Here is a 56,588-nt window from a genome sequence, read left to right as displayed (position 1 = left end):
CGAGGCAGGAATAATAGTCGATGCGCAGGAGGCGGCGGAAAACGCGGGCCTTGTCTATGTCAGTGATGACAGTCCGGGGATCAGCCGCCAAACTTATCGTGGCAAGTTTCGCTACCGCGATCCGCGCGGTAACGTCGTCAAGGACGATAAGACCCTGAAGCGCATTGCATCGCTGGTAATCCCCCCGGCCTATGCCGACGTCTGGATTTGCGCGAAACCGAACGGCCATATCCAGGCGACTGGCCGCGACGCCAAGGGCCGCAAACAGTATCGCTACCATGCCAAGTTTCGCGAGGTGCGCGACAGCACGAAGTACGAGCACATGCTCGATTTCGCCAAAGCCTTGCCAGCCGTGCGCGGGCGGATCGACGCCGATCTCCAGAAGCGCGGCCTACCACGCGAGAAGGTTCTGGCTGCGGTCGTCCATCTGCTCGAGACCACGATGATCCGCGTCGGCAACGCGGACTATGTCAAGCAGAACAGGAGCTACGGGCTTACGACGTTGCAGGACCGCCATGTCGCGATTGAAGGATCAGAGCTTCGCTTCAACTTCAAGGGCAAGAGCGGCAAGCAGTGGAAGCTCAGGCTCAGGGACCGGCGCATCGCGAAGATTGTGAAGGCGAGCCAAGATCTGCCGGGTCAGCATCTCTTCCAATATATCGGCGAGGACGGCGCGCAGTACGAAGTCACTTCGAACGACATCAACACCTACCTGAAAGAGATCTCGGGGGCGGACATCACCGCGAAGGATTTCCGTACCTGGAATGGTACGGTGCTCGCTGCGCTGGCACTTGCCGAATACGAAAAGGTGGATAACGAGGCCGCCGCCAAGCGAAACGTGCGCGCGGCTATCGAAGCGGTGGCCTCGCGCCTGGGCAACACGCCGACGGTCTGCCGAAAATGCTACATTCACCCTGAGGTGTTTGACAGCTACTTGAGCGACGAACTCGTGCTTGAGGCACGGGACGCGGTCGAAAAAGAGCTGCGGGACGAATTGTCTCGGCTTCGCCCCGAGGAGGCAGTGGTCCTCGCTTTTCTGCAACGTCGCCTGGCGGACAAGGCCAAGATCCCCGCACTTTGAAACGCGGCGGGGTCGTGGAACGCGCGCCTGCCTCGTCCGTTAATTGTTCGAACCCTCTATCACGGTGACGGCATGATTAATTCGCAGAACGCATTCTCTCAGCTCGTCCCATTCACATCTTTGGGCCCGAAATCGTTCTTGCCGAAACCCGACAACAGAAGCTTCAATGTTGCCGTGATTGGCACATACGCGCCGCGTAAATGCGGCATTGCGACATTTACCGAAGATCTCCAGACGAAGGTCGAGACTTTTTATCCTCGCACGAGTTTCGAGGTTTATGCACTCGACCTGCACGAGGCGGCGCCGCTCTACGGCGATCGCGTCAACATCATTAACGTTGACGAACCGGAGAGTTACCGGGAAGCGGCCCGGCAGATCAACCGTTCCGGCGTCGATGCTGTATGGCTTCAACACGAGTACGGCATCTTCGGCGGGCCCGATGGAACTCTCGTTACCGAACTGGTCGACAGGATCGAGGTACCTCTCATCGTCACCTTCCATACGATACTCTCACAGCCATCCGCTGGTCAGCGTGAAATCCTCGGACATATTCTGGCGCGTACTGATCAAGCCATGGTCATGTCAGAGCATGGCCGCGGCCTTCTCACTGAGCTGTATGGTTTTTCGCCGGATCGTATCACGGTGATTCCCCACGGAGCTCCCGACCGACCGTTCGGCCGCGAGGCGGGCTTCAAAGCGCGCCTCGGCATAGCGGGGCGCCCTGTTCTCATGACATTCGGCCTATTGGGGCCGGGCAAGGGCCTCGAGCAAGCGATCGAGGCGTTGCCCGCGATTACCGCCAAACATCCCGATGTGCTCTACCGGATTGTCGGTGCCACGCATCCCAATCTCGTCCGCGAGCAGGGCGAGGCATACCGAAAACTGCTCGAAACGAGGGTCTTGGCGCTCGGGGTCGAAGATAATGTGCAATGGGACAATCGCTTTGTCGGCACTGAGGAACTGCTCGATCAGATCGAGGCCTGCGACATTTATCTCACCCCTTATCCAAACCTCCAGCAGTCGACGTCCGGCACGCTGAGCTACGCTGTGGCTCTAGGCAAGGCTGTTGTTTCCACACCGTATATCCACGCCCGTGAGCTGCTCGCCGATGGTGTTGGCTGCCTCGTCCCGCCAGAAAAACCATCAGCTATCTCGGCGGCGGTCAACGACCTTCTCGATCGGCCAGATTTTCTGGCCGGCTTGAAGGGACGCGCCTATGCGCGCGGCCGGTCGACAATATGGTCGCGCTTCGCGCAGGCGAGTTCAGACCTTATCAGCAAGGCGGTTAAGGAACAGGCTTCCGGGTTCGGTGCCTGTGGCAGCCGGACGCCTAAGACAAAGGATTGCGCTAGTATCCGGCTCATAGGCTCCGCTGCGACCGCCCTGTCCAGTCCATGAAGGCAAAAACGCAGCATTCCGCAAGGTCGGGTTGAAGCGCAACAAGCGGGAGCGCATTGCAGCGCGTAGCGTTGCTAAAGGCTTTGCCTCGCACCGATGATGACAGGTTCCAATGATCTGCTTGCACGGTGAACGGGGACGATGGCCCTCGTTCGCGTCATTTCTGCGCGATCGAAACAATCATCGGTGCAGGCAGGGTGATCGAAGCCCGGCTGCCGATCCAGCTTGATGCTGCCCGGAAAGCTTTGTCGGCCGATTGAGGCTAGAAGAAGCGGAGTGATCGATGAGTAGGGCGTCGCTTTCAGCCTGTCCAAGCCGCGCGGTAGACGCCGCGATGCAAATTCGAGGATGCGGTGGCCGTGACGCGCGTGATCTCGGGCGCGGAAACCTGGCTCTTCGATTTGCTCGAACGTAAGACGAAGGACCCCGGTCTGCTGTGGCTAAGGCATGATCCCTGTCGGTTCGCTTCCGACGTAGCTGCCCGGTTAGCCGACTCCGAATAACCTGGCGGATTCGTTTAAATCTCAGATTAAGAGTGCTTCGTTGTTACCCAGTCAGCTGCCGGCGTAATTATGGAGAGAAGACTGTTTTCGGTATATGGGTGATGCGGCATGCGAGATCGGCTTCTCCAGAGGCGACGACGTAGTAGCTTCCAGCATCTACAATCCCGGTGGTGAAAACGACATCTCGCAAATACATTTGATGCTCTATCGGTTTGGTGAGTTCCGGACTAGGTTCTATGAGCGGTTCGTGGCTCGAACGAACAGTAATGCTGGGGTCGTCACTGGCCAGTATTGACCAATAGGTTCGATAAATTCCAACCAGTTCTTTCGGTTCGACGCCGTGCCAGAGAGACAACCATCCACCATTCTCGATGCCGTTTGTCAGCAGGGGAGGGCTTCCCCCGCCCATTCGCGCGGTGGCCAGGGTTGCGGCATGTGGCCGAATTCCAGGTTTAGGGAATGGCTTCCAAAACCGTCCGTCTGGCGAATGAGCGAGATTTATCGATGGTCCCGCGCGCCATTCGCTACCAGGCGGGTACGCAAAATACGCATCGCCAAGGGGGCGGGTCTGTGCCCAGTATTCATTATTGATCAGGCCCTCGAACAGCAGCATGTCCTTGTTCTGATGGTCCAGGAGGATGTCAGCGAATGTCCAATCCAACCCGTCGCTCGAGGTGTACAGCGTAGTGCACTGCCGCTCGGGACCGATCGAGCAGGTTGTCATGAGCCATTGACCTTCCACGTAACTGATGCGCGGATCTTCCACGCCGTAGCATTGCAAGCCGTTTATTGGCGCAATCGCCTTATCGTAGTGAAACGCTAAAGGCTTCAACCCGTCCGGGGTCAGTTCGACAGGCAGTAGCCATGAGAGCGAAGTCAGGACCATGATATTCCAGCCGCCTCCACGAAGTCGGACTGTGCGGGGATCCGATGTGTCGACAAGCTCCAATGGCCACGCGTCGGTGACAAAACGGCCCCCGCTCGCGGCCTCCCAGCGAATCGTGTGCAGGTGGCCGTCAGTTATCGGATTGCGCAGTGCCTCTGCAACGCGCACCATCAACAGCAAATTGCCATTGGGCAATCTGGTCAGCCCCGGATTGAAAGCACCCAGCACGAACGTTTCTGCTTCGATGTGGCTTGCGAGCGGTGAGCGAGCCAGATCGATGTCGTCCGGGAGAACCACCAAGGCGTCGACGTCATATTTCATTGCTTTTACCCCCGACAATTTGGCCGTGGCGTCGGTCTACGCCGCCGGCGGGACCGACCGCCGGGCATCTGTCATGATTTCGGAACCCGGGGCCAGTCCGCCGGTCGAACGACGCGGCGCACTGGGTCAGTGCGAGACGGCCGAGCCCGGTTGGAGGCGCGCACCGCGTAAGGTCGCTCCCCGATGTCCGCGAACTTAAACTGGAGAAATTCGCGGGATCATCAGTAGCTGCCTGGAGGATCACTGGCAGGAAAACTCCCGTCGATTTGTTCGTCCACGGCATCCCAATCGTCGTTGCGGATGCCCGATTGCTCCTCTGGTCCCGCATTGCGAACAATGCCCGACGAGCCCACGGGGCCGCGGTCATCGTCAACTAGCCGCTGCGATGCTGCGAACTTTGAGTAGAGGAAGTAACCAAGTCCGGCGAGGATTCCTAATCTCAGCAGTGCACGCATTGTTTTTCTCCACTTTGGAAGCAATTGGCGTGAGCTTGGTGCCTTTGCCAGCAACCGCGTTCCGCATAATGCAACCAACGAGATGAAATCTGGCCAAATCGAAAGGTGATTTGAGCTGGATACCTTGGATGAAGAAGCCGAAGTTGCCCGCTCTCGCTGTAGTGCTTTTTCTTTGGGAACGTCGCATCGGCTTCAGCCCGCTCCTCCGGTCGCTCCAGTGTTCTGGCCCGGGTTGAGCCGCTCATCCTCTTTGTCGGGATGAAGTTCGGCTTCGTTGACGCGGGCCGAGTGAGCTTGCGAAACGCCCTTGGATGGCTTGCCTTCGGTTTTTGTCCCACGCCCGTCGGGCGTGGATGCAATTCCGGTGACGTTTCGCGGATCCTCGGCGTCGTATTCGGCCATGGCATTTCTCCTCTCCTGTCATAAGGCCGGCACAGGCAAAGTCGTTCCCGGCGAACGGCGAAGGGAGTTGGTCATCCGGGTTGCTGCAGGGAGAACCGCGCAGGCTTTGCCGCCGCAGTCCGAAAAATCGTCATGATATACGTTAAGACGGAACCCCCGGCCCGGTTGGCGAATCGTGCCGCAGAACCCGAGATCCGACCGAGGGGATAAATGGCACCTGCGAAAGTCATTCCATCTCCCTGTAGAGTTCTGTCCATCGTTTTGGCCGGCGGCAAAGGAAGCCGTCTTCAAGATCTGACAAACGATGAAGCGAAACCCGCCATTCCGATCGGCCCGGATTTCCGGCTCATCGATTTCACTCTAGCAAACGTGGTCAATTCGGGTTTGCGCAAGGCAATGGTGCTGACGCAGCATGCGCCTGCGACACTGCACGAGCATCTCGAGCAGGCCTGGCATTTCGACCGTTCGCCTTGCGCGTTCAAGGTGCTTGACGGTGCCGACCATGGGCCCTTCGCCGGCATCGCCCAGGCCGTCGCCAGCGTGATGGAAGCGATCGATAGCTAAGCACCTGATCACGTCGTCGTGCTGGCAGGAGACCACCTCTATCAGATGGACTATCGTCCGCTGATCGCGCGTCACCGCGATCGGGCGGCCTCGGTCACGGTAGGCGTCGTTCATGTACCGGTCGCACAGGCCAGCGAATTCGGTATTTTGGCCGCCGATCCGGGCAATCCTAAAATGCAACTGTTTGCTCCGCGCTGAGTTCACGAGAGGGTAATGCAAAATGAGGATTGCAGAATGGCTGAACCCAACCACACGACCACCATTGTCGAAGGCCGCCGGAGCTCTGCCGCTGGATTAATAATTGCAGTGGCTATTTTGATAGCCGTGATTGCTGGCGTGTATTTCTTCAGCCAGACGACGACGAGCGAAGCCCGCAAGGACAACGCGGTCGAGAATGCCGCAAACAGCGTCAGCAACGCCGCTGAGAAGGCTGGCGACGCTGCTCAGGATGCGTCTAAGCATTAATCCAAGCGCGAGCTTGCGCCGGAGATCACAATGATGACCGATCTCACCTTCACATCCGCCGTTCGAAAATGGGTACCGGATCGCCACGCGGTGCAGTTGGATGGCCAATGGGAGGCGAAGCAATACAAATTCTATATCGCGGGCGAAGTGCTGGAGGACATAGCCAGACTCGGCCGCAGAGTGGACGCCGAAACCGCTATTGCGATCTTCGACGACAACTTGGGTATCCTGCTTTCGGCGGCTGACCGGATTTGGGCTAGCGGAGACAAGATGCAGGATACCTACCTGATCACGTCGGAATATCTGGAAGAACTTAAGATCTTCGACCCTCGGCTCTTCGATAATCGTTTTGACGGTTGAGGGTTGCGCTGGGCTTTCTCAAGCTCCGATCAGGGTGCCTTACATCGAGAAGTGGTCGTCCGAGGGCGGCTCCCGCACCGCGCGGTTGCCTTATGATAGCGGGCAGAAACTGGGCGACGAACGCGGACCACCGTCTCGCGATTCTTGGTTGCGACCGTCACATCTAGATTAGCGCCTCCATACCTCGATCGCCTCGTCGACTATCGCGCGGATTGCAAGCAGCGGATGGACCGCAGGCACACGAGTTTCGCAGTCCACGTAAGAAAACAGCCCCTTGGCTCGCCGATGCATGGACACGAATAAAATTGAGCCAGATCGGTCGGGTGTACCAGCTTCGTGACCACATCGTTAGTTCAGCAGATCGACTGCTTTTTATTTCGCCATCAAATCACAGCGCTGCCGACACCGCAGATCACGGGACATGAGGCTCGAAAACGAGCGCTTTAGGTGTGACCAATCGGTGACTGGCCATCTTGCATTGAGAAGGGCCGAGCTTGGAGAAATCTCGGTTGCAGAAAGCTAGGCGATGACCTCATTTGGTTTGCGCCTCTTTCCCATTTCCAAACTCCTTCATGGTCCCAAATAACAGAGATTTTGGACCACTCAGAAAGGGGTGTCAGGCGCCATGTAAAACTGGTCCCCCGTATTGCCTCACGACGCAATGTTACCAGTCAATATTATGACGTTTCCATCTCGGCCGCACCTTCGCTCCCCGTCGCGGCGGGGAGCGAAGGTGCGGCCGAGATTATCCATTCCCCTTCGAGGATAAGGCTCTTCGCCCGGATAATTCGCCAAGCCTTCACCGACCGCTGAACGGTCCGCAGATGTCTGGCGTTGAAGGTTAGGGGTGCAATTCGGATCAATCGCTCAAGAATCTCCACTGCCGGCAGAGTGGGAGCCGCCGCCAGCCATTCCCGAATTTTCTCGGCGTAGGGATCGAGCATGCTGGGCTTTGGGGTTCGAGCCTTTCGGCGGATGTAGGGTCGTCGATGCGTCGAGCGTTCCTCTCCAGACTTCCAAACGGTCTCCAAACTGCTTGCAAAGCAGGGCAGATCGATTGCTGTTGGCTTTATCGGTTCTCTGGGCAATCCTCGTTGATCAACTCGCCGACCAAGATCCGCTTGAGCCGCGCGCATCGCCGCCAGCAGTACGACTGGATCCGCTGTCATTCGCATTTTTTCGAGCGCGGCTCTCGATAAGCGTGGAAGCTCGGCTTGTTCAAGGACGCGGGACACGGGCGTCACCGGTGGGTGATAACGTTTGGTGACCTTAGCGCCGATACGCTTCTTCTCGAGAAGCTTGAAAGAGGGCTGGAATAGATTCACGTGCAACCGAGATGCTGCGTAAAGTCTGGTCAGAGCCATGACGGCATCTTGCCCTTCGAAGCGACCGTATCCAACCAACCGGCGCACGATCGCACCGTTCTTCTGCTCGACCCATGCCTGATCGTTCTTCTTGTATGCCCGGGAGCGCGTAACCTCGAGGCCTTGGGATCTGCACCAATCGACCACGAGCTCATTCATGAACACCGAGTCATTGTCAAAGTCGACCCCGCGCAAGCGAAATGGAAAGAGCTCTTGCGCCTTGTGAATGGCCTCGATCACCAAGCCGCTTTCTCTCATCAGGACCGGGATACATTCCGTCCAACCTGTGGCGATGTCGGTCAGAACAAGCGTCTGTACAAAGCCGCCACCGGCGCTCACCCCGGAGTGAGCTACGAAATCTGCTTCGACATATCCCGGTAAAGGGGCGTTCCAGTCGTTGAATGTACGAACAGGTACCGCTCGTCGGATCGCTGAGCTGGAGCCAGGCCGTCTGCGTCGCCGGCCTGCAGCCACAATCCTTAATTCTGACAACAGCCGATCTATCGTTGCGGCGCTAACGGTGAGTAACTGCGTCCGGGTCTGTTCATCGATCACCAGACTCCCGTGTCGCTCAAGGGACGGCAGCAAAAGAGGAATCATAACCTTCAGACGCTTTGAGCAAACGCGGTCCGAGGTCTCCCATAGGACTGCCAGCGCGTCGCGTATGAGTGGGCCATATATGGCTCGTGCAACCTTGGGCTTTGGTCGTCCCGCGGGCTCCCGGAGCAACCGGATCGCATGCTTCCGATGATACCCTGTCACCGCGACGAACTCATCGAGGACGCGGCTCTTCTCAGACCAGGAACAAGCCCCGTACCGCAGCCTAATCGATTCCAGCAATTCCTTGCGCGTTGCCATGCTGATCCGCCTCAACATCCCGGGCTCCCTGCCATGCTCGCTCCGGGTTGCACTTTTGCTGAGGCAACGGGCATGGCGGGTAACTATTCAGGTGAGGCAATGCGCAGTTCACCCGCGAGCGAACGGCAGCATTTCGCTATTTTAATCTGGAAGGTGCCGTTCCGGACACGCCGACAAACCAGACGTCCCCTCATTGCGACGAGGACGGCGGCATCGTGCTCTTGGACGAACGTGTAACTGTTCGATCCTCAAGGGGACAGTATGGACGAGGTCTTCTTGCCTTTAGGCGGAACAATTCACGATTATAGCGCCCTGCATAAGCAATTTTTTGCGTACCGCATTTGCTCAGAGGATAGTCACAATCCATGCAATTAAGGTGGTGAGTTTTATCGCGAATATCACTGAGATAAATCGAGTCCTGTTTAAAGTCTTCATCCGACCATGGCGCGCCAGGATTCCGAGTTGGAGAATGACCGGGCACTTCCAAACCGTGGCCACGACACTCTTCATACCCTGCTACGAGTTCTTGATAGGAATAACCGTTCTGGCCATACCGAAACAGGCGGGTATCTTCACGGCGGACGGCCGCCATCGCTGCTTGTTCGGGGTTTTCCTGCGGCAAGTCAGCCATGCAGCGCATGTCATCGGCCAATGATGCCGCTCTATGCTGAAGGTGGTGTTCAGTGGCCCTTTCATTCTGCTTTTCAGGGGATTGCCGACATCCCGCCGGTAACATAGCAACTTGCGCAACACATAGTAGGATAAAGCGCGGCCTTGATCCTGCCATCTAAATCTCCGTGCCCAATTGTCCGTCATCTTTGACGAGGAGGTTGCGTTTCACAATTGCCTTATAAGGTGGCCGGTCCGCTTCCCCAAACAAACCGGAATGGCAGAGTTGCAGTATTTTAATCCGAAACCTGCCTGACCGGGCACGCCAACGTTGCGGTCATTTAATCGTCCGGTTCGCCATAGATGTCGAGGTCCAAGGTAAGGCCCCGTGCACCTATGCGTAAAAGCGTTTCCGGCCGTAACGAAAGGCCCTCATTTCCACTCTCCAGAAATAGCCCGCAGAAAACGACAGCACGATAGCGGGTAGAAAACACGCTCCAAGCAGATACGTCTTCAGTGGCACGATCAAGAAGCTCGTTAATTTGCGCATCCAGATCGCCGGGTACGTAACTGTTGGCTTCTAAACGCCAAGACCCAGTATGTGCCTCCTTTTCCGTGCCGAGCGAAGTGCGCCAAGTGGCGCCCTTCTTGACACCGATAGTAGGTTCGCACTCCAACTGTTTTGTAATTTCATCGGGGTCAAGCTCGTCGCCATAGAACCCAACGGTCGCTTCGGTTTGGTGAATTTCGCCCATTCGAGTTTTGTAGCGTCAGGGCGTCTGAGAGCAACTGTGAAGCCTCGGCCTTTGTTGGTCGGCTTCCCCCGACGAAGCGGAATGACCGATTTTCAGGATTTTAATCTGATACCTGCCCTTCCGGAGACGCCGACAGAGCGGTCGTTCAGAAGCCAAAGCGGTCTCCTTAAAACGGGACCTTCGTTAACCAGCCGGCGTGCCTCCGGCAATCCCGACGCGGTTCACGAAACATTAGTGTGGATCTGTCGCACGTCGCATTTTGAGCAGTTATTAACCAATTTCACATACCCCGCCATAAAAGGAGGTGCCGATGGCGGTCGACACACTTAAATTGTTCTGGATCGGAATTTTGGCCACGCTATTCGGGGCATCAGCAGCTTTATGGTCCGTAAATATTCATGTTTTCCCCGGACCAAAAGGATTTTTCCTTTCTTGGGCTGCGGCGTTTTGCCTGGTCGTAAGTTTTAAATTCACTTCTCGTGAAGGATTTATCAAAAATATATCAAATTTGTTCAACGCCATATTGATAATGTCTGCATTAAGTATTTGCGGGGCTCTGCTCAGCTACTGGGCAATGCGGATTACTCCATTTCCTTATGCGGATCCGGTGTTGTACAAAGCCGATCGGTTGATGGGTTTTGACTGGCGCGAGGCTTACGATAGTTATCGTCGATTTCCCGCGATGAACAGATGTATGCAATCGCTGTATATGCGTATTTTTGAACTTCCTATCCTGGTGGCTGCAGTGCTCGCGATGACTGGACGAGAGGTTCAATTGCGACGTTTCATCACCGTGTTTGCCATGAGTTTGGGGGTTACCGTTTGCCTTTCCGTGGCCTTCCCAGCCGTAACGCCACTCCTCTACTTAGTGGGGCATTCCCCCCCGTACGTTCCAGCCTCCGGCACTGAGTATGCGACGGTGCTCGAGGCGCTGCGCTCGGGCGAACCTATGGACATCCGTCTTGATCGGCTATTCGGGATCCTGAGCTTTCCCAGCTTCCATGCAGCCAGCGCAGTGATTTTCGTTTGGGCAGTATGGCCTGCCGTTTGGCTTCGCTGGCCCATACTTGCTCTTTCGGCGGGCATGTTCGTTGCGACACCAATCGAGGGAGCCCACTACCTAATCGACGTTATTGCAGGCGTCTTGGTTGCTGGAGTCTCCGTCAGCACGATCATGGCACTGGAGAAGGCGCATGCTGCAAAGTGGCAATTTTCGAGCGGTGAGAGCGCGGAGACCGCGTAAGGAGCCGGCACCTTACCTCACGCGGGGAAGCGAGAAGCCGCAATATGCCTGAGGTCACTTGCAGACGAGAATTCGTCAGACAATAATCTGCCACCCTCCACGCTCAAGCGGTCACGGAAGCGTACGCCGGCCCGATCGAATGTCGGCTACCCCCAACATCCCGGTCACTCGAGAGGATGGCAGCGCTTCCGTGAGCGGAATGGCCGATTTTCAGAGTTTTAACCGGAAACTTGCCGTTCCGGACCCGCCGACATTGCCGTCGTTCATTCTTGAGCTTAGCCTTCTTCCATGCGCGGGTTAGCTGCTTTTCTGCCACTCATTCTGTTGCCGTCCATTGCAGCGGCGACCGACTGTCCACCTGTCTTGACCCCGACTGACGTCAAGTTGTTACGGCCAACCATGCCGGAACTGCCGGACCGAGACCGTGATCCTTTTCCCGACGCTGACGCACTGGTAACTTGCAAAATTGCAGTGGGCGGCCGTTTGGCCGGCTGCAAGTCAGACCTTGCCGACAAAAGGGGAGCTGCCCTCGTTGCTTACGTAACCCGCTGGAGAGTCGTCTCTTCTGTTAGCCGCGATTGCCCCCTTCGCGGCCGGCAGTTCACTGCAAAATTCGAGCTTCGGTACGGCGGCTAACCCTGACAAAGCGGAATGGCGGATTTTCAGAGTTTAAATCCGAAACCGGCCATTCCGGACACGCCAACAAAACCGACATTCGTTGTGGAATATCGGCAGTTTTGATACCGTATCTGAAGTATTTGAGGGGAAGCGGTTTATGGATTGGAATCCAGTCGTCTATGTCCTTGATGAACTAAGAGACGGGCCACGATCCCTGTTCGAAATTGACGCGACAATCTCGCGGTTTGAACGCGGCTCCTTTGTTCAGAGCTTGTTCTATCTGGCTGATCGGGAGCTTGTTGAATTATCAGCAGCTCGACATCCATTCGAACCCATTCCTAAAACAGAATGGCAAAGACGGTTGCGCGAAGCCTTGGAAGGCAGTCGGCCTGATCCTATCGCGATGACCGGAACATCTATCGATCTGAGTCAAAAGGGCATTCACGTCCTTCAACTACTCGGCATCGGCTACTCATAGCAAAGCAGATTGGCCGAAAACCCCAACAAGCCGGAATGGCAGAGTTGCAGGGTTTTAACCCGAAACCTGCCTGACCGGACACGCTAACAAAACATACGCGACCCCAAGATCAATTGGGTTCGGTCTTCTGAATTGAATACCCGGCGGCTTTGAGCGCAAAAAAGGCCGCAAGTGCCTGATAATGCGCTTCGTGTCCGGCTTCGAACAATTTACCGCGCTGGTCCCCCGCCTTTTGGATTGCGTCCCGAATCAAACGATAGACGTCATCGGGAATGCTGCCTTCCACCATCAGCTGATCAAGCGATTCAGTCATAGTACCTCCATCAACTATATGCGGCATTTAGGAACTGAGACTATTCGATCAAGGTGGCGTTCGCGGGCCTTGACGAAATCAGAACGACCGGATTTCACGATATTAACCTGAAACCCGCCTTTCCGGACACGCTAACGTAGCGGACATAGACAACTTGCGGCAAAGCGATCTATCGCATCTGTTGATGGCGAATGATTGTAAGGGGCACCGTCGATGCCATTTCAGCGAATATTACCCAGTTTATTCGGAATGCTTGCGATCAACGCGCTCGTATGGCTCATTTTTCGAACCTTCTTTCCCGAGTTTGCAACTTGGGAGCGATTGGTCGCCATAAGCGTCGGGGTGTTGATTGGTTTTCTGTTCTGGCCTTGGCGGACAAAATCAAAGAAGCGTTTCAAGGGCTAAATCCCTCGACAAAGCGGAATGGCAGATTTTCAGGTTTTTAATCTGATACCTGCCTTTCCGGACACGCCAACATGGCGGACATCGCTCTTACGAATGACCGTCCATGGGTCACTTCCGTGCCCAACGTTCCCTGACGTAAGATTCCACCCTTCGAACACATTTCATATAGATAAGGTAGTTAAGTCGCCCCAAAGCAAGGGCTAGGCCGATTCCGAAGATCAGGAAGAGGATAAGAAATACAAGGGATGTATTTCCCGCGTGATCTGAATTATGCGCAACGGTGATGCAGATCGCTGCACCAAGAAGACAAACCGCAGCATAGATGGAGACGATTTTCATAAGATTTTAACGCTTTCCACTGGCGTTAGCCATCAAGCCTACACTCAAAATTGTCAAGATCGCGTCTCCCTATGTCCGCTTCCCCCAACCTTCCAGTCATCCGCGATACCGCGCAGCGCTTCCGAAAGCGGAATGGCACATTTTCAGGATTTTAATCCGAAAGCCGCCTTTCCGGACACGCCAACCTTGCAGACGTCCGATGTTTACGCTGCTGCGAGACCATCCCCCCAGATTCCAACTGTTTCCGTAAACTCACCAGGATCGCAGGCTTCTATAGTCACTTTGGTCGGAACAAAGCTCTTCCCGGAATAGCTTGGAACGGCGTTGTATCGAGTGATTTTGCCCTGAAGCGCTAGCGGTTGGATGATGTTCACGTCAGCCATCTGCTTAAGGTCTGCGGCGAAACGTGGGACAAAGACAATATTTGCCGGATGGTCATCGCCTCCGAATATTTCGGGCAATAAGCGCATCGGAACCAGCTCACCTTTTTCGACAAGGACGTTCGCAAGTTCTCGCGACGTTACCGAAGAATAGTCAGGGCCTATGTTTTTGCTCTTCTTTCGGAACCAACCCACGACAATTCTCCATCAAGGATTGGTTTCCCTTACCACTCGCCTTTCATTTTACCACCCAACATTTGGCACCGTCATGTCCGCTCACCCTGACCTTCCAGTCATCCGCGATACCGCGCAGCGCTTCCGAAAGCGGAATGGCACATTTTCAGGATTTTAATCCGAAAGCCGCCTTTCCGGACACGCCAACATTGCCGTCGTTCATTCTTGAGCTTAGCCTTCTTCCATGCGCGGGTTGGCTGCTTTTCTGCCACTCATTCTGTTGCCGTCCATTGCAGCGGCGACCGACTGTCCACCTGTCTTGACCCCGACTGACGTCAAGTTGTTACGGCCAACCATGCCGGAACTGCCGGACCGAGACCGTGATCCTTTTCCCGACGCTGACGCACTGGTAACTTGCAAAATTGCAGTGGGCGGCCGTTTGGCCGGCTGCAAGTCAGACCTTGCCGACAAAAGGGGAGCTGCCCTCGTTGCTTACGTAACCCGCTGGAGAGTCGTCTCTTCTGTTAGCCGCGATTGCCCCCTTCGCGGCCGGCAGTTCACTGCAAAATTCGAGCTTCGGTACGGCGGCTAACCCTGACAAAGCGGAATGGCGGATTTTCAGAGTTTAAATCCGAAACCGGCCATTCCGGACACGCCGACATTGCGGACGTTGAGCTTTGCTGCTGTGATTATGAAATGAGCATATCAGCAGCCCATGCCGATGCCTTCGCTTCGGAAGCACTTGCAGCCCAATCCGTTTGGGCAATCCGTGATGCGACCGGTTTTCCAACATCCACAAATGCGTCAGGCGACACGGCAATGCCTTTTTGGTCTACGGAGAGTCGAGCAAGGCGCGTAATCGAAGGGGTGGAAGCCTACCGTGCGTTCGAGCCTGTCCGACTGGAGCTTGACGCTTTCGTGGGGCGTTGGCTGCCCGGCTTGGAACGCGACGGGCTGGTCATTGGCTTGAACTGGTCGGGTGAAAGAGCAACTGGTTATGACATGCAGCCGGCAGACGTAAGGGCACGGCTAGCGGCGCCGGTTTAATGTCCGCTGTCCCCGACGAAGCGGAATGACGGATTTTCAGAGTTTTAATCTGATACCTGCCGTTCCGGACACGCCGACAAAGAAGCCGCCGTTTTGTTCTGCGAAGTGCGGTCATTGCTGTGATACGTTGCGGGTATGAGCGCAAATCGGCTGCCCCTTAAGGCATTAGCTTTCGGACTGTTGGCATGCGGCACTATTGCGAGTGCTGGCCCTGGGGATGAATGTCTAAGTGGCTTTGGCGCTGCTTTGATGTCAGGTGGCTTTACCGGTTCGGTGGATTGCCGCCATGATCAACTCTCCATTGAGGAAGTCGGTAATGTGCCGACGCAACAGGGCACTTTCACCGTTTTATTCTACCGTTATAAGCTGGCGCCTGCTTGCGCGGATTGCGCGATCCACGGCGGCCAACGAATAATCATCATGGATGGTGGTCGATACGTCGGACAATACAAATCGGATTTCGTAACGCCTTCAATCAAACATGGTAACTTGGTGCTGAGAGCCGCCGGAGAAGAGCCTGTGACAGTCGCGTTTACGCGGAACGGCCCACCAGATGAACTTCAAGTTGATGGAGAAGTGCTTCGCATCTTCAAGTAGATGTCCGCTTCCCCCAACATTGCTGTCGTTTTGGGTGGATCATTCCTCGCCTCAAAGCCGTCATATTTTCAGGAAGGATGGAGGCGGACGGAATGGAGAAATTCGTCCGATGGGAATTCATCGAACGCTGGCACGTCGGGCGGAAGCACCAGCCAACGCTGTTTCCGCTTTGTAAATATATGGGCGGAGGGGATAATGGACTGGCTTTCGTCAAGCGTTCCAGCTCGTAAGAGGACGGCTTGAGGAACGTGGGGATGGAGGTTGAATATTTCGGTGTAGCATTTGGCGCAAAAGCTAGCGGTCACGGCCGCAGCGCTCGGCTCCAGTCTAGTGGCGACGACTAGCGAGCCGGTTACGACAATCTCGCTCGGTTCGACAAAGGCCGTTTGATCAAACGAAGCCCCGGAACGCGTCTGGCAGTCAAGGCAATGGCAACATAGTATTAGGGGGAAATCATCGCGAGACAGAAGGTAACGCACTGTTGAAGCGCCCCGCGAGCGTGGAGGAGCAGGCACATGCCGCACTTTTCCTGCTCGACAATGCTAACATGACCGGAAGCACCCTCTACTGCGACGGCGGATACAGCTTGCGCTGAATCGCCTTTGGAAAATCAGATCCAAAGCGACGGTGATGGAAGGAATATGCTTGATAGCGATGTGATCGGCGAAGTGTTGTATTCACAGCAAAATCGACACTCAGCCCGGATGATTGTGGCTGACAATCAGCAAACGCGCAGTCTTGAACGCAGAAAAACCCGAAAATTTGGGTTGGCACAGTTCTTGATAGAGGCCCCTCGACCAAACGTTCGGGGGTTCCATGACCAAGTTCTTGAATACCGCTGCCACCATCACGCTCTGTGGTTTCTCTATCGTCGGTTACGTGCCGCAGGCGATCGCTGCGGACAGTGCAGCCGAAGCTACTCCGGCGGAAAGCGCAGGCGTCTCAGGTAGTGAAATCGTAGTCACTGCGCTCAAGCGCGAGATCAAGTTGCAGGATGCGCCTGCCAGCATCACGGCGATTTCCGGAGACGCGTTGCGCATGGGGAGCATAGATTCCGCCAACGATCTTGCCCGCGCGGTTCCAAGTCTGACCATCACCGATGCCGGTCCGGGACAGCGCCGTATCACCTTGCGCGGTATCCGCAGTGCCGGCGACGCACAGGTCGGCATTTACTACGACGAGACGCCAGTCGCAGGCCCGCCAGGCACCACCAGCGACCCGGGCGGGAGCCAGTCCGATTTCAAGTTGTTTGATCTGGAACGCGTCGAAGTGCTTCGCGGGCCGCAAGGCACGCTGTACGGCGCGGGATCAGTAGGCGGCACGATCCGCCTTGTCACTCATAAGCCTGAATTCGAATACGGCGGTGTCGTCGATGTTTCGGGGACTGCGACTGAGGGGGGCGGTCTGGGATATCAGCTCAATGCCGCACTGAACGTTCCGATCGTGAAGGACGTGCTGGCCGTGCGCGGCGTTTACTTTCGGCGCTACAGCGATGGTTGGGTGGACAACCCCGGTCTTGGCCTTGAGGGGATCAATTCCGAGCATAGCGATGGAGGCCGCGTTCTTGTGCGCTTCGTCCCGGCATCCTGGCTGACAATCGACGGTGCCGCGCATTTCCTGTTTTCCGAGGGCGGAGCCAGTACCTGGTCGCCAAGCGCCGGGAAGTACAACGCCGTTAATGCTTCCCAAGTGCCCTATTCGGACAAGCAACGACTTTACAGTCTTTCGGCACGCGCGGAACTGGGTTTTGCCGATCTTGTCGCGACAACCAGCTATCAGGATCGCGATACACTCGTGACGCGCGATCCTACTCCGCTGTTTCGCAGCTTGAAAACCCGCGCGGCGTGCGCCACCCACTTCACTTCGGCGGTTTGCGCGACCAATACCGGTTTCGCGGCCTACAACGCCTATGTCGATGGATTGCTGCCGGTCATCTACTACCAGCCGCAGTCGGTTACCGACTGGACGAACGAACTACGCCTGCAATCCAATGGAAATTCCTGGTACCAGTGGACCCTCGGGGGCTTTTACGAGGATCGCGATTCCAAGGTTCTTTCCGAGGCGCGCCGCACGGACGCTTCCGACGGCTCGCAGGTTGCCGGGGCCGCGCCGCTATTGCAGCGGCATGTTGTTGATTATCTGAAGCAAAAGGCGGCTTTCGGCGAAGTGGCGGTCACACCGTTGCGGGGGGTCACTCTGACGGGCGGCCTGCGGTATTACAGTTATGACAAGACCGTGGGCGGGGACACCACAATCGGGCTGGATATCCTGCGCACGTCCGTCACGCCTTGGGCGCTGTACAAGACCAAGAACACCGGTTGGCTCTACAAGGGCAATGCAAGCTGGAAAGTGACCGACGACATTCTGGTCTACGGCCAGGTGGCAACCGGCTATCGGCCCGGCGGCGTCAATCAGGTACTTGGGCTTGCGCAGGCGCTGTCTTACAAGCCGGACAAGCTGACCACTTATGAAGGCGGCATCAAGACTTCGTTCGGCGGAGATGCCCTGATCCTGAATCTGGGCGCCTATCTGACCGACTGGTCGGATATGCAGGTAAGCATCAACAGCGGCAGTTTCCTTTATCTCGGCAACGCGGGCGCGGCGCGGATCAAGGGGATCGAAGCGGAAGCCACACTGAATCCGACGCGCGGGTTGACGTTTAACATCAACGCCGCGTTCACCGATGCGAAGCTGACGCAAGACCAGATTCCGGACGGCGTTACGCCGCTGGCGACCACGGCCCGAAAGGGTGACAAGATTCCGTTCATTGCTCCGCAGACCATCTACTTCGCGGGCCAGTACGAATGGGGGCTTGGCTCGGGTGGTTGGACCGCCCTGGTACGCGGTGACCTCAGCTATACCGGCGCTTCACGGGCCGACTTCCGCCCCACTTCGACCAGCTACCGCAAGGTGGGTGACTACACGCTGGCCAACGCGCGCATCGGCGTGCGCAACGATCGTTACGGCGTGTTCTTCTACGTCAATAATTTGACGAACACAGTGGCCCGTACTTCCGCCGGCAATACGCTGGGCGGCACGACGGAGATCGTCACTACCGTTCCGCCGCGCACTTACGGCATCAATCTCACTGGCACGTTCTGACGCAAGCGAAAGAGCAGATATCATGAAGCACTATTACCTTGTGCGCGCCGCTATCGGCGCGCTTGTCCTTGTGTCAGGACCGGCCGCCCATGCGGACAGCCTTTCCGAAAAGGACTCTGCCGCCATCATCGCGGGGATCGACGCCCGCAAGGCGCAGCTTGCCGCCAATGCCCGCAAGATCTGGGAATGGGGCGAAGTGGGCTTTCATGAAGAGCAGAGTTCCGCTCTGCTCCAGCAGCAGCTCAAGGCCGCCGGTTTCACGGTGACGGCAGGGACCGATGCAATCCCTACCGCGTTTACGGCCACTTATGGCAGCTCGGGCCCGGTCATCGCGCTGCTTGCGGAATATGACGCCTTGCCGGGCCTGTCGCAGACGGATCAGCCGGTGGAACAGTCGCGCGGCGGCGTGGCCGGCCATGCCTGCGGCCACAATCTGCTGGGAACCGCTTCGGTTGAGGCTGCCATCGCGCTGGCCCGCTGGCTGAAGGCGAGCGGCACCCCCGGCACCGTGCGCCTCTACGGTACGCCTGCGGAAGAGGGCGGTTTCGCCAAGGTCTATCTGGTGCGCGACGGCTTCTTCAAGGACGTGGACGCCGTGCTCAGCTGGCACCCCAGCAGCGCGAACGGGGCATCGCAGGGGCAACTGCTGTCGATGGTTACGGCCAAGTTCCGGTTCACCGGCGTCGCCTCCCACGCCGCGGTTGCGCCAGAGCGTGGGCGATCCGCGCTTGACGGTGTGGAGATCCAGAACGTGGCGGTGAACTACCTGCGCGAGCATGTGCCGTCGGACGCGCGTATCCATTACACGATCACCGACGGCGGCGACCAGCCCAACATCGTGCCGGCCCATGCGGAGAGCTTCTATTATGTCCGCCACTATGACCCGCAGGTGGTGCGCGACGTGTTCGACCGTGTGGTGAAGGCGGGCGAGGGCGCGGCGCTCGCCACCGGAACCAAGTTCGAATACGAGATCATCGGTGGCAGTTTCGGCACTTTGCCGAACGATACGTTGGGGCGCGTGGTCGATGCCAGCCTGCGCCAAGTGGGCGGCTATAGCTATACGCCCGATCAGCAGCGCTATGCCGATGCGATCGCCAAGACGCTGCCGAAGGGGGCGGCAAAGGATGGCCCCTCGGTGATCGGCGCCTACGATTTCGGGCGCAAGAGCCCGGCGTCGTCCGACGTGGGCGATATCAGCTGGGTGGTGCCGACGGCCAGCCTTGGCACGGCGACCTGGGTTTCCGGGACCGCGCCGCATAGTTGGCAGGCGGCTTCGGCCAGCGGCACATCCATCGGCGTGGAGGGCGCGGAAGTGGCGGCTAAGACGCTGGCAATTTCGGGCGCGCAGTTGTTCCTGAACCCCGAAACGCTGCGCGCGGCCAAGGCCGAGCTGCAGCGCAGCCAAGGCGCCGATTTCCACTATGCGCCGCTGCTGGGCGATCGCAAGCCGCCGCTGGACTATGCACGCGCCAGTCTGCCGGAGGGGCGATCCGGCAAGTAATCGCCCGGTCCGGTTGACGAAAAACCCGCCGTCGCAAGACGGCGGGTTTTCTGTTTCCAACTTTCGCCCTTCGCCTTGAAATGCGCCTTAGGGCGCATTTCAAGGCCGACTTCATCGATTGCGTTCGAGCCGCTCGTATGCCGCTTCCAGCGGGCGCGGATCGACCCAGTCGGACAGGGCGAAATCCCGTTCGAGGAAGCCGAACAGGCCCAGCGCCTTCTTCTGCTGGTCGAACAGGGCCAGCCGTTCGGCATCCAGCGTGGGGTGCAGCGTCTTGTGGAAGTCCGCGCCGTAGGCCTGTGCTACCGCCTCCACGCTGCCGCGCGTTTCGAATTGCAGGATCTCGTGGACTTTGGCGACATTCTGCGCGGCCCAGTCGGCGGCGCGCAGCGTGGTTTCCAGAAAGCGGACGAGATAGTCGAAATGATTGTCGATCAGGCTCTGGTGAACCGTGATCGGCCGCGGCGTACCGTTGTTCACGCGCGAACTGCGGTTGGGCAGCGCGTCAAGATCGATGCCCACGACCACGCCCGCCTCGCGCGCGCCGTCGAGTGCGGAGGCACCCTTGACGTAGACCGCGTCCACCGTGCCGGCAGCCAGTGCGTCGATCGCCCAGAGCCTGTTGAGCCCGCCCCTGTCCTGTCCGCCCGTTGCCGGACGGTTATCGCGGCCGGCCCCGCCGATATTGCGGATGGTGCCGCCCACTTCGACCAGCTCGACATCGTCGAACGTCAGCCCCGCTGTATGAAGCGCACCCTTGTAGCCAAGCAGCGACATGCCGCGGGCGATGCTGGTGCCGCGAAGATGGCTGGGTATTTCATGATCGGTCCAGCCGGGCAGCGCCAGACGGCGACCCTTGAGATGGGCCGGTTCGGTGATGCCGGAATCCGGCCGTACGAGGATGAGCTGGCTTTCCTCGATCCAGGTCAGGCCCACCAGCTTGGTCGGTTCGCCCTGCGCGCGCGCGGCGAAGGCGAGGATGTTGCCGCCCTCGCGGATCAGCGTCGGCAGGCGGTGGTCGTAATGGCGAAGGGCGATTTCCGGCGTCGATTCCTGCAAGGTGCGCACCGGGATGCTTTCACCGGCGAATTCCTCGGTCAGCCAGCCCAGCTTGTATGCAAGGCCGGTCGCGGTGGGCACCGGGCAGCGGGTGAACCAGATTTCCTCCGGCGCGGCTGATGCGGCTTGCAGCGTTTCGGTTTGGGTAGCCATTTCACGGGTCCTTTCGTTTCACGACACGGCTGCGGCAGGCGTGCGGTGATGCTGGTTGACGGGACGGTCGAGGCCGAGGTGATCGCGCAGGGTGCGGCCTTCGTATTCCCTGCGGAAAATCCCGCGCTTCTGGAGTTCGGGGACGACGAGATCGACGAAGTCCTCCAAGAAGCCCGGATTGAGCGGTGGGATCAGGTTGAATCCGTCGACGACGCCCTGCGTGAACCAGTCCTCGATCTGGTCGGCCACTTGCGTGGGCGTGCCGATGGCGATGCGGTGGCCGCGCACGACGTTGTAGCGCAGTACCAACTGGCGCAGCGTCAGGTTCTCCCGCTTGCCGAGGCGGACGATCTGTTCCCAGCGGCCCTTGCCGTTTTCCGGCACCGGATAGTCGTCGGGGATCGGGCGATCGAGCGGTAGATGGCTGACGTCCTCGCCGATCAGCTCGATCGGGCCGGTGAGGTCCACCTTGGCCTGCAAGGACTCGAACTTTTCGCGCGCCTCCGATTCGGTCTCGCCGATCGCGAAGGAGAGGCCGGGGGTGACTTTCAGCTGGTCGCGCGCGCGGCCATAGGAAGCCAGCCGGCCTTTCACATCGTCATAGTATTCGCGCGCATCCTCCACGAACTGGGCGGCGGCATAGATCATCTCGGCGTGCCGGGCGGCGAAGTCGCGCCCGGTGTCCGAATTGCCGGCCTGCACGAAGACGGGATAGCCTTGCACCGGCCGCGCCACGTCCAGAATCGCTTCGGATCGGAAGTGCGGGCCCCGGTGCGAAACCGGATGGACGCTCTCCGGATCGAGGTAGTGGCCAGATGCCTTGTCGGGATGATCGAAGGCGTGATCGTCCCAACTGTCCCACAGGGACTTGGCCAGGGCAATGAATTCGGCCGCGCGTTCGTAGCGTTCGGCATGGCCGAGCGGATCTTCCACGCCGAAAGTGCGGATGGATCCGGGCGAGAGCGAGGAAACCACGTTCCAGCCCACGCGCCCGCCGCTCAGGTGATCGATCGATGCCATCTGCCGCGCCAGCGTATAGGGATGGGCGAAGTTGGTGTTCACGGTTGCGATCAGGCCGATGGAGCGGGTCGAGACGGCGAGGGCCGAAATCAGGCTGAGCGGCTCGAACCCTCCCCCTGCGGGACGGCGGCCGATCCCGCGCAAGTCGTCCGCGCCCATGCCGACGAAATCGGCGAAGAACACGCTGTCCAGCTTGCCGCGCTCCGCCGTCCGGGCGAGGTGCAGCCAGTACGCGAAGTCCGGATCGCCGCCGCCCGGCGATCCCGGCAGGCGCCAGGATCCCGGATGATGGCCGTGGCGCGTCAGGAACACGCCGAGGGCGAGCTGGCGCTTGCGGCCGGGCTCCCGTTCCTGCCCGCCCATCAGAACGACACCGACACGGCGCCGCCCCAGACGCGCGGCTCGATGATGTACTTGATGTAACCGAAGTTCGCAGAGGGGATGATCGTCGATGCCGCGTGGCTGTTGGTCACGTTGCGGGCAAAGACCGAAAGTTTGATATCGCTCGGCAGCTTCCACGAGAGCGAGGCATTGCCCAGCCACTTGGCCCCCTGTTCCAGCGGGGCGGTCTGCGTGCCCGCGTTGAAATAGAGGTGGGATCGGTACGACCAGTTGGTTTCGGCGACGATCTGGTGTCCGTTGCCAAGTTCGAACGTGTAATCGCCGGCAACGCTGGCAGTGACGTGCGGCGCCCGCACAAACTGGTTGCCCGAACAGTCCACGCCGGCCTTGCAGTTCGGGAACTCGGTATACTTGGTATCCAGCAGGCCAAGCGTTCCCGACAGGTGCAGCGCGTCGATCGGGCGGGCCGTGATCACGGCTTCCGCGCCCTTCGACCAGCCCTTGCCGGCATTGGAAAGCTGGCTGAGCGGCAGTTGGATGACGGTGACCTGGATGTCGGTATAGTCGTTGTAGAACGCGGCGAGATTGGCGGTCAGGCGGCCATTCAACCATTCGGACTTGAGGCCGATCTCATAGCTTTTCACGTATTCGGGATCGACGGTAGCCACCTGGGTGTGCACCGTCGCGCCGGTGTTGAAGCCGCCCGAACGGAAGCCCTTGGCATAGCGGGCGTAGACGTTGAGATCCCGGGTGAAATTGTACTTTGCCGTCGCATCATAAGTGAAGGCGTTCCAATTGCGCTTTTCGTCCTGCACGGCGCGTGTCGCGATGCCGGTCCCGGTGACGGAATTGCGCGACCAGAAGGCGACCGTGTCGAGATAGGTGAGCGTGCCGTTGCCGCCGGTGGCCGTGCCGATCGTGTCTAGATCGATCGCCTTGTCCTCCCAGGTGTAGCGGCCGCCAACAATAATTTCGAGATTGTCGGTCGGCTCGTAAGTCACGTTGGCGAAGAGGGCGTAACTGTTGTTGCTCTGGGTGAACTGTGTGTTAGTCCAGCTGGTGCGCAGGCCCACGGTGTTCGGCAGTACGGCGGTAACCGCCTCGGAATCGAGCTTTTCGTAGTAATAGTGGACGCCGGCGATCCACTTCAGCCTGCCCGTATCGGGCGAAGCCAGCCGCAGTTCCTGACTGAAGACCTTGGCATCTAGACTGCTGTAGGTATGAGTTCCTTCGTGATTGACCTGGGTGCCCAGTTCGGATCGGTGCTTGAATTCGTTGTAAGCAGTAATCGAAGTCAGATGAAGGTCGCCGACATCCCAATCAAGATTGAGTTGAGCACCGCGCTGGCGCAAATCCTGCCCGCTGTTACCGAATGAGAAATTGTTCTTGTAACCCTGAGGGACTGGAAACCCTGCAGGGTCTGTCGAACCCAGACCCTGATAGATGATATCGCCGACGTTTTTGTAATCGCGGTACTGCACGCGCAGCAAGGCCTCGAACGTGTCGGTCGGTTTCGCCAGTACGGAGAAGCGCGCGGCCGCCTCGCGGTTCTTGCCCATCGGCGTGCCGTCATGCTGATTGGTGGCGAAGCCGTCATCGTCGCGAAAATGTCCGGCGAAGCGCACCGCGACCTTGTCGTTCAGTGGTCCGCCCCAGGCGCCTTCCAGAAGAGCGGAGCCGTAGCTGCCGTACTCGGCGCGGGCATAGCCGCTGGCATCGAAGGAGGGCTTGCGGGAAATGAAGTTTACCGCACCGGCCGTCGTGTTCTTGCCCCAAAGCGTGCCCTGCGGGCCGCTCAGCACTTCGACGCGTTCCAGGTCGAAGATGGGGAACGCCTGCGCCACCGGAATGCCGATATAGACTTCGTCCTGATAGACGCCGAGTGGGCTGGTCTGGCCGTTGCCGGGCACCGAGTTGCCGATCCCGCGCAAATACCAGCGCGGGGTGAGGTTACCGACCGAGGTATCGGCGCTGAAGTTGGGCACGAAGCGCGATACGTCGCTGGCGCGGGTAATCAGCCGGTCGCGCAGCGTGTCGCCGCTCAGCGCGACGACCGATGCGGGCACGTCCTGCACGCTCTGCGTACGTTTTTGCGCGGTGACCAGAATGGCACCGTCGCCCCCCCCCGAAGGGTTTTCGTCCGGCGTAGTTTCGGCTTGGGCCTGCGATGAGAATGCCAAGGCCAGCGCCAGCGCGCTTGCCACGCCGATGCTGCGCGCGAGAGGAGATTGGAAAGGCGCCCTGAATGCCATGACTTACTGATTCCTCGTTTGCGGGATCTGGATGACGCAGTGGCCGGGGGGGCCGGCACCACGGTTCGCAAACAGAAGAGCAAGTGGCGTGCCACTTGAGAAAATGGCTATTTTTCAGGTGTTATCGGCAGCGTTTCGATCCCTGCTGCGCAGAACGGCGCATGGGGTGTGCGAATTTGGATGGTATTCTGCGTGATAGGATGCAGCGGTCAGATCAGGCCGAAGTTCCTGAGGTGGGTGCGCAATACGCTGCGTGTAACGCCAAGCGCGGCGGCGGTTCGGATCTGGTTGCTCTCGAAGCGGGCGAAAGCCGTGCGCACCACGTTCTCCACCGTACGGTCAAGCAGTGCGTCCTGCTTCTCTTCCAGACACCGTTCGACCAACTGCGTGAGATGTTCGTCCAGCACGATATCTGCGGAAGCAGCCGGGCGTGTCTGCATTTGGGGCGTGTGTTCGAACAGGGAGACGGGTCTTCTTGGTTCCACCGGTTGCAGCGCAAGGTCGTCCGGAGTGATCTGACCATCGATGCAGGTAAGCGCACCGCGCAGGACGGCATTTTCCAGTTCACGAATGTTTCCGGGCCAGGAATGCTTGAAGATTGCCTCTTCCGCGCCGGCCGTAAGCTCCAGGCGGCCCGCGCCGATTTTCGATCCGTGCCGCTCAAGGAAGTGGCGCGCCAAGGGGAGAATGTCGGCGCGGCGTTCGCGCAGTGGCAGCAACGGCAGCGGGACGACGTTGAGGCGATAGAACAGGTCTTCGCGGAACCGCCCTGCGGCCACAGCGCGGACCAGATCCACATTGGTGGCGGCGATCAACCGCACGTCGAGCGCGATCGGCTTGCGCGATCCTAATCGCACCACCTCCCGTTCCTGCAATATGCGCAGAAGTTTAACCTGCAATGCCGTCGGCAAATCAGCCACTTCGTCAAGGAACAGGGTGCCGCCGTTCGCGGCCTCGAACCAGCCCGCGCGCGCGTCGGTCGCGCCGGTGAAGGCACCTTTTTCGTGGCCGAATAATTCGGATTCGATCAGGGTTTCGGAAAAAGCGCCGCAGTTCACGGCAATGAAGGGGCCGTGCCGGCGGTTGCTCAGAGCATGGACGTAGCGCGCGACGAGTTCCTTGCCAGTTCCGGTTTCTCCCGCGATCAGCACGGTTGCCTCGCTTGGCGCCGTGCGCTCGATGAGCGGCACAAGCGTGCGCGATCGTGGATCGGAAAACACGAAAGCGCGCGCCCGGATGGCGGGAATGGCGGGATCGTTCGGATCGAGCGACAGGATCGTACTGCCCGAATTCACCTCGCCGGAACGGGGCTTACGGTCTTGCGCTAAAGCCATGGGACGCACCTTCCACGGTTTCGTATCGTGTTGATCGGTATTCTCTATTGATTTAGTCGAGAATGCAATTGAACGAACCCGTCCGTCATTTCTGCCGTGGTTTTTTCACGTCAGGCTGCGCGATCGGCCGAACGCAGCGCGAGCGCCGCTGCCAGCGGGCGGGAGTCGACCCACACATCGATGTCGACGGCGTTTTCCAGAAAGCCATACAGTCGCAGGAACTGTTCCTGCAGGCGCAGCATGTCGATCCGTTCGGGGGATAGGTTCGGATGTAAGGCGCGGTGAAAGCCTTCCCGATAGGCCGCCTCGACACCGAACGGGCCGGAAAAGGTCTCGCGCGCCAGGATGTGCCGCAGTTCGGAAAGATGGCCTGCTGCCCAGTCGGCGGCGCGAAGGCTGCACAGCAGGAAGCGTACGACGACGTCAAAATGCTCTTCGATCATGCGGCGGTGGGTCACGATCGGGCGCGGGGTGCCGTTGTTCACCCGTGTCATCCGGCTGGGATAGGCGTCGAGATCGATGCCTACCTCCAGCCCCAGTGCCTGTGCGGCTTCCGCTGCGGCGGCGCCTTTGACGTAGACGGCATCCACCTGCCCATCGGCGAGTGCCTGCAGGCCGGACCACATGCGATGCATCATCTGCGGTTCGGAGAAATCGACCTGCGGCGTGGGCACGTCCACGAAGTGCACGTCTTCAAGGCAAAGGCCGCCAAGGCGCAAAGCACTCTTGATCCCATGTAGTGACATGCCCCGCACGACCGAGGCTCCCCGCGTCGAGACATAGCTCGGCAAGGCGAAGCGCAGTCCCTTCAACTGCGCAGGCTCCAGCACGTTCTCGCCGGAGCGTACCATGATCGCCTGGCGCTCGTCGATCCAGGTCAGGCCGATCACGCGCGTTTCCGCACCCAGAGCGCGCGCGGCAAGTGCCGGAATGTTGCCGCCTTCGCGAAACAGGCTGCGGATCATGCTGTCGTGATCCCGCTCTGCGATGCGCAACCGATCTTCGCGCAGCCAGTCGACGGCGATGCCGTCAGGCCCGAATTCCTGATCCATCCAGCCGAGTGACCAGGCGATCGACGATGCGGCCGGCACTGGGGAGCGGACCAGCCAGATGCGGTCCAGTAAATCGGTTTCGCTCACGCCCTTCGGCCCCATTGGCTTTCTATCTCCATCCGCAAGATCATGAGACTTGGCAAAGCAAGGCCCATGCCACTCGAATTGCCGACGAGGCTCTCGCCCGGCCGGCGGCAAGACGGCGAACGGTATCCGGCCCGTCGCTGTTCAGATCGCTACGGCTGCTGCGCAATTTTGCGCAGTGGGCAGGAGTTTCCGCGCAGAGCTTTACGATTTCAAGCAGGTTTACCGCGGGTGGCATGGTCCGTGCTTCAGCCGACTTCGAAATGCGTTGTCTTCGAAACGCGAGTATCACCGAAGGAGGTTCTGGAATGGCGCTCAGCTTCTACTGGCATCTGTCGACAGCGGCGTCGGCCGATCGCGGGCGCGGCGAATGGGGGGAGGGCGACCGGCCCTGGGTTCCGGCCCGCGATGCCGGCAGCCGCCGCTTGCAGATCAACCATTACGACTATCTGACCCAGATCGCCCGTGCCGCCGAATTGACCGGCTTCGACGGCATTGTCATTCCCGACGAGCCGGAAGGTGAGGAGCCCTGGATCGTGACCGGTGCGTTGCTACGCGAAACGCGGCGCCTGAAGATCGTTACCGCCGTCGCGCCCGGATCGGCCTCGGGCGTCTATCACGCCAAGATGGCGTCCAGCGTCCAGCGCTTTTCTGACGACCGGCAGGCATGGTTGATCGAGCCCGGACAAGGTCTGCAGGCGGGTGACGGGGTCGCAGTGGCGGATCGTTCCGCCCGCACGGTCGAGCTGTTGACGCTGTTGGAAGGGGTGTGGAGCGATGGACCGTTCGACCTCGAAGGGCGTTACTTCGTCGTCGAAAAGGGCGGTCTCGGCGGTCTCGTTCAGAGGCGAAGCAGGCCGCCTATATGGCTGCACGGCGCGGACGCGCCGGGCGCAGAATTGCTGGACCATGCGCAAGTGCTGCTGATCGACACGGCGCCCTCGTTGGAGGTTCTGGCCGATCTCATTGCCGACGCGCGCCGTGCCAATCCAGTGCTGCGCGTTGCCGCGCATCTGCCGCTGCTGGCCCGCGCAGAGGAGCCGGACGTGGCGGTCGAGCGCGATCGCCGTCATCTGCCCCCTTCGGCGCTGGTCGGAACGTACGACGCGGTTGCCGCGGCTCTGGCGACGCTTGCCCGCGCCGGGCTCGACATCGCCGTACTGTCGGCGCCCGACCAGATTCAGGAAGTCCATATCGCGGGCGAGCAGGTCATCGGCCGTTTTCGCGCCGCTGCGGCCATCGCGGCCTGAAGGAGAATCCCGACATGAGCATCGATTTCTACTGGCGCATTCCCACTCACGGATGCAGCAGTTCCATTCGCGAACGCAATTCGAACCGCGGCGACTGGTCGCCGCTGGCGCCGGGCAATCAAACACCCGGGCTGGTCGATGGTGGGCCCGACGGCACCAGCTATCTCGATCATATGGCGGAGATTGCCCGAGCGGCCGAGATTTCCGGATTTGCCGGCGGCCTCCTGCCCTCGTTCCCGGTTACCGATGATCCCTGGGTGATCTCGGCTGCTCTGGCGCGGGCGACCAAGGCGTTCCGTTTCATGATTGCGTTCCAGCCCGGCTTCCTCAGCCCGGTACGTGCCGCGCGCATGTCGGCCAGCCTTCAGCGGGCGACCAACGGGCGAGTGGTCTACAATATCATTACCGGCGGCGGTGGACCTGGACAGCGCTGGTGGGGAGATCCGTTCGATCACGACGATCGCTACGGCCGTACCACCGAGTTTCTCGACGTGATGAAAGGCGTGTGGAAGCATGGGCCGTTTACCCACAAGGGTCGCTTTTACGAAGTGGCGGATGCCGCGCTTTCGCCTGCTTTGGCGCGGGAGGATTTGCCGACGGTCTACTTTTCCGGATCGTCCGAGGCGGCCTTGCAGTCGGCCGCGCGCCATGCGGACTATTACCTTTCGTGGCTGGAGCCGTTTCAGCAGCTTGCGCAAAAATTCGATGCGGTAAAGGCGCGCACAGCCGAACTGGGGCGGGGCATCAAGTGCGCGATCCGGGTCGAGGTCGTTGCGCGCCGTACGGAAGAGGAGGCCTGGCGAGAGATCGAGGTCGGTTTTGCCAATGTGAAGGCGGCGAGCCGGGATGCTCTCGGCGGACAACGCGGCGATTCAGTGGGAGTGCGCCGGTTGGCTGGGCTGGGCGTGGCAGACGCGCGCGACTATCGCGACCTTATCGTCTCGCCCAATGTCTGGGGCGGTTTCAGTCTGCTGCGACCTGGCCCGGCGCTCGGCATCGTCGGCAGCTATGAGAACGTCGCCGCGCGGCTAGATGAACTGATCGCCCTGGGCGCGGATTCGTTCATTCTGGCAGCCACGCCGCACCTCGAAGAAGCCTACCGCGTGGGCGAGGAAGTACTGCCGTTGCTGGGCCATCAAGCGGTCCAACGGCTGGAAGCGGCGGAATAGGTTAAGGCAGCAAAAAAGGGCCCGGCGCGACCAGATCGTCGCGCCGGGCCCTTTTTCTCGTCAGGTCATGATGGGAGCTGATCCCACCAGCCTTCGAGCTTAAGATCCTTGATAGCCTGGTCGACGTACTGCCGGTCGATCAGATGGGAGACGTCAACTTTGGTCCGCGTCAGCCCGGTGCGGAAAGCATAGTCGGATACGAAGTCGAAGTGTTCCTGGATCGCCGGGCTCGGCAGCGGTGAAAAGCGTTGGCGCCAGGGCAACTGGTTGTTGTCGGCATCCTTGACCACTGCGGCCAGCGGACTGCCGCCCAGTGTGCCCCATGACAGCACGGTATCGCGGTTTTGCTCCTGGCTCGACCAGTAAGCCTGCCGGACGAAAGCCGTCACCACCGTCTGCACGATGTCGGGATGCGCCGCGAGGAAATCCTTCCGGGCGAAAGTGCCGGCGGCCATCTTCCAGCTTTCCGGCGCATTGCTGGTGGACCAGAGGATGCGTGCAAGTCCCTTGTCTTGCAGCACGTAGGCTTCGGCCTGGATGAGCACGATGGCGTCCACCTTGCCGCTGGTCAGCGCGGCCTGGCCTGCCACTGCGTTGACGTTGATGATCTTGAAATCGTCCAGCGTCATTCCTTGCGACTGGACGTAGCGCGCAAAGCCGGCCTCCCACGGACGGCCGCGATGGAGTGCGATCCGTTTGCCCTTGAGATCGCGCAGGGTGCGGGCGGTGGAATCCTTGCTGACTGCAAGATAGATGTTCGTGCTGCTTCGGCTGGGCACGACAAGGCGCAGATCCACTCCGCCTGCCATTGCGATGACGGAGGGCAGGTCGCCATAGGCGGCCATGTCGATGGTCTTGGCCGCAAAACCTTCGTTTACCACCGGCCCGCCGACCGAGGCGGGAACCGGCACCCAGCGCGCCTTCCAACCTTTCTTCGCCAGTTCGGCGTCCAGCCAGCCATCCTCCTGAATGCGGGCGAGGCCGCCTATGAATTCGTTCTTGCCGTCCTTCGGGGTGACGATGCCGGCGATATCGACGATCTTCTCGTCCGCTTCCTTGCCCGATGGCGAGCAGGCGCTGGCCAGGGCGAAAAGCGGCAGCAGCAATGCCAGTAGCTTGCGACCTTTTATCATGATGGGAATGCTCCGGGAAAAGCGATCAAACGTGTTGTTCAGGGCCGAGATTCAGGGGCGGGTCCTGGCGGGAAAAGTGACCAGCGTGCCGTCCTCATCCCCGCGCGGTTCGTAGGTGAGTTCGGCCAGAATCTCGTCCTTCAGGCGATGCAGCAGTGGCGAGGCGCGGTCGCGCGGGTGGGGCAGGTCGACATCCACGATCCGGGCGATGCGCCCGGGGCGTGAAGACATGACCACCACGCGGTCGCCAAGGAACAGTGCCTCGTCCACGTCGTGGGTCACCATGATCATGGTGGTGCCGGCCTCCATCCAGATGCGCTGCAATTCGGCCTGCACTTTCACGCGGGTGAGCGCGTCGAGTGCGCCCAGCGGCTCGTCCAGCGCCAGCACCTTGGGCTCGTTGACCAGCGCGCGGGCGATAGCGGCGCGCTGGGCCATGCCGCCGGAAAGCTGGTGCGGATAGGCATCTCCGAAATCGGAAAGGCCAACGAGGGCAAGGTGCTCGGCCACCAGCCTGTCCCGCCGCTCGCGCGGGAGTTTCTGATTGAGGAGCGCGACTTCGACGTTCTTCGCCACCGTCATCCACGGGAACAGGCGGTGGTCCTGAAAAACCAGCCCGCGCTCCAGCCCGGTTCCGGCAACGCGCGTATCGTCGAGCCGGATCTCGCCGTCGTAGTCGGTATCCAGACCGACGATCAGGCGCAGCAGGGTGGACTTGCCGCAGCCGGAAGGCCCGACGATGCTGACGAACTCACCCGGCCGGATCGCCAGATCGATGCCGTCCAGCACGGTCAGGGCCTTGCCACCCATGGCATATTGCTTGGAAAGGCCGGAAATGCGCACCGCGCCGGTGCCGGTGTGGGCTGGGCGTTCAAGCGGATCGCGGACGGTTCTGGGGTCGGTCATGGCTGAATCCTGATCTTTCGGCACGCTCGTCGGGGGGCGGGAGGGGGCGGAGGGAGCGAGCGGGTGGGGGGCCTAGTTTGCAGTAGGGGCGGGCTGCCAGCGCAGCAGGCGCGCGCGCAGCCATGCGAACAACTGGTTAAGCGCAAAGCCCATCACGCCGACGCAGGCGACGCAGACCAGCACCACGTCCGTGCGGGCGGCAACTTGCGCGGCCATCATCACGGTGCCGAGGCCGGCCGTGGCGCTGAACAGCAGCTCCACGCCGATCGTCGCGATCCATGAAAAGGCCAGCGCCTGCGATATGCCGGTGAAGATCAGCGGCAGGGCGCTGGGCAGGGCGATCAGGCGAAGGGCCTGCATCCGGGTGAAGCCGTAGAGCCGGCCCACTTCGGCATGGCGGCGCTCGATCGCCTGCATGCCTTTCTGGGTATTGAGGACTGTGGGATAGAACGCCGAAAGCGATACCAGCAGCAGCTTGGCCCCGTCACCATTGCCGAACCAAAGGGCGACGAGCGGCAGCCAGCCAAGGATCGGCACTTGTCGCAAGGTGGTGATCAGCGGCGATGCGGTGCGATCTAGAATGCGCGAAAGCCCGGTCGCGATGCCTGCCGCAATGCCGATGGACCCGCCGATCACCAGCGCCGTCAGCGCGCGTTGCAAGCTGGCCCCGGCCTGAAGCAGCAGCGTCCCATCGCTCAGCATGTCCACGAAGCTGCGCGCGATCTGTTCGATCGGGGCGAAGGCATAGGCGTGGCCCGCGCTCTGCCGCGATTCCCATTCCCACCAGCCGAGTACCAGCGCCGGGAACAGCAGCGCCAGAGCGGCGGGCCTGAGGCGTGCCAGAAAGGGCGTCATGCCTGCCTCCAGCGGGTAAGCCGGCGTTCCAGACCCACCACCGAACCGTCGAGCAGGAAGCCGATTGTTCCGGCGACGACCACGCCGCAGAGCACCACGTCGATCTGGAAGAGCTGGCGGCCCATTTCCATCATCTGGCCAAGGCCGCTGTCCGCCGCGAGCAGCTCGGCAGCGACCAGAGAGAGCCAGCCGCGCGTCAGGCCAAGGCGCAGGCCGGTTAGCACTTGCGGCACGGTGGCGGGCAGGATCACCAGGCGCAGAAATGGAGCCAGCGGCAGGCGATAGAGGCGGGCCACTTCGCGGTGGCTGGCGGGAATGTCGCGCACTGCGTCATGGGTGGCCAGCGCGGTGGGGAAGAAGCTGGCAATCGCGACGATCACGATCTTGAAGCTGTCTTCCACGTCGAAGAACAGGATCAGCAGCGGGATGAAGGCGATGACCGGCACCTGTCGGATGCAGGTGAACGTGGGCCAGAGCAGCCGGCGCACGCTGTACGACAGCGCCATGGCGACCCCGCCGGCAAGTCCGAACGCGCTTCCGATCAGGAAGCCGCAGGCGAGCCGGTAGAGGCTGGCGGAAACATGGCGCTCCAGTTCGCCGCTGGAAACAAGGTCGAGCAGCGTGGCGCCCACCTGTTCGAGCGGCACCAGCACTTGCCGGGGCCAGATACCGCTGAGCGCGGCGATCTCCCACAGGAGCAGGATGGCGGCCAAGGGGGCGAACCGAAGCAGCGCGGCGGAAAGGGACCGCGACGTTCGGGAACTTTCTGCTGGCACGGCGGTGCTTCTCCTTCGACCTTTGCGGCCCTTGTGAAGATCAGCAAGGTCCGTGCCAGTCTCGCACCCGTACCGCGCCCGTGCGGGAACCAGCGCGAACGCAGGCGGAAGCGGTTGCCCGGTTTCGCGCAACTGTCGAAAATTGCGCAGCGCCCTGCGTGGATACGACCAGTTCGCGGTTGGTGTCCGGCGCTGCCCATATCCGCGAGGCGCTGCGCAGTTCGGGCCAATCGAGATGCCGGGTCGATGGGGTGAGAGCGCGGTGTTTCGGGAGTTTCGTACCGGTTCGCGCCGATCGGCACGCTTGTTGCTTTTCGCTGTGTTCCCAAACCGATGCGAAAGGTCCGCAACGATGCCGACATCCGATTTGCCGCAATCTCCGGCCCGCCGTTTCAGCGATAGTCGTTTCGCCCGGGCAGCGCTTGCAGGGGCGGCGATGATGATGGTGGCCGCTACGACCTCCGCGCCGGCTTTTGCAGAGCTGGCACCGCCGCCCAACCCGGAGCAGGGCGATGGCCGGGTATCTCCGTTCTACGAATGGAAGCAGACGATCCCCGCTACCCCGGGCAAGTTGCTGCGCAGCGAACTTTTGCCCGAGACGATCGGGCTTGCCAGCGCGGGGCGGCAGCTTCGCATCCTCTACAGCTCCACCAGCGGGTTCGACAGCAAGACGCCGATCGCCGTATCCGGCGCGCTGTTCCTGCCCAAGGGCAAGCCGCCCAAAGGGGGCTGGCCGGTGATCGCCTGGGCCCACGGCACGGTAGGGCTTGCCGATATCTGCGCGCCTTCTTGGGCCGGGCGGTCCTATCGCGATACCGTCTATCTCAATCGCTGGCTGGATGAGGGTTATGCCGTCGTCGCCACTGATTACGAAGGACTGGGTGTGCCGGGGCCGCACCCGCTGATCAACATTCCGGCGATCTCTTACGGCGTGCTGGACAGTATCCGCGCGGTTGTGAGCGGTGTGCCGGATCTTGCCAACAATGCGGTGATCGTCGGCCAGTCGCAAGGCGGTGCGGCAGCGTTCGGCGCGGCGTCCTATGCGCCCACTTATGCGCCGGACATTCACCTGAAGGGCGCGGTCGGCACCGGCGTTATCTACAACCGCTCGCCCGATCTGGGGCCGCTTCCGCCGCCGCCGGTGAAGGCCAACCCCAACGTGTTCGATGAGGCGATCGTTTACAGCCTGTTCGGCTTCGTGGTGGCGCAGCAGTTCGATCCGGCGCTGCAATTTTCGGATGTGTTCAGCGCCAAGGGCATCCCCCTTGCCGAAAAAGCCCGGACAAGCTGCCTTGCGGCGGTGGAGGCCGATGCCGAGTTCGGTGCCTTCACTCACGCCGAGACGATTCTGGAAACGCCGGGCGAACGCTATCGCCGCTATCTGGCCACGGCCGATGACAGGGCGGCGCGTTACGGCCGCTATCCCACGCTGCGGCTGCAAGTGCCGATCTTCATCGGCACGGGCGCTTCAGACCTTACGCCCTCCGCGCTCAACCAGCTGACCCTGATGAAGGATGCCTGCGCGGCGGGTTCGGTGGTGGAGGGCCACGTCTATGCGGGACTGGGGCACAGCGCGACGGTGAACGCGTCGCTCCGCGATTCCATCCCCTTCGTGAAGAAGCTTTTCGCCGGAGAGAAGATCACGCCGATTTGCGAGCCCCGCCTGCAATAGCGGGGCTTGGCCGCGCTGCTGCAAACCGTGCGGCGGGCGGGAGAGGTGCTGCGAAAGCACCACCCGCTCCCACCATCCGCACCTGCGCATATCCGCGGAAATTCGCGATTTCCGGGACGGTGGATGGTCTGGCACCCTTGTTGCTTAAGGCAAGCGATGAAACGCCGGGCATTGGCTGCCGGGCGGGGCCGCTAAGGATGGAGTGATCGATGCCAGTCGAATTCGTAGGCGGACTGTTTCCGCGCAATCAGCTCAATCCCTTCGGCGCTTACGGTCAGGCGCCGGATCTCGAATACTTTCGCGACCTTGCCCGCGCGCATGAGCATGCCGGGTTCGACCGGGTGCTGATCGCCAATGGCGGGGCGGACCCGATCTTCCTTGCCGCCCATGCCGCTGCCCATACCGAGCGGCTGGGTTTCATGATCGCGCATCGCCCCGGCCTTGTCGCGCCCACCGTCGCGGCCCGGGCTTTCGCCACGCTGGATCACACGACCGGTGGACGCGTGCGGCTTCACGCGATCACCGGCTTCGCGGCCGAGCCGGAGCATGGCGAAACCTTGGTCGACAAGAACGAGCGCTATGCCCGGGCCGATGAATATCTCGAAATCGTCCGCCGCTCCTGGACCGCGACCGAGCCTTTCGACTTTTCCGGCAAGTACTACACAGTGAAGGGGGCGTTCCTGCCGGTCAAACCCCTGAGCAAACCCTATGTCCCTATCTCGGTCGGCGGATCATCTGACGCGGCCTATCATGTCGCGGTCAGGCATTCGGATCTCTATGCCCTGTGGGCGGAGCCGCTGGCGGACACGGCGCAGCGCATCGCCAAGCTACACGTGGTCGCTGGCCAGCAGGGGCTAAGCGCGCCGCGCGTCAGCCTGTCGGTGCGCCTGATCCTTGGCGAGACGGACGAGCTGGCCTGGGCCAAGGCCCGCCGTATCGAAGCGCAGCTACGGGCCAACCACGGCGGTTCGCTACGCGGCGATCGCGGCCAGAGCGGCGGAGGGCAGCGCCAGCTTGCCTTCGCCCAGCAGGCTGAACGGTTCGACCGTGCGCTGTTCCTCGGCACCTCGACGGCGATCGGTGGGGGCACGGATTCCACGTCGCTGGTCGGCACGCCCGATACGGTCGTGGCAGCGCTGCTCGACTACTACGATCTGGGAGTCACGACGTTTCTGAGCCGGGGCTACGATCCCTATCACGATGCCGTTGAATACGGCCGCACCATCATTCCGGCGGTGCGGGAAGCGGTGCGCCGGCGCGACGACGAGGCAGCGATCCGGCTTCGCGCCTGATCGCATCGATTGATAGATCCTGACCCTGACCATCGCGGACAAGGGCAAGGCGGCGTCCGCGGTGTACAACCCGGACTACCGCATCATCCAGCGTGAGAGGGGTCTACCCCATCGCGACTGGATGGCGCGCGGCGCAGCGCAGGTACGGCCGTCAATCCCTGTGCGGCCGGCACGCTGCGCCGCTTGGCGGCTGCGCGTCAGCCGGCTTGCGCCTCCGCGATCACGATGGCCAGCAGGCCGGGAAATCGCTCTTCCAGATCGTCACGCCGCAAGGTTGCCGCGCGGCTGTTGCCGCGATCGACCTGACGGATCAGGCCGGCATGGCGTAGCACCTTGAAATGATGCGTGAGCGAGGCCTTGCTGACCGGAAAGCCAAAAGACGCGCACGTCCGCTCGGCGCCGTTCGGGAGAAGAGCGAGCGTGGCGACCACATGACGGCGCAAGGGATCGGCAATTGCCGAGAGAACCGCGCCCAATTCCAATTCCTGCGCGGAAGGATGACCTTCTTCATCAGGCATCAAGGTAAGCCTTCCATATTACCTTCTCCATAGGTATGCTTGTGATCATACCTATGGAGATCGTCATGTCCAAGATTGGAATCGACCTGCCGCTGCCCCAGCCTGGTGAAACCGGACCATACGCCCTGACCGGCACCGCGCGGGCCAAGACGGGCCGAGCCGATGCGCTGGAGGAACGTCTGGTGGCGCTGGTGGCCCCGACCCGGCTGGAAGAAGGCGCTCTGGCCTATCACGTCCACCGGGACCGAGGGGACCCGCTGCAGTTCCACTTTTACGAAGTGTGGCGTTCGCGCGCGGATCTGCAGGAGCACCTTGCCATGCCCTATGTCGCTGCGTTCCTTGCCGACAGGGCCGATTATCTCGATGGCGATCTGGATATTATCTGGCTTCGGATGGCCAGCCCCTATCCGGCAGAAGGCGTTCGCACCCTATCGTGATGGACCGGCAAGCGGATCAGTCGGTCAGTTTGCCGTGCGAATCCGCCTCGCCCTTTCGCCAATAGCCCGCGGCCTTGGTCCATTCGCGCGGATGGCCGCGCTCGGCGGCGAGGTAGTCGCGCACGACCCTGGCCACGGACGTTTCCGCCGCGATCCAGACGAAGCCGTCGCCTGTCGGCAGCGCGATATTGCGCAGAGCGGAGAGCAGCGCTGTGGGATCGTCTGCCTGATCGCTGGGCCGGTGTACCCAGATCGCGCTGTGCTGTGTGGCGGTAGTGAGGGTCTGCTCCTCCTCCGCCGAAGTCACGGCGACGACGCTGATCGCCTCGACGCCAGCTGGCAGTTCCTCGATACGGCGGGCGATGGCAGGCAGCGCGGTCGCGTCGCCGATCAGCAGCCACCAGTCGAACGTCGGCGAGACGACCGCCGAACCGCGCGGACCGCCGATTTCGATTTCGTCTCCCGTCTGGGCCGCAATGGCCCAGCGGGTGGCTGGGCCGGCTTCGTGGACGGCGAAATCGATGGTCAGTCGCCGGGCATCGCGGTCGTAGGCGCGGGGTGTGTAATCGCGCTTTTCCTGCCGGTCACCTTCTTCGGCGGGAAGTAACAGCTTGATATGATCGTCTGCGCCCAGGCTGACGAAATCGGCCAGTTCCTCGCCCGTCAGCACGATGCGGATCATGGCGGGAGTGAGGTGGGCCTTCTCGGCCACGGTAAGGCGCCGGCGGCGGGTTTCGTGACGGTGACGGATGATTTCATGCTTCATGTGGCGGTGCTCCGAAAGGCTCATGCAGGGAGGTAGCGGCTGACCTCGATACCCGTGCCCACGGGCAGCAGGATGCTGGACATGCCGGGCAGGGCGCGCACGGCGTCAGCATAGCGCTGCACGTTTTCGCCGCCGGGACGGATCATGTTGTCGGCAACCACGATCGCGCCGGGATTGAGCTTGGGATAGAACGCTTCGAGGCAGGGGACGTAGAGGTCCTTCCAGAGATCGAGCAGCACGAAATCGATCTTTATGTCGAGCGCCGTGATCAGTTGCACGGCATCGCCGACGCGGAAGTCGATGAAGTCCGCCAGCCCCGCTTCCTGTGCCTTTTCGCGGGCATGGGCGGACTTGTAATCCTGAAGCTCAAGCGTGATCAGCCTGCCGCCAGAGGCACGGGCCGCGTCCGCCAGCCAGATGCCCGAATAGCCGTAGGAGGTGCCTATCTCGAGTATCGTCGGCGCTTCCTGACTGCGGGCGAGGATGTTGATCAGGCGGCCCGTTTCCGGCCCGACAGCCAGCAGGCGCTCATCGATATCGGCGCGGGAATCCGGACGCGGCAGGGTACGCTCCCGTTCGATGCGTGCGTGATACCCATCCAGCACTGCCGAGACGTTTGCATCCATATTTCTGTTCTCCGGCCGGGACCTTGCGGTCGTTTGACGATTGGGCGCGCATGGCTTGGCTACGCACCCCGCCGGTAGAACCTATCGCCATCCAAGATGGCGTCAAGATATATCGCAGTATTATTTTATGATGCGTCCAGTGCAGCATCACCGGGGGGAGGATGGCCTGGTGATGCTGCGCTGCACGACATCCGTGGCGCTGCTGCCGAAAGTGGGAGATCAGAAATTGACGCCGAATTGCGCCATGATCGATCGTCCGCGCGTGGGCTGCAGGAAGGTGTTGGTCGATCCGGCTAGGCCGCTCACGAAGTTCAGCTGGTTGGTCAGGTTCTGCACCTGGATCGCCGCGTTCCAGCGCGGCTGGCGATAGAACAGACCAAGGTCGAGGTTGTAGCTGGTGGGAACGCGTACCGTCTTGCTAAGATTGAGCCACCAGGGGCTGGTCAGCCACCCTGAAAGCTCTGCGCCGAAGCCTGAAGGATGGCGCCAGTCGATATAGCCGCTGAGGTTGTATTTTGGGATCTGCACGGCATCGTAGCGGCCGGCGGGAAGCTGGTTCAGCACGTTGTTGTCGCTGAACACGGTGCCGTTGTCGGGCACGAAACCGCGCGGGGCGAAGCCGATTTGCGTTGTATATTCGTTGTAGGCGGTCAGGTAGTTGAAGTTGATGCCGGTACGCCAGGCTTCGCTGGGCTGATAACGCAGGGTCGTTTCGATGCCCTTCACGATAAGACGGGCGATGTTGTTGAACTGGTCCGGGCTCTGGTCGCGCGCCTGCCGGAAGCCGGCCAGCGTGAAGAACAGCTGGTTGGCGATGGGTTCGGCCTTTAGACCAACCTCGTAGAGTTCGCTCAGGCTATCGAACTGGAGCGGATTGAGCAGATTAGCAGTGGCGCTGCTGCCCCAGCTTAGCCCGTTCGCAAAGCCGCCGGTATTGATTGCGATGGAGCGGTCGTAGGTGAAGTAGATGGTCGAATTTGCGGTAGGCTTCACGTAAGGGCTGACCTGAACCGAATAGAGCTTGTATAGCCCGCTGTCCGCACGGTCACTCCCGCCCGGCTGAACGAAGGGGTTCTTGATCGAGGCATCGACCCAGCTGTGACTCGCCCCGGCGTTGAGGCCGGCAAAGCTGCCGAACTTGAGGTTGTGCTGGGTGAAGATCGTGGTCGTGCTCCATTTCGATTGCGACGTGTAGGATGCCACCGATTCCGCGTAGAAGCCGTTCCCCGCATAGTACATCGGGGGCAGGTTGAGCCAGCCGAGCGAGCTGGAATACTGCGGTACGCCGGCCGTTCCGATCCATGCCGCGTTGCCGCCATTGGGGTTGGACGCGGTAAGCCCCAGAAGATCGCCCGGGTTCTTGGTGGAGGGATCGAGCGTCAGATCGTAGGCGTAGATCGTCGTGCCGAAACTGTTGTTCGCGGCGATCGAACGGTTGGTTTCGTGACGGTAGATCACACCGGTATTGCTGTCGTCGGCGATGCCGAGGCCGAACAGATTTGTGAAACGGTGGCGCAGTTCGAGGCGGTTGTCGAAGATGCGATCGCGCGATTGTACCTGAAAAGATCCGACGGCGTCGGTGGTATCGTTCGAGCGCTGGTAGAAGGTGCTGTTGACCAGGCTGGTATTCTCGTTGAATTCGTAGTTCAGGTGCAGCTGGGCGGTGATGCGCTTGGCGGTGTTCTGGTCTTCAGCGCGCTGCGAGCGCTGGGGTGACAGCTTGACTAGTTCGTTGCCCGCCAGCGTTGGGTCGTAGACCCAGCCGCGCACAGTGCCGGGGCGGCTCTGGGTATTAGGCGAGCCGGACTGGAACGAGCCGGGGACGACGACATACTGACCGTTGGCGTTGCGGGCACGTTGCACCCACCCCAAAGTCGCCGAATCCGCGGCGCCAGACGCGAAGACGGGCGACCAGTAAGTCGCACCGTTCTGGATGATCGGTGTCGCACGGCCGGCATAGTAGAGACCGTTGTCGACCAGTTCCTGCGTGGCGCGGTTCCAGCCGTGGGTAACGTTCCAGTCGTAATAGTTGTCGTAGGAGAGGTTCAGGTCCGCGTGGAACTGACTGGTCGGCCGCCAGGCGAGAGCGCCGTAGAACGCGTAGTAGTTGTTCTTGACGTTGTCGTAGTAGTCGTCCTGCTTCTGGACGGTCACACTGGTACGATAGGCCAGAGTATCGCTGATCGGGCCGGTATCGTCACCCGTAATGGTGAAGGCGAACTTGCTGTCGCCATCGGGAATGAGCGTGCCGATGCGCGTTGTCAGGCTGGAACGGCGCTGATCGAAATCCGGCTTCTTGGTGATGTAGTTGATATAGCCGCCGCTGCCCGTCACCGATCCGAAGATCACCGAGGACGGCCCGGCGACGATGTCTGCCCCTTCGTAGGCATTGAAGTTGGCCGGGTGACGCACGGAGTAGCCGCGCTGCCCGTCCTGGAAGATTTCAGTGGCCTGCCCGCGCAATTGTGGCGCGATGCCCGCGTTCTGGCCGCCGCCACGGGTGATTCCAGGCGTATACTTGGCGAGATCGTCGGAACTAAGGATGATATCCTTGGTCAACTGTTCGGCGTTGATTTGCGTAACCGAGCGCGGCGTATCGAGGATGCTTTCGCTGGTGCCGTAGATCGATGTCGGCGCGCGTGTCGGCAGGATCGAGGTGTCCTTCTTCAGCCGATCGCCGTTGACCGTAATCGCGTTGTCCGAACCTTCCGCGCCATTTTCCGGCGCGCTTTCCGTTTCTTCGCTGCCCGCTGCAGCCACATCACGGCCGTTTGTTGCGCTCGCCCCCGCTACTCCCGGAGCGGCGAGGCCGAGAACGCTGATGCCGAGAAGATACTTGGTGACGCGCATTAACTGCTCCTGCTTCAAGCCGGTCGACCCGGTGCTTTTTGCGGGTGAAGCCGAACGCCCCTGTTGCGCGTCCTTGTGGATGGCCACCCCCTTGCAGCTCTCAAAGCAAAGCGCGTGCCAGAGCGATTTTATGCGAAATATCAATGGAATCGATTGTGATATCTGGTGAATTGCGCGCAACAATGCTGCGCTTTGAACAGTCGAGCGGGCGCCGCGGCGACGCCATCGCCCAGTAAACAAGGTGCAATGAGCAATATAGGGTCTGGCCCGGGTCTTGCTTCTCGTCAGGCAATGGCGGGCAAGGCGCGCGAAATGCAGCAGTTCGCCATGGCAGCAACGGCAGAGCCGTCACGATCGAAAGGATGAACGCACATGGCAGTCAAGATTCTGTGGTATCTCACCGCGCCCGATGGCGTAGTCCCGTGGGAGGAGAAGGGGCGCTGGGATACCGGCTTCGATCATCTCCAGCAACTTGCCGCAACGATAGACAAGCTGGGCTTTTACGGCGCCCTGCTGGCGACGGGATATGGCGGCAACGACGTGCTGACGGTGGCGGCCGCTACCCTGGCGGCAACCCGGCGCATGACATTTCTGGGCGCGGTGCATCCGGGGCTAATGTCGCCTGCGAAACTTGCGCAGATCGCGCTGACCATCAACAATTTCTCGGGTGGTCGGCTGGCACTCAATGCCGTCAACGGAAATGACGCAACCCAGCAGGCCTATGGCATGCATCTCGCCCATGACGAGCGCTACGATTACAGCCTCGAATACTGGCGCGCATTCAAGCATGCCTATTCCGGCGCGCCCGAGGGATTTCATGGCAAGTACATCCAGCTCGCGCCGCCGCCGGGCCGTGGCTATCGCCCCGCACATGAAGGATCGGAGCGCGATCCGGTGCCGCTTTGGGGCGCTGGCACATCGGCGCCCGGCGTGGCGCATTCGGTGCAACTGCTCGACACTTATCTCAGCTTCGCGGATACGCCGCAGCGGCTGGGCGACAAGTTCCGCCGGGTCGGGGCCGAGGCGGCCAAACTGGGCCGCACACTCGATTACGGCACCCGCCTCCAGATCATCGTGCGCGAGACCGAGGAGGAAGCCTGGGACTATGCGCAGTGGCTGGTCGATCAGACCTCGCTCGATTACGCGCTGCAATCGCTGAAGCGTCAGTTACCGCCGGGCGAAACGCTGGAAACCTATCGCAGCGCGGACGATCGGGTGAACCGCAACCTCGACGCGATCCGCAGCGGCCGCCTGCCCAAGGCGCGCGATTACGAGATCTATCCGAATATCTGGACGGGCCCTGCTCTGCACGGTTTCGGCCTGCTGGGGCCGGGCGCCGGCACTACGCTGGTCGGCAGTGCGGAAAACGTCGCCGCCCGCATTCGCGAGTTCGAGGCGCAGGGGGCGAAGTCCTTCATCCTGTCCGGCTGGCCGTTGATCGAGGAGGCTCACCGCGTCGCGCACTTGCTGTTCCCGCTGCTGGAACTCGATCACGGTTTCGAAGTGTCGCTGCTCAATGCCCGCCGCGCGTCCGCGCTCGCACCGGTCGTCTGAAGGAGAACGCAAGATGACGATTACTTCGACAGCCCCGGCGGCCACCCCGTCTGCCGGAACCCTGACGGCGGAAGCGCTCGACCAGATTTTCACGCAGGCCCGCAGCAACCACAGTTTTGTCGACCGTCCGGTCGATGACGCAACGCTGCACGCGCTCTATGACCTGACCAAGCTGGCGCCGACCGGCTTCAACGCGCAGCCGGCACGCTATGTCTTCGTGCGCAGCGATACGGCAAGGCAGCGGTTGGCACCCGCGCTGTCGGGCAGCAACCGGGAGAAGACGCTGGCGGCACCGCTGAATGTCATCGTCGCCTGGGACAGCCGCTTCTTCGAGCATTTGCCCGCGCTGCTGCCCGGGAGGGACGTGTCCGGCTACTTCGTGGAAGAGGAGCGAATCCGTTCGGCGGGGGTGTTCAATGCGGCCTTGCAGGCGGCGTTTCTGATCGTGGCGGCGCGTTCGCTGGGCCTTGATGCGGGACCGATGACCGGGTTCGATGCCGCCGCGCTGGACCGCGAATTCTTTCCCGATGGACGCTGGCGATCTCTGCTGCTGCTCAACCTGGGATATGGAGACCGCAGCGCGATCGGTGAACGCGGGCCCCGCCTCGCTTTCGAGGAGGCGGCGCAGATACTGTGACTTATGCCGGAAGGGCCGCGCACCGTTTCGCGGCCCTTCCGGCAGCCACCGTCCTGCTGCCCCCAGTCAGGACGGCGTCAAGGTCAGGGCGCCAAGATCAGGCAGGCGCGAATTCGCGGGTGTATGAACGCCCCTGTTCTAGCAACCCGGTGCGCTTCCACTGGATGTCAAGCGCGCCTTCGGTATAGCTCTGCGCGCCGCCGATCTGGGCGGCGATGGCTTGCAGGCGCGCGGATTCCTCGATCAGCAGGATAAGCTGCGCGGTTTCGGCAATCCCCTTGCCCCAGAAGTTCGCGCCGCCATTGCTTTCCAGAAGGCCCGGTGGCGGCGCCAGATCGGGATAGGCGTCCAGCCGCGCGCGGATCGTGTCAAGCACGCTGACCCGGCGTTCGAGATGATTGGGGATTTCGCGTGCCAGCAAGTGGCGCTGGGCGGCGACGTAAAGGATCGGGAACGGCTTGTGCGCCAGCGACCATGCGGCAAGATGCGGGGTATGCGCATGGATCAGCGTGTCCGCGCCCAACCGGTCTTCGTTCAGCACGGATTCGGGATGATCCGAAAAGCGCGAGGTGGCGACCTTGATGTCGTTCTCGCGCGACCATGGTGCGGGGAAGCGCAGGGAGAGAAGCAGGTCGCGTCCCGGCACGCGGTGGGCGATGTTGAAGATGAGGCTGGCGGTCAGCGTGCCGCTGTCCTTCAGGAACCGGAACGCGTGGGCGGCATCGTCCGCGGCGCGGGCGATGTAGTCGGCCAGTTCAGTATCGTCGGCATGGCTCATGGGTCGGTCTCCCTTATTCGGCAGGAATGTGGTTTTCGGCACGGTTTTCGGCGGCAACCAGTGCAGTGGCTTCTTCCAGCGGACCGCGATCGATCCACGCCTCGACATCGAAATCGGCGGCAAGGAAGCCCCAGTCGAGCAGGAAGTCCTTCTGCGCGGACAGACCGGCGATGTACGCATCGGTCAGCTTTGGGTGCAGGCTGGTGGCGTAGTGCGGGAAAGTGGCGGCAATGGTTCGGCGGTCTGATCGGCCGTCCTCGCGGGTGAGGGCGTCGAGCGCTTCGCCGGGATTGGCCTCTGCCCAGTCCGCCGCGCGGATCAGCGCGGCAATGTAGCGCACCACCAGATCGCGGTGCTCGGCCAGGAAGCTGCGATGCACGGTGAGCGGGCGCGGGGTGCCGTTGTTGATCCGGCGCAGCGGATCGGGCTGGTCGGTCAGTCGCACCAGTTCGCGCAGGCGCTCGGCATGTTCGTTGTAGAGCCGCAGCCCCGAGGACTGGCGCAGGAACACGGCGTCCACGCGCCCGTCGAACAGGGCATCGAGTTCCGCCGCGCCGGAACCGCGCGCCTGATCGGTGCCCCGCCCAGACCTCTGTGCCGCCGTCTGTACCGCCGTCCGTTCCACCGGCACATCCACGAAGGTGACGTCCTCCGCCCCCAGGCCGGCGATGGCAAGGGCGTTGGCGAAGCCGTGAAAGTTCGCGCCGCGCTGAAAGTCGATGGAGATGCCGGCGTAAAGCGGAACCGCCAGTCGCTTGCCCCTGAGTTCGGCCAGCGAGCGGATGCCGCTGTCCGTCCGCGTTACGATCGACTGGAACTCGTCGACCCAGCTGATCGCCAGCACGACGGTATCGGCGCCGTTCGCCCGTGCCCAGATCGGGGGAATGTTGCCGCCTTCTCGGAACATCGCGGGAATGGAATGGTCGAAGTGGCTTTCCCGCACTGTGCTGTCACGGGATTCCTGAAGCGAGCGGAGCACGGCACCGCCGGCCGCGAATTCATCGTGCAGGAAGTTCTGCTGGATCGCGATGGTGGATGCCGTCGCGCCGCCGCAGCGGGTGAACCAGATTTCGGTATCGCTCATCAAGGTCTCCTGGGGTGGTATCGGAATGGGATCAGGCGCGGCGCCACAGCGCGTCTGTGCGCCACGCGGAAAATGCGGTGCGGTCGGGCGTGACGCCGCCAATCGGACGGACGCTTGCATCCTGGTTGTTGGCGAAGCCCCAGATCAGCAGGCCGCCGCGATCGTGCTGGATGCGCTGCGCCTCGCCGACGAGGGCCTTGCGCTTGCCGGCATCGGGCTGCGCGGCGGCTGCGGTGACGAGGCGGGTGAATTCGGGATCGTTGAAATGGGTCCGGTTCCCAGCCGATCGCGGGCCGTCGTGCTGTTGCAGCGTCAGCAGGAACGGGCGCGAGACGCCGACGACGGTGCTGAAAGTCCACGCATTCTTGTCGGGGCCGTTGAAGATGGAATCCACCAGCCTGATCTTCACGTCGACCCCGGCCTCGCGCGCCTGCTGGGCAAAGACGATCGCCGCGTTTCCGCCCGCGCCCGCCGTGGTGACGAGTTCGACGGCAAGGCCGCCGCCGTGCCCGGCCGAGCGCAGCAGGCTGCGGGCCTCGGCAAGGTCGCGCCGGCGCTGGGGAATGGCGTGGTCGAAGGTGGGATCGCTGGGCGAATAGAGGTCGTTGGCGACGCGGCCCTGGCCGTGCAGCACGCGGTCCACCAGTTCCTGCCGGTCGGCGATCAGGCGGAAGGCTTTCGCCACGCGCGGATCGTCGAACGGGGCTTTCGACAGGTTCATGGCGAAGCCGTGCCAGGCGTCGGTCTCGGACGAAACGACGCGAAACTGGTCGGACGATTTGAAGAAGGCAAGCTGTTCGAAGCCGATCGTCGGTGCAACGTCCACCTGGCCCGTCTGCATCGCCTGCAGCCGTGCGATGGGGTCTTTGAAGTCGATGATCTCGACTTCGTCCAGATAGGGCTGGCCGGGCTTGTAGTAGTTCTCGAACCGGCTGAACACCGATCGCTGTCCGGGCGTGAAGCTCTTCAGGCGATAGGGGCCAGCGCCGACCGGATTGTTCACCGGGTCGTAGTCGATCGGTACGATCCCGCCCCAGCTCATCCACAGTTCGGGCAGGGCGGCAAGGCCGTGGCCCGGATCGAAGGGAATCCGCACGGTCAGCGGGTCCAGCGCGCGGACCTCTTGGCGGCGGAGCGAGGGCAGGTAGGATCCGTAGGGAGAGGCGAGCTGCGGATCGGTGAGCCGCCGGATGGAGAACACCACGTCCTCGGCCGTGATCGATTTGCCGTGATGGAATTCCAGTCCCTTCTTTAGGCGGATCGTCCATTCGGTGGCGTCGTTGTTCACTTCGGCGAAATCGGCAAGGGCAAGGCCGGGATTGGCCTGCCGGTTCCATTCCCACAGCTTGCTGTAAAGCGCCCAGCCCCGGAACGAGCCGGTGCCGAGCGGCTTGTGCGCGTCAAGGTTGCCGGTCTGCGCGCCGGAAATGATGGCGATGCGCGCCTTTCCGCCGCGCCGCGGAGGTCCCTCGGCAGAACCGGTGTCGGACTTGTCGGTCCCGCAGCCGGAAAGCAGCCCTGTGCCCAGTATCAGTCCGCCCGACAGCACGGCGCCACTGGCCAGAAACGAACGGCGAGACGATCCGGTCATTGCGCGGCTGTTCGCAGGCAATGGGCGGTTTCGGGCAGGGGTAGGGACACGGACGCTCTCCTCGAATGACGGTACGAAAGGGAGGAGCAAGGGGCGTGCCAAGCACGAAAATCGGAGGTTTCCGGGGCGTGATGCGAGAGGAGGAGCCGATGCGAGCTGTGGGTTTCGCACCTTCCCTGCTGGGTTTGAAACACCCACGCCAGAGCGAATTGGAGGGCGGTTCATCGGGTCGGAGTCATGGGGCGGAACGTGGCGGAGACCGCGATCGCGCAACCCGCGCGTCTAGTGTGCCTGGACCTTTTCATCTCGGCTCCGGCCCGGTTCTTCCCCCTCAGTCGGTCGGGCCTTCCCGCAAGTCCCCTGGCCTATGCCCATCGCCATCCGGCTATTCGCATGGGACGAGGGACAACCACGCCTAGTTCCGCAAGGACGCCCTCGACGCCGGCCCGATACTTTTGTTCGGCTGCGTTTCTCCTCCGGCGTAATCCCGCGCTCGCCAGCGGGGGCGGTACTATTTCTGCTGCGATCGTGCTTCGCGGACCGCCCTGCGGGAGCTTGCGCAGAACCGCCCGCATGCTGGTGATTTCTGCGCAAGGTGGGCACGCTGGCAGGACGGTCCGCGCCAGCGAGATCGGGAAAATTCGTCAGGTTCGCGATGCTGGCACGGTTGCTGCTTTGGAAAGCGGTGAACCATCTGGAGTGCCTTCATGACCATCGAGTTCTTCGCCCGCCTGCCTCTGCACGGCGAGACGCAGTACATTCCGGGAGACAATCGCAATCGCGGCGACTGGAACCGTCAACCGCAAGCCAGCACCGGCGCGGTGTCCTCGTCCGAAGTGGGCGACGATTTCGCCTATATCGACTATCTTTCGCAAGTCGCCCGCGCCGCCGAGATCAATGGCTTTTCAGGCGCGCTGCTGGTCAATGCGCCGTTTGGGGACGAGCCGTGGATCGTTTCGGCGGCACTAGCGCGCGAGACGAAGCGGCTGCGCTTCGTGGATGCCTTCCACCCGGGCCATTTCAGCCCCTGGCAAGCGACGCAAATGGCCGCGAGCTTTCAACGGATCAGCGGCGGGCGTCTTGTCTGGAACGTGATCCAAGGCGGTTCGGACGGCGTGCTGCGCGCCAATGGCGAACCGCTGCCCCATGACGAGCGCTATGCCCGCGCCATCGAATTCCTCGATCTGGTGAAGGGGTTCTGGACCAGCGAGAGCTTCCACTACAAGGGCCGCTATTACGAGGCGAACGGCGGCGGGCTGCGCGGCCCGCTGGCGCGTGCGCCGATCCCTGCGATCTGCTCGGCAGGCACTTCCGACGGCGCCAAGGAACTGGCCGCCAAGCATGCCGATTACTACCTCGTTCTGGCGGAATCGCCTGAACATGTCGCCCGCAACATCGCCGATGTGAAGGCACGTGCCGCAAAGTACGGCCGTGCCGATCAGATACGTTTCGGGGTTTCGGTCGATGCCATCGCCCGCGAGACCGACGAACTTGCCTATGCCGAAGCCAAGCGCTTCTTCGACGAGGGCGTGCGCGCTGGGACCGTAAAGGCAGCGGCGGAACGCTCCACCCAGATGTCGGACACCAACCGCGCCCGGTTCGAACGCTATAACGGGCGGGAGGTGAACGACTTCGACGATCTGTTCGTGGAGCCGCACTTGTGGGGCGGGTTCGGATATATCGGCATTCCGCCGGGCTTCGCATTCGTTGGCAGTTACGAGAATGTCGCCGCCAAGATCCGCCAGTTCGCCGATCTCGGCCTCTCGTGGTTCTTCCTCAACGGCTATCCGCATCTGGAAGAGATCTACCGGCTGGGTGAGCATGTCCTGCCGCGTTTCCGCGCGCCCCGGCTGGCTCTGGCGGAATCGGACGGCGGCGAGCAGGAAGTGCCGCTGGTGTCGGGCGGCGGCCTTGCCGCGCGCGGCAACGGTTGAGGGGCGGGGCAATGAGCAGCGTTATGGACGACCTCAGCCAAACCGGCCTAACCCGTCGCAGCCTGATCGGCGGCGCGGCGGGTGCGGCGCTACTGCTGTCCGGCTGCGGCCGCAGCGGCGAGAGCGCCAGCGAAGCGCCTGCGCAGCCCCGGCGCGGGGGGAGGCTGCGGCTCGGCATTCTCGATGGTGAGCGATCGGGCAATCTCGATGCGCACAAGCCGCTCGGCCTTGGCAGCACGATCCGCGGCTTTGCCATGTATGCGAAGCTGTGGGAGTGGAGCGACGAAATGCTTCCTCAGTTGGCGCTGGCGGAATCGGTGGAGCCGAACCGCAACGCCAGCGTCTGGGACGTGCGCCTGAGGCCCGGGCTGGAGTTCCATAACGGCAAGACGATCACCGCCGAAGACGTGGCCTTCTCGATCCGGCGCATCACCGATCCACAACTGGCCTCTCCTTACGGCGCGCTGGTCTCGCCGGTGGACCGGGACGGGGTGAAGACGCTCGACAAGCGGACCGTGCGCATTCCCATCCGCGAGGGCCATGGCTTCGTCGCGCTGCCGGAAACCTGGACCAATTTCGGCGGCATCGTACCCGTGGACTATCATCCGGTCACCAACCCGGTGGGCGCGGGGCCCTACCGGATCGACAAGTTCGAACCGGGTCAGCGCGCCACGTTCAAGCGATTCGACAATTACTTCAAGCCGGGCAAACCCTATCCTGACGAACTGGAGATCATCGAGTTCAAGGACCAGACCGCGCGCATCGCCGCGCTGCTGGCAGGGCAGATCGATCTGGCCAATGCCATCCTGCCGGAACAGGCCGGTCTGATCCGGCGGGACAGTCGGGCCCGCATCCTCGTTTCGCAGACCAACGGCTGGCAGTCCTTCGACATGAACACGAAGGAGGGACCTTTCGCGGATGTCCGCGTGCGGCAGGCGTTTCGCCTGCTGGCCGATAGGGATGAACTGGTCCGCCGCGCGCTGCAGGGCGAAGGACGGGTGGCCAATGATCTCTACGCGCCGCAGGATCCGACCTTCGACCATGCTATTGCGCAGCGCCGGCAGGATCTCGATCAGGCGCGCAGCTTGCTGCGGCAGGCCGGGCAGGATGGGTTGCGCTCGGATTTGGTGGTCGGCCCGACTTATGTCGCCTCTGCGCTGGTGTTGGCCGAACAGGCGAAGCGGATCGGCGTGGACTTGCGGCCGAGGCAGGTGGACGCGGCGACGTTCGCAGGCCCAGCCCGGCGCGGCTGGCAGATCAGCACGGGGGGGACGCTGGGCGTGCCATGGCTGTCCACCGCGTTGCACATCGATGCGCCGACATCGGTGGGGAACAAGACCAACTTCAACGATCCGGCGTTCACGCAGCTGTTCGGGCAGGCGCTGGCCGAGCCGGACCTCGCGGCGCGTTCGGAACTGGTTCACCGCATGCAGCGGATCCAGCACGATACCGGCGGTCTGCTGATCTGGGGGTTCGCCAATACGCTGGACGGCGTGGGGCCGCGCGTCGGCGGGATAAGGGCGGAACGCTCGCACTTCCCGACCTGGCGCTTCGACCGGATGTGGGTGTGAGCATAACCCGACAGTGATCGTGCCGTGGCTGCGCAGATTTGCGCAGATTTGCGCAGCCACGGCACAGCGCCTGCCAAAAGCAGCGGATCAGCGCGCTTGGCACGGCCCTTGCTCTGCTGGAGGCATAGTGGAGTTCCAATGACCGACAACGTTCACACGATCGGCGAGACCGCAACGGCGCGTAACCTCGACCGCATTCTTTTTACGCGCTGCCCGGTGCCAACCGCGTCCGGGATCGCCCATTCGCTCGGCTGGCTGGAAGAGGAGTTCGCGCGCGACGGACTGCGCGTCGAAGCCCTTCAGGGCAAGCCGCGCGCCATGCGGGCGCATCATAACGAGCATGATCTGCACGGTCTGTTCCGCGAAGGGGGCAATATTCCCGCGCTCGCCACCCGGGCCCGGGGCACCCAGACGCGGGTGATCGGCCTAACTTGGATCGATGAGTGGCAGGCGATCCTTGTCCGCCGTGAGACCGGCCCGATCGAGCCCGCGCAGTTGGCGGGCATGCGGATCGCCCTTCCGGCCTGGAACGTTACACGCGGCGGCAGTATCGCGCGAGGCATGTCGCTCGCCGGCATCAAGGGGGCTCTGGGTATCGCCGGGCTGACGCTGGAGGATGTGACTTTCGTCGACGTACCGCTGGCGTCGCCTTCTGAGGATTCGGCCGTCAACCTTGCCCGCATGTGGTCGGGCATTGAGGCGCTGGCGGCGGGCAAGGTGGATGCGGTCTACGTCAAGGGCGCATCAGCGGTCGACGCGGCGCGGCGGGCCGGTGTTGTCGTAGGCATCGATCTCGATGGCTATCCGAGCCGCCATACCCGCGTGAACAACGGCACGCCGCGCCCGATCACGGTGAGCCGCGATCTGCTGGACAACCATTTCGATCTGGTCGTGCGCTTCCTTGAACAGACGCTGCGCGCGGCCGACTGGGCGGAGCACAATCTGCCGGCGCTGCGCGGCATCCTCCAGAGGGAGACGTATGCGGGTGCCGCCGATGTGGAGGCGGCCTACCGCAACAATTTCCACCGCGCGCTGCACCCGGACTTATCCGAGGAACGCGTCGCCCTGCTGAAGCAGCAGGCCAACTTCCTGTGGCTCCACGGCTTCCTCGAGCACGACGTCGATGTCGATGCGTGGATCGACCGCAGACCGCTGGAACTCGCTCTCGAACGGCGCGCCCGCGCGCATGCCGCCTGATTTACCTGAGGAGAAACACCATGGCTTCCACAGTTCAGACTCCCTCTGCTTCGGCCCCCTCCGCTCCAACCGGGGAAAAGCTCAATTCGGTCGTTCTCGATTTCGCCAACGATGTGGTGGCCCAGTCCGCCGAAATCTTCCGCGCCTATCGTGAGACCGGCACGATCACCGCCAACGGCACCGTCGGTTTCATCGAACGCGTGCCCGGCGAGGACAAGATCGTCACCGTCAACCTGCCGCATCCTTTCGACCGCAGCATTCACAGTGACAAGCCGCTGAATTTCTCGGTCACCGGGCTAGACGGTTCGGCGTGGAAGGGCCGTCCGAACGGGCGCTACCTCAAGGTGTTCAACCAGAACCCGACGATCACCTCGCTCAGCCACGTCCATTCGCCCAACCTTGGGGCGTGGGCCCAGACCCATCGCACTCTGCCGATCAGCTACGTGCCGGTGCAGCGCTTCCACCTTGCCCGCGAACTGCCGGTCTATATCGATCGCCGGCAGGACGAATCCGATTTCATCAACGAAACGCTGGCCGAGAACCCGTTCACGCCCGCGATCATCGAAGCCAACGGCGGCGCCACCGTCTGGGGCTGGAAGGGGCTGCGCGATCTGGCCGAATTCATTCTGCTGCTGGAAGAAGGCGCCGATATCCAGATCAAGGCGCAGGCCTTGGGCGGCTCGCGCACTTATGGGCCTGGCGTACTGCGCCAGCAGTGGAAGATGAGCAACCGCTACGAAGAGGCGCGTTCGCTCGGTCTCCTGCCTGTCACCGACCTCGACTGAACCAGGAGGCGCCCCCCATGATTTCCCCCCCGTCCCCCGCCGCCCGGCCCCGGCCCGTTAAGCTGCTATGGTATCTGACGGCTCCCGACGGCCCATATCCCTGGGCCGAGGAAGGGCGCTGGCAAACCGGCTTCGACCATCTCGAACAGCTTGCCGTTACCATCGACAGGCTGGGCTTTTACGGGGCGCTGCTGGGGTCGAGCGCGTATGAGAGCCTTGCCGTCGCCGCCGCGATGATCCCGGCGACCGAGCGGATGAAGTTCCTCGTCGCCCAGCACCCCGGCGAGCTTTCGCCGGCGGTGCTGGCGAAATACGCGCAGACTTTCGATCATTTTTCGAACGGGCGCCTGCTGTTCAACGTGGTCAACGGCAACGATGCCGGTCTGGCCGCGCTGGGCGTGCACTATCCGCATGACGAGCGGTATGACTTTAGCTTCGAATACTGGGATGCCTTCCGCAAGGTCTATGCCGGGGACCGGGCCGGTTACGAAGGACAGTTCGTCAAGCTGGCCCCGCGCGCCGAAGGCGGCGCGCCGATGAGCGTCTGGTCGGGCCCCTATCAGCCAGCCGGCGTGCCGCTGTGGGGCGCTGGCACCTCGGCGCCGGGGGTGGCGCATTCGGTGAAGCTGCTGGACGTCTATCTTAGCTTTGCGAACACGCCGCCGCTGCTGGGCGACAAGTTCCGCCGCGTCGGCGCGGAAGCGGCCAAAGTCGGCCGAACTTTGGAATATGGCACGCGCCTTCAGGTGATCGTGCGCGAGACCGAGGAAGAGGCCTGGGCCCATGCCGAATGGCTGCTCCAACGTTCGTCGGTGGAACATGCCCTGCGCTCCATTCGCATGCGGTTGCCGTTCGGCGAGACGCTGGAAACCTATCGCAGTCCAGACCCGCAGGTGCAGCGCAATATCGACCTTGTGAAATCGGGCCGCCTCCCAAGCGCACGCGATCTGGAAGTCTATCCCAATGTCTGGGTGGGGCCGGCCTGGTTCGGGTTCGACATCATGGGGCCGGCAGCGGGGACCACGCTGGTCGGCAGCGCCGAGAACGTCGCCGCGCGCATCCGCGAATATGCCGAGCAGGGGACCGGTGCCTTCATTCTTTCCGGATTTCCATTGATTTCCGAGGCGCACCGGGTGGCGGAACTGCTGTTCCCGCTGCTCGATCTCGATCACGGTTTCGATGTGCCCGCGCTACGCGTTGGTCAGCCCCGTGCAGCCGCAAACGGTGCGCTAGCTCAGGCAATCCCGGTCCCGGAGCCGGAAAAGGCGCCGGCCTGACGCGGCGCGGCACGCGCGAGCCTGAAAAAGCGAAGATCCAGCAACGGGTGAATGCGATGGCGACGATCTATTCTTCCCCGGCCCTACAAGAGGCCGAACGACGCGAGGCGGAACCTGTCATCAAGGATGCCGGAGCGGCGCGCGCGCGGCTTGCGCTCCCGGCCTGGCTCCCCTGGCTGGGCGGGCGGATTCTCTCGGGGCTGGCGACCTCCTTCGTCATTTCCGTGCTGGTCTTCGCGGCCACGCAGGCGCTGCCTTCCGATCCGGCCCGCGTGATCCTTGGCCCCGATGCCACTGAAGACAGCATTCGCGTTTTGCGCCACCAACTGGGGCTCGATCAGCCTATATCGATCCAGTATGCGAGATGGGCCGGCAACACGCTGACGGGCGAGTTTGGCGAGTCTCTCGATTCCAGCGTGCCGGCGGGCAAGATCGTCGGGGACCGCTTCGAGAATTCGGCAGCACTGATGGCGGTCGTGCTGGTCCTTGCAGTGCCTCTGGCGTTTCTTGGCGGTGTGGCTCTGGCGATCCGACGGGATAGCCGGTTCGATCGCTGGACGATGAACGCGATCATCCTGTTCAAGGCGCTGCCAGCCTTCGTGCTGGCAATCGGACTTATCCTGCTACTGTCGACCACGGTGTTTCCCATCCTGCCGGCGGTGTCATTGCTCGATCCCGGCGTCTCGCCTTTTTTTCAGCCTGCCTATCTGGCGTTGCCGGCGCTGACGTTGATCCTGACCGTTGCGCCGTTCCTGCTACGGCTGGTGCGTTCGGCCATGATCGAGACGCTGGAGGCCGAATACGTGGCCGCCGCCAGGCTGCGCGGTATCCCTGAATGGCGCATCATCTGGGCCCATGCGGTGCCGAATGCGCTGGTGCCGGTGATCCAGGGCATTGCGCTCACGAGCCGACTGCTGCTGGGCGGCGGGCTGATCGTGGAAGTGGTGTTCAGTTATCCCGGCATCGGCAACGCCCTCAACGCCGCAATCGACACGCGTGACGTTCCGGTGATCCAGGCGATCACGTTGACGATGGCGGTGGGCGTTGTCGTGATCAACCTCCTTGCCGATGTTGCGACGGTGCTGGTGACGCCGAAACTGCGCACTTCTCCGCGTCCACGTCTGCGCGCGGGCACGCGGGCAAAGCTCAAACTGAAGGCAGGCGGCGTATGACTTCGGGGCTTTCTTCCTTACGCCACGATCCGCAGGCGCGTCTTGGTTTCACGTTTGCCGCGATCGTGCTGGTGATTGCTCTGCTGGGCCCGCAGGTCGCGCCGCAATCGCCGCTGGCGCTGGTCGGCCCGACCTATGGCCTGCCCGGCGGGGGAGCGCTCCTGGGCTACGACTATCTCGGCCGGGACGTCCTTTCGCGCTTGCTGGCCGGCGGGCGCTCGGTCTTGTGGATGAGCTTTGCGGCATCCGCGATCGCGCTGGCTTTCGGCGCAGTCATCGGCATTGCGGCGGGGCTGTCGCGGCGTCGCATCGATCATGCGGTGGTCTGGGCAACCGACGTGCTGCTGGCCTTTCCCGATCTGATCCTGGTGCTGCTGGTGGTCTCCATGCTGGGCCGCGCGCCCTGGCTGATCGTGCTGACGGTGGCGGTTTCCTTCGTGCCCGGCGTGATCCGGCTCGCCCGCGGCGTGACGCTGGGCGTGGCATCGCAGGAATATGTCGAAGCGGCCAAGTTGATGGGCTATCCATGGTGGCGGGTGGTCCTGCTGGAAATCCTTCCGAATATCGGGACACCGCTGCTCGTCCATCTCGGCATCATGCTGACCTGGGCGGTCGGCGTGCTCTCCGGCCTCAGCTTTCTGGGTTACGGCGTCGCGCCGCCGGCAGCCGATTGGGGCCTCATGATCAACGAGAACCGAGCCGGGCTGATGATCCAGCCGTGGGCCGTGCTGGCCCCGGTAGCAATGATCGCCTTCTTCGCGCTGGGCACCAATTTGCTTGCCGAAAGCGTCGCACGGGCCGGGGCACGGATCCCTTCCCGTCGCGGCCTGAAATCACGAGCACGCACGCAGATGCGCGGAATCAAACGTCGCCAACGGGAGAACCGGGCATGAGCGTCGTCCCCTTCGTGAAGACCTTGCTCCAGGTGCGGGACCTTGCCGTCTCGCTGGAGGATGGCACGCCGATCGTCGAAGATATCAACTTTTCCGTCGCACCGGGTGAGATCGTCGGGGTGGTGGGCGAAAGCGGCTCCGGCAAGAGCAGCATTGCCACGGCCCTGCTTGGCGATGCGCGGGCGGGGGCGGTAGTATCGGGCGGTTCGGTGATGGTGGATGGGCGGGATATCGTCTCGCTGGACGCTGCGGGGCGCCGCCGGATGCGGGGTTCCGTGATCGCGCACGTGGCGCAGGATCCCGCGCTGGCGCTCAATCCCATGCGCCGGATCGGATCGTTGCTCGATGAGG

At 61.8% G+C, this 56,588-nt stretch carries 51 protein-coding genes and 1 pseudogene (2 of these 52 running past the window's edge); 26 read left to right on the top strand and 26 right to left on the bottom strand.

The genetic code is table 11. The features are described from left to right. Both AC1VVK_RS25715 and AC1VVK_RS25710 read left to right on the top strand, forming a co-directional pair. Window positions 1-1,081 carry the 3' portion of a DNA topoisomerase IB gene (locus tag AC1VVK_RS25715; RefSeq protein ID WP_482905988.1) on the top strand. The gene continues 35 nt to the left of window position 1, outside the view, so 1,081 of the gene's 1,116 nt are visible here — the last part of the coding sequence; its start codon lies beyond the left edge, outside the window; its stop codon occupies window positions 1,079-1,081. A 72-nt stretch (window positions 1,082-1,153) separates the two neighbouring features. Beyond that, window positions 1,154-2,479: a glycosyltransferase family 4 protein gene (locus AC1VVK_RS25710; RefSeq protein WP_482905987.1), complete on the top strand. Its 1,326-nt coding sequence runs from the start codon at window positions 1,154-1,156 to the stop codon at window positions 2,477-2,479. Window positions 2,480-3,049: 570 nt separating this feature from the next. On the opposite strand, the gene AC1VVK_RS25705 is transcribed toward AC1VVK_RS25710, so the two are convergent. From AC1VVK_RS25705 to AC1VVK_RS25695, 3 genes are all read right to left on the bottom strand, one after another. Then, the gene (locus tag AC1VVK_RS25705; protein WP_482905986.1) at window positions 3,050-4,189 is read right to left on the bottom strand and encodes a glycoside hydrolase family 130 protein; all 1,140 of its coding nucleotides are present in this window, start codon (window positions 4,187-4,189) and stop codon (window positions 3,050-3,052) included. Between the two features lie 221 nt (window positions 4,190-4,410). After that, window positions 4,411-4,644: a hypothetical protein gene (locus tag AC1VVK_RS25700; protein WP_482905985.1), complete on the bottom strand. Its 234-nt coding sequence runs from the start codon at window positions 4,642-4,644 to the stop codon at window positions 4,411-4,413. Between the two features lie 192 nt (window positions 4,645-4,836). Continuing rightward, window positions 4,837-5,046, bottom strand: coding sequence for a hypothetical protein (locus AC1VVK_RS25695; RefSeq protein ID WP_482905984.1), 210 nt, complete (start codon window positions 5,044-5,046; stop codon window positions 4,837-4,839). Between the two features lie 210 nt (window positions 5,047-5,256). Between AC1VVK_RS25695 and AC1VVK_RS25690 the strand changes: the two are divergent. The 3 genes and pseudogenes from AC1VVK_RS25690 (at window position 5,257) to AC1VVK_RS25680 (ending at window position 6,435) form a co-directional block, all read left to right on the top strand. Beyond that, window positions 5,257-5,808, top strand: a pseudogene (locus tag AC1VVK_RS25690) (sugar phosphate nucleotidyltransferase). Between the two features lie 36 nt (window positions 5,809-5,844). Beyond that, window positions 5,845-6,075, top strand: a complete 231-nt coding sequence (locus tag AC1VVK_RS25685) for a hypothetical protein (protein WP_482905983.1) — start codon at window positions 5,845-5,847, stop codon at window positions 6,073-6,075. 30 nt (window positions 6,076-6,105) lie between these two features. Further along, complete coding sequence (locus AC1VVK_RS25680) at window positions 6,106-6,435, top strand: DUF1488 family protein (RefSeq protein WP_482905982.1); 330 nt, start codon at window positions 6,106-6,108, stop codon at window positions 6,433-6,435. 677 nt (window positions 6,436-7,112) lie between these two features. On the opposite strand, the gene AC1VVK_RS25675 is transcribed toward AC1VVK_RS25680, so the two are convergent. The 3 genes from AC1VVK_RS25675 to AC1VVK_RS25665 all read right to left on the bottom strand — a co-directional run bounded on the left by AC1VVK_RS25675 (window position 7,113) and on the right by AC1VVK_RS25665 (window position 10,021). Next, window positions 7,113-8,354 (bottom strand): integrase catalytic domain-containing protein, encoded by a 1,242-nt coding sequence (locus AC1VVK_RS25675; RefSeq protein WP_482905844.1) that lies wholly within the window; start codon window positions 8,352-8,354, stop codon window positions 7,113-7,115. A gap of 493 nt (window positions 8,355-8,847) precedes the next feature. Next, complete coding sequence (locus tag AC1VVK_RS25670; protein WP_482905981.1) at window positions 8,848-9,309, bottom strand: hypothetical protein; 462 nt, start codon at window positions 9,307-9,309, stop codon at window positions 8,848-8,850. Window positions 9,310-9,607: 298 nt separating this feature from the next. After that, on the bottom strand, window positions 9,608-10,021 hold the full coding sequence (locus tag AC1VVK_RS25665; RefSeq protein ID WP_482905980.1) for a DUF4279 domain-containing protein: 414 nt from the start codon (window positions 10,019-10,021) through the stop codon (window positions 9,608-9,610). A gap of 310 nt (window positions 10,022-10,331) precedes the next feature. On the opposite strand from AC1VVK_RS25665, the gene AC1VVK_RS25660 reads away from it, so the two are divergent. Continuing rightward, entirely contained in the window at window positions 10,332-11,264 is a 933-nt protein-coding gene (locus AC1VVK_RS25660) for a phosphatase PAP2 family protein (protein ID WP_482905979.1), read from the top strand. Between the two features lie 718 nt (window positions 11,265-11,982). Further along, the gene (locus AC1VVK_RS25655) at window positions 11,983-12,360 is read left to right on the top strand and encodes a hypothetical protein (protein ID WP_482905978.1); all 378 of its coding nucleotides are present in this window, start codon (window positions 11,983-11,985) and stop codon (window positions 12,358-12,360) included. 109 nt (window positions 12,361-12,469) lie between these two features. On the opposite strand, the gene AC1VVK_RS25650 is transcribed toward AC1VVK_RS25655, so the two are convergent. The 3 genes from AC1VVK_RS25650 to AC1VVK_RS25640 all read right to left on the bottom strand — a co-directional run bounded on the left by AC1VVK_RS25650 (window position 12,470) and on the right by AC1VVK_RS25640 (window position 13,992). Further along, entirely contained in the window at window positions 12,470-12,673 is a 204-nt protein-coding gene (locus AC1VVK_RS25650; RefSeq protein ID WP_482905977.1) for a hypothetical protein, read from the bottom strand. A 221-nt stretch (window positions 12,674-12,894) separates the two neighbouring features. Then, window positions 12,895-13,071, bottom strand: coding sequence for a hypothetical protein (locus AC1VVK_RS25645; RefSeq protein ID WP_482905976.1), 177 nt, complete (start codon window positions 13,069-13,071; stop codon window positions 12,895-12,897). A 549-nt stretch (window positions 13,072-13,620) separates the two neighbouring features. Then, window positions 13,621-13,992 (bottom strand): hypothetical protein, encoded by a 372-nt coding sequence (locus AC1VVK_RS25640; protein ID WP_482905975.1) that lies wholly within the window; start codon window positions 13,990-13,992, stop codon window positions 13,621-13,623. 675 nt (window positions 13,993-14,667) lie between these two features. Between AC1VVK_RS25640 and AC1VVK_RS25635 the strand changes: the two genes are divergently transcribed. Next, complete coding sequence (locus tag AC1VVK_RS25635; protein ID WP_482905974.1) at window positions 14,668-15,018, top strand: DUF2750 domain-containing protein; 351 nt, start codon at window positions 14,668-14,670, stop codon at window positions 15,016-15,018. Window positions 15,019-15,153: 135 nt separating this feature from the next. Next, window positions 15,154-15,615: a hypothetical protein gene (locus AC1VVK_RS25630; RefSeq protein WP_482905973.1), complete on the top strand. Its 462-nt coding sequence runs from the start codon at window positions 15,154-15,156 to the stop codon at window positions 15,613-15,615. 68 nt (window positions 15,616-15,683) lie between these two features. Here the strand turns inward: AC1VVK_RS25630 and AC1VVK_RS25625 are convergent, their stop codons facing one another. After that, window positions 15,684-16,094 (bottom strand): GFA family protein, encoded by a 411-nt coding sequence (locus AC1VVK_RS25625; RefSeq protein WP_482905972.1) that lies wholly within the window; start codon window positions 16,092-16,094, stop codon window positions 15,684-15,686. Between the two features lie 337 nt (window positions 16,095-16,431). On the opposite strand from AC1VVK_RS25625, the gene AC1VVK_RS25620 reads away from it, so the two are divergent. Together AC1VVK_RS25620 and AC1VVK_RS25615 are read left to right on the top strand one after the other, a co-directional pair. Further along, complete coding sequence (locus AC1VVK_RS25620) at window positions 16,432-18,717, top strand: TonB-dependent receptor (protein ID WP_482905971.1); 2,286 nt, start codon at window positions 16,432-16,434, stop codon at window positions 18,715-18,717. A gap of 22 nt (window positions 18,718-18,739) precedes the next feature. After that, window positions 18,740-20,218: an amidohydrolase gene (locus tag AC1VVK_RS25615; protein WP_482905970.1), complete on the top strand. Its 1,479-nt coding sequence runs from the start codon at window positions 18,740-18,742 to the stop codon at window positions 20,216-20,218. A gap of 111 nt (window positions 20,219-20,329) precedes the next feature. Here the strand turns inward: AC1VVK_RS25615 and AC1VVK_RS25610 are convergent, their stop codons facing one another. The 5 genes from AC1VVK_RS25610 to AC1VVK_RS25590 form a co-directional block, all read right to left on the bottom strand. After that, on the bottom strand, window positions 20,330-21,430 hold the full coding sequence (locus AC1VVK_RS25610; RefSeq protein ID WP_482905969.1) for an ABC transporter substrate-binding protein: 1,101 nt from the start codon (window positions 21,428-21,430) through the stop codon (window positions 20,330-20,332). 18 nt (window positions 21,431-21,448) lie between these two features. Beyond that, window positions 21,449-22,813: an LLM class flavin-dependent oxidoreductase gene (locus AC1VVK_RS25605; RefSeq protein WP_482905968.1), complete on the bottom strand. Its 1,365-nt coding sequence runs from the start codon at window positions 22,811-22,813 to the stop codon at window positions 21,449-21,451. Then, the gene (locus tag AC1VVK_RS25600; protein WP_482905967.1) at window positions 22,813-25,044 is read right to left on the bottom strand and encodes a TonB-dependent receptor; all 2,232 of its coding nucleotides are present in this window, start codon (window positions 25,042-25,044) and stop codon (window positions 22,813-22,815) included. The genes AC1VVK_RS25605 and AC1VVK_RS25600 overlap by 1 nt, the downstream gene beginning before the upstream one ends. Before the next feature lie 209 nt (window positions 25,045-25,253). Then, window positions 25,254-26,378, bottom strand: coding sequence for a sigma-54 interaction domain-containing protein (locus AC1VVK_RS25595; protein ID WP_482905966.1), 1,125 nt, complete (start codon window positions 26,376-26,378; stop codon window positions 25,254-25,256). A gap of 110 nt (window positions 26,379-26,488) precedes the next feature. After that, on the bottom strand, window positions 26,489-27,517 hold the full coding sequence (locus tag AC1VVK_RS25590; protein ID WP_482905965.1) for an ABC transporter substrate-binding protein: 1,029 nt from the start codon (window positions 27,515-27,517) through the stop codon (window positions 26,489-26,491). Window positions 27,518-27,822: 305 nt separating this feature from the next. On the opposite strand from AC1VVK_RS25590, the gene AC1VVK_RS25585 reads away from it, so the two are divergent. Continuing rightward, a complete protein-coding gene (locus AC1VVK_RS25585; RefSeq protein ID WP_482905964.1) occupies window positions 27,823-28,764 on the top strand; it encodes an LLM class flavin-dependent oxidoreductase in 942 nt (313 codons plus the stop codon). Window positions 28,765-28,778: 14 nt separating this feature from the next. Further along, the gene (locus AC1VVK_RS25580) at window positions 28,779-29,933 is read left to right on the top strand and encodes an LLM class flavin-dependent oxidoreductase (protein WP_482905963.1); all 1,155 of its coding nucleotides are present in this window, start codon (window positions 28,779-28,781) and stop codon (window positions 29,931-29,933) included. 65 nt (window positions 29,934-29,998) lie between these two features. Here AC1VVK_RS25580 and AC1VVK_RS25575 read toward each other — a convergent pair whose 3' ends face one another. The 4 genes from AC1VVK_RS25575 to AC1VVK_RS25560 all read right to left on the bottom strand — a co-directional run bounded on the left by AC1VVK_RS25575 (window position 29,999) and on the right by AC1VVK_RS25560 (window position 33,603). Continuing rightward, complete coding sequence (locus AC1VVK_RS25575; protein WP_482905962.1) at window positions 29,999-31,066, bottom strand: ABC transporter substrate-binding protein; 1,068 nt, start codon at window positions 31,064-31,066, stop codon at window positions 29,999-30,001. Between the two features lie 51 nt (window positions 31,067-31,117). Then, window positions 31,118-31,972: an ABC transporter ATP-binding protein gene (locus AC1VVK_RS25570; protein WP_482905961.1), complete on the bottom strand. Its 855-nt coding sequence runs from the start codon at window positions 31,970-31,972 to the stop codon at window positions 31,118-31,120. A 72-nt stretch (window positions 31,973-32,044) separates the two neighbouring features. Beyond that, entirely contained in the window at window positions 32,045-32,827 is a 783-nt protein-coding gene (locus tag AC1VVK_RS25565; RefSeq protein WP_482905960.1) for an ABC transporter permease, read from the bottom strand. Next, on the bottom strand, window positions 32,824-33,603 hold the full coding sequence (locus tag AC1VVK_RS25560; protein WP_482905959.1) for an ABC transporter permease: 780 nt from the start codon (window positions 33,601-33,603) through the stop codon (window positions 32,824-32,826). Before AC1VVK_RS25560 ends, AC1VVK_RS25565 begins: the two co-directional genes overlap by 4 nt. A 352-nt stretch (window positions 33,604-33,955) precedes the next feature. Here AC1VVK_RS25560 and AC1VVK_RS25555 point away from each other — a divergent pair, with 352 nt between their 5' ends. Beyond that, complete coding sequence (locus AC1VVK_RS25555) at window positions 33,956-35,275, top strand: lipase family protein (protein WP_482905958.1); 1,320 nt, start codon at window positions 33,956-33,958, stop codon at window positions 35,273-35,275. A 209-nt stretch (window positions 35,276-35,484) separates the two neighbouring features. Then, on the top strand, window positions 35,485-36,567 hold the full coding sequence (locus AC1VVK_RS25550; protein ID WP_482905957.1) for an LLM class flavin-dependent oxidoreductase: 1,083 nt from the start codon (window positions 35,485-35,487) through the stop codon (window positions 36,565-36,567). A 197-nt stretch (window positions 36,568-36,764) separates the two neighbouring features. Here AC1VVK_RS25550 and AC1VVK_RS25545 read toward each other — a convergent pair whose 3' ends face one another. Next, the gene (locus AC1VVK_RS25545) at window positions 36,765-37,085 is read right to left on the bottom strand and encodes an ArsR/SmtB family transcription factor (protein ID WP_482905956.1); all 321 of its coding nucleotides are present in this window, start codon (window positions 37,083-37,085) and stop codon (window positions 36,765-36,767) included. Window positions 37,086-37,150: 65 nt separating this feature from the next. Here AC1VVK_RS25545 and AC1VVK_RS25540 point away from each other — a divergent pair, with 65 nt between their 5' ends. Continuing rightward, window positions 37,151-37,522, top strand: a complete 372-nt coding sequence (locus AC1VVK_RS25540; protein ID WP_482905955.1) for a putative quinol monooxygenase — start codon at window positions 37,151-37,153, stop codon at window positions 37,520-37,522. Between the two features lie 16 nt (window positions 37,523-37,538). On the opposite strand, the gene AC1VVK_RS25535 is transcribed toward AC1VVK_RS25540, so the two are convergent. The 3 genes from AC1VVK_RS25535 to AC1VVK_RS25525 form a co-directional block, all read right to left on the bottom strand. After that, window positions 37,539-38,288 (bottom strand): siderophore-interacting protein, encoded by a 750-nt coding sequence (locus AC1VVK_RS25535; protein WP_482905954.1) that lies wholly within the window; start codon window positions 38,286-38,288, stop codon window positions 37,539-37,541. Between the two features lie 20 nt (window positions 38,289-38,308). Further along, window positions 38,309-38,914, bottom strand: coding sequence for an O-methyltransferase (locus tag AC1VVK_RS25530; RefSeq protein ID WP_482905953.1), 606 nt, complete (start codon window positions 38,912-38,914; stop codon window positions 38,309-38,311). Window positions 38,915-39,133: 219 nt separating this feature from the next. After that, on the bottom strand, window positions 39,134-41,764 hold the full coding sequence (locus tag AC1VVK_RS25525) for a TonB-dependent receptor (protein WP_482905952.1): 2,631 nt from the start codon (window positions 41,762-41,764) through the stop codon (window positions 39,134-39,136). A 372-nt stretch (window positions 41,765-42,136) separates the two neighbouring features. Here AC1VVK_RS25525 and AC1VVK_RS25520 point away from each other — a divergent pair, with 372 nt between their 5' ends. Together AC1VVK_RS25520 and AC1VVK_RS25515 are read left to right on the top strand one after the other, a co-directional pair. Beyond that, complete coding sequence (locus tag AC1VVK_RS25520) at window positions 42,137-43,318, top strand: LLM class flavin-dependent oxidoreductase (protein WP_482905951.1); 1,182 nt, start codon at window positions 42,137-42,139, stop codon at window positions 43,316-43,318. 13 nt (window positions 43,319-43,331) lie between these two features. Beyond that, window positions 43,332-43,955: a malonic semialdehyde reductase gene (locus AC1VVK_RS25515; RefSeq protein ID WP_482905950.1), complete on the top strand. Its 624-nt coding sequence runs from the start codon at window positions 43,332-43,334 to the stop codon at window positions 43,953-43,955. Window positions 43,956-44,052: 97 nt separating this feature from the next. Here AC1VVK_RS25515 and AC1VVK_RS25510 read toward each other — a convergent pair whose 3' ends face one another. From AC1VVK_RS25510 to AC1VVK_RS25500, 3 genes are read right to left on the bottom strand one after another with little or no spacing between them, the layout of a single operon-like run. Then, the gene (locus tag AC1VVK_RS25510; RefSeq protein WP_482905949.1) at window positions 44,053-44,733 is read right to left on the bottom strand and encodes a class II aldolase/adducin family protein; all 681 of its coding nucleotides are present in this window, start codon (window positions 44,731-44,733) and stop codon (window positions 44,053-44,055) included. 13 nt (window positions 44,734-44,746) lie between these two features. Continuing rightward, the gene (locus AC1VVK_RS25505) at window positions 44,747-45,817 is read right to left on the bottom strand and encodes an aliphatic sulfonate ABC transporter substrate-binding protein (RefSeq protein ID WP_482905948.1); all 1,071 of its coding nucleotides are present in this window, start codon (window positions 45,815-45,817) and stop codon (window positions 44,747-44,749) included. Window positions 45,818-45,848: 31 nt separating this feature from the next. Next, window positions 45,849-47,408, bottom strand: coding sequence for an ABC transporter substrate-binding protein (locus AC1VVK_RS25500; RefSeq protein WP_482905947.1), 1,560 nt, complete (start codon window positions 47,406-47,408; stop codon window positions 45,849-45,851). A 707-nt stretch (window positions 47,409-48,115) separates the two neighbouring features. On the opposite strand from AC1VVK_RS25500, the gene AC1VVK_RS25495 reads away from it, so the two are divergent. The 8 genes from AC1VVK_RS25495 to AC1VVK_RS25460 form a co-directional block, all read left to right on the top strand. Continuing rightward, window positions 48,116-49,342 carry an LLM class flavin-dependent oxidoreductase gene (locus AC1VVK_RS25495; RefSeq protein WP_482905946.1) on the top strand — a complete coding sequence of 409 codons (1,227 nt, stop codon included), beginning with the start codon at window positions 48,116-48,118 and terminating at the stop codon, window positions 49,340-49,342. An 11-nt stretch (window positions 49,343-49,353) separates the two neighbouring features. Then, window positions 49,354-50,913 (top strand): ABC transporter substrate-binding protein, encoded by a 1,560-nt coding sequence (locus tag AC1VVK_RS25490; protein WP_482905945.1) that lies wholly within the window; start codon window positions 49,354-49,356, stop codon window positions 50,911-50,913. Between the two features lie 138 nt (window positions 50,914-51,051). Then, window positions 51,052-52,110, top strand: a complete 1,059-nt coding sequence (locus AC1VVK_RS25485; protein ID WP_482905944.1) for an ABC transporter substrate-binding protein — start codon at window positions 51,052-51,054, stop codon at window positions 52,108-52,110. A 20-nt stretch (window positions 52,111-52,130) separates the two neighbouring features. Then, entirely contained in the window at window positions 52,131-52,895 is a 765-nt protein-coding gene (locus tag AC1VVK_RS25480; RefSeq protein ID WP_482905943.1) for a class II aldolase/adducin family protein, read from the top strand. 17 nt (window positions 52,896-52,912) lie between these two features. Beyond that, window positions 52,913-54,172, top strand: coding sequence for an LLM class flavin-dependent oxidoreductase (locus tag AC1VVK_RS25475; RefSeq protein ID WP_482905942.1), 1,260 nt, complete (start codon window positions 52,913-52,915; stop codon window positions 54,170-54,172). 56 nt (window positions 54,173-54,228) lie between these two features. Continuing rightward, window positions 54,229-55,344, top strand: coding sequence for an ABC transporter permease (locus AC1VVK_RS25470; RefSeq protein ID WP_482905941.1), 1,116 nt, complete (start codon window positions 54,229-54,231; stop codon window positions 55,342-55,344). After that, the gene (locus tag AC1VVK_RS25465; protein ID WP_482905940.1) at window positions 55,341-56,237 is read left to right on the top strand and encodes an ABC transporter permease; all 897 of its coding nucleotides are present in this window, start codon (window positions 55,341-55,343) and stop codon (window positions 56,235-56,237) included. The genes AC1VVK_RS25470 and AC1VVK_RS25465 overlap by 4 nt, the downstream gene beginning before the upstream one ends. After that, window positions 56,234-56,588 carry the 5' end (the start) of a dipeptide ABC transporter ATP-binding protein gene (locus AC1VVK_RS25460; protein WP_482905939.1) on the top strand. It continues 1,439 nt past the right edge of the window, so the window shows 355 of its 1,794 coding nt (coding positions 1-355); the start codon lies at window positions 56,234-56,236; its stop codon lies off the right edge, out of view. Before AC1VVK_RS25465 ends, AC1VVK_RS25460 begins: the two co-directional genes overlap by 4 nt.

The sequence above is a fragment of the Novosphingobium sp. BL-S-32 genome (assembly GCF_056857055.1).
The sequence above is the reverse complement of the archived record's forward strand: the minus strand, read 5'-3'. Positions and strand labels throughout refer to the sequence as shown.

What these genes read in the sequence shown, in the direction of transcription:
- AC1VVK_RS25475 (WP_482905942.1), top strand. Translation starts at nt 52,913, where the DNA reads ATGATTTCCCCCCCGTCCCCCGCCGCCCGGCCCCGGCCCGTTAAGCTG.
- AC1VVK_RS25525 (WP_482905952.1), bottom strand. Translation starts at nt 41,764, where the DNA reads ATGCGCGTCACCAAGTATCTTCTCGGCATCAGCGTTCTCGGCCTCGCC.
- AC1VVK_RS25565 (WP_482905960.1), bottom strand. Translation starts at nt 32,827, where the DNA reads ATGACGCCCTTTCTGGCACGCCTCAGGCCCGCCGCTCTGGCGCTGCTG.
- AC1VVK_RS25495 (WP_482905946.1), top strand. Translation starts at nt 48,116, where the DNA reads ATGACCATCGAGTTCTTCGCCCGCCTGCCTCTGCACGGCGAGACGCAG.
- AC1VVK_RS25470 (WP_482905941.1), top strand. Translation starts at nt 54,229, where the DNA reads ATGGCGACGATCTATTCTTCCCCGGCCCTACAAGAGGCCGAACGACGC.
- AC1VVK_RS25545 (WP_482905956.1), bottom strand. Translation starts at nt 37,085, where the DNA reads ATGCCTGATGAAGAAGGTCATCCTTCCGCGCAGGAATTGGAATTGGGC.
- AC1VVK_RS25510 (WP_482905949.1), bottom strand. Translation starts at nt 44,733, where the DNA reads ATGAGCCATGCCGACGATACTGAACTGGCCGACTACATCGCCCGCGCC.
- AC1VVK_RS25540 (WP_482905955.1), top strand. Translation starts at nt 37,151, where the DNA reads ATGTCCAAGATTGGAATCGACCTGCCGCTGCCCCAGCCTGGTGAAACC.
- AC1VVK_RS25530 (WP_482905953.1), bottom strand. Translation starts at nt 38,914, where the DNA reads ATGGATGCAAACGTCTCGGCAGTGCTGGATGGGTATCACGCACGCATC.
- AC1VVK_RS25680 (WP_482905982.1), top strand. Translation starts at nt 6,106, where the DNA reads ATGATGACCGATCTCACCTTCACATCCGCCGTTCGAAAATGGGTACCG.
- AC1VVK_RS25615 (WP_482905970.1), top strand. Translation starts at nt 18,740, where the DNA reads ATGAAGCACTATTACCTTGTGCGCGCCGCTATCGGCGCGCTTGTCCTT.
- AC1VVK_RS25515 (WP_482905950.1), top strand. Translation starts at nt 43,332, where the DNA reads ATGACGATTACTTCGACAGCCCCGGCGGCCACCCCGTCTGCCGGAACC.
- AC1VVK_RS25635 (WP_482905974.1), top strand. Translation starts at nt 14,668, where the DNA reads ATGAGCATATCAGCAGCCCATGCCGATGCCTTCGCTTCGGAAGCACTT.
- AC1VVK_RS25585 (WP_482905964.1), top strand. Translation starts at nt 27,823, where the DNA reads ATGGCGCTCAGCTTCTACTGGCATCTGTCGACAGCGGCGTCGGCCGAT.
- AC1VVK_RS25485 (WP_482905944.1), top strand. Translation starts at nt 51,052, where the DNA reads ATGACCGACAACGTTCACACGATCGGCGAGACCGCAACGGCGCGTAAC.
- AC1VVK_RS25505 (WP_482905948.1), bottom strand. Translation starts at nt 45,817, where the DNA reads ATGAGCGATACCGAAATCTGGTTCACCCGCTGCGGCGGCGCGACGGCA.
- AC1VVK_RS25700 (WP_482905985.1), bottom strand. Translation starts at nt 4,644, where the DNA reads ATGCGTGCACTGCTGAGATTAGGAATCCTCGCCGGACTTGGTTACTTC.
- AC1VVK_RS25580 (WP_482905963.1), top strand. Translation starts at nt 28,779, where the DNA reads ATGAGCATCGATTTCTACTGGCGCATTCCCACTCACGGATGCAGCAGT.
- AC1VVK_RS25535 (WP_482905954.1), bottom strand. Translation starts at nt 38,288, where the DNA reads ATGAAGCATGAAATCATCCGTCACCGTCACGAAACCCGCCGCCGGCGC.
- AC1VVK_RS25550 (WP_482905957.1), top strand. Translation starts at nt 35,485, where the DNA reads ATGCCAGTCGAATTCGTAGGCGGACTGTTTCCGCGCAATCAGCTCAAT.
- AC1VVK_RS25610 (WP_482905969.1), bottom strand. Translation starts at nt 21,430, where the DNA reads ATGGCTACCCAAACCGAAACGCTGCAAGCCGCATCAGCCGCGCCGGAG.
- AC1VVK_RS25480 (WP_482905943.1), top strand. Translation starts at nt 52,131, where the DNA reads ATGGCTTCCACAGTTCAGACTCCCTCTGCTTCGGCCCCCTCCGCTCCA.
- AC1VVK_RS25570 (WP_482905961.1), bottom strand. Translation starts at nt 31,972, where the DNA reads ATGACCGACCCCAGAACCGTCCGCGATCCGCTTGAACGCCCAGCCCAC.
- AC1VVK_RS25490 (WP_482905945.1), top strand. Translation starts at nt 49,354, where the DNA reads ATGAGCAGCGTTATGGACGACCTCAGCCAAACCGGCCTAACCCGTCGC.
- AC1VVK_RS25595 (WP_482905966.1), bottom strand. Translation starts at nt 26,378, where the DNA reads ATGGCTTTAGCGCAAGACCGTAAGCCCCGTTCCGGCGAGGTGAATTCG.
- AC1VVK_RS25695 (WP_482905984.1), bottom strand. Translation starts at nt 5,046, where the DNA reads ATGGCCGAATACGACGCCGAGGATCCGCGAAACGTCACCGGAATTGCA.
- AC1VVK_RS25665 (WP_482905980.1), bottom strand. Translation starts at nt 10,021, where the DNA reads ATGGGCGAAATTCACCAAACCGAAGCGACCGTTGGGTTCTATGGCGAC.
- AC1VVK_RS25705 (WP_482905986.1), bottom strand. Translation starts at nt 4,189, where the DNA reads ATGAAATATGACGTCGACGCCTTGGTGGTTCTCCCGGACGACATCGAT.
- AC1VVK_RS25650 (WP_482905977.1), bottom strand. Translation starts at nt 12,673, where the DNA reads ATGACTGAATCGCTTGATCAGCTGATGGTGGAAGGCAGCATTCCCGAT.
- AC1VVK_RS25630 (WP_482905973.1), top strand. Translation starts at nt 15,154, where the DNA reads ATGAGCGCAAATCGGCTGCCCCTTAAGGCATTAGCTTTCGGACTGTTG.
- AC1VVK_RS25575 (WP_482905962.1), bottom strand. Translation starts at nt 31,066, where the DNA reads ATGATAAAAGGTCGCAAGCTACTGGCATTGCTGCTGCCGCTTTTCGCC.
- AC1VVK_RS25710 (WP_482905987.1), top strand. Translation starts at nt 1,154, where the DNA reads ATGATTAATTCGCAGAACGCATTCTCTCAGCTCGTCCCATTCACATCT.
- AC1VVK_RS25555 (WP_482905958.1), top strand. Translation starts at nt 33,956, where the DNA reads ATGCCGACATCCGATTTGCCGCAATCTCCGGCCCGCCGTTTCAGCGAT.
- AC1VVK_RS25600 (WP_482905967.1), bottom strand. Translation starts at nt 25,044, where the DNA reads ATGGCATTCAGGGCGCCTTTCCAATCTCCTCTCGCGCGCAGCATCGGC.
- AC1VVK_RS25660 (WP_482905979.1), top strand. Translation starts at nt 10,332, where the DNA reads ATGGCGGTCGACACACTTAAATTGTTCTGGATCGGAATTTTGGCCACG.
- AC1VVK_RS25520 (WP_482905951.1), top strand. Translation starts at nt 42,137, where the DNA reads ATGGCAGTCAAGATTCTGTGGTATCTCACCGCGCCCGATGGCGTAGTC.
- AC1VVK_RS25685 (WP_482905983.1), top strand. Translation starts at nt 5,845, where the DNA reads ATGGCTGAACCCAACCACACGACCACCATTGTCGAAGGCCGCCGGAGC.
- AC1VVK_RS25500 (WP_482905947.1), bottom strand. Translation starts at nt 47,408, where the DNA reads ATGACCGGATCGTCTCGCCGTTCGTTTCTGGCCAGTGGCGCCGTGCTG.
- AC1VVK_RS25605 (WP_482905968.1), bottom strand. Translation starts at nt 22,813, where the DNA reads ATGGGCGGGCAGGAACGGGAGCCCGGCCGCAAGCGCCAGCTCGCCCTC.
- AC1VVK_RS25620 (WP_482905971.1), top strand. Translation starts at nt 16,432, where the DNA reads ATGACCAAGTTCTTGAATACCGCTGCCACCATCACGCTCTGTGGTTTC.
- AC1VVK_RS25465 (WP_482905940.1), top strand. Translation starts at nt 55,341, where the DNA reads ATGACTTCGGGGCTTTCTTCCTTACGCCACGATCCGCAGGCGCGTCTT.